The sequence below is a fragment of the Corynebacterium tuberculostearicum genome, assembly GCF_022347385.1.
Lineage (GTDB): Bacteria > Actinomycetota > Actinomycetes > Mycobacteriales > Mycobacteriaceae > Corynebacterium > Corynebacterium tuberculostearicum_M.
Map to the genome: position 1 here is coordinate 55,618 of NZ_JAKRDT010000006.1, position 56,566 is coordinate 112,183.

Annotated in this window: 57 protein-coding genes and 1 pseudogene (2 of these 58 running past the window's edge); 32 read left to right on the forward strand and 26 right to left on the reverse strand. The window is 60.3% G+C overall.

The window, feature by feature from the left end:
* On the reverse strand, positions 1-21 hold the start of the coding sequence (locus MHK00_RS04795; protein ID WP_250410717.1) for an AAA family ATPase. It extends 2,562 nt beyond the left edge of the window; 21 of the gene's 2,583 nt are visible here — the first part of the coding sequence; the start codon lies at positions 19-21; its stop codon lies off the left edge, out of view.
* A gap of 135 nt (positions 22-156) precedes the next feature.
* Here MHK00_RS04795 and MHK00_RS04800 point away from each other — a divergent pair, with 135 nt between their 5' ends.
* Positions 157-666: a gluconokinase gene (locus MHK00_RS04800; RefSeq protein WP_250410718.1), complete on the forward strand. Its 510-nt coding sequence runs from the start codon at positions 157-159 to the stop codon at positions 664-666.
* Here MHK00_RS04800 and MHK00_RS04805 read toward each other — a convergent pair.
* The 6 genes from MHK00_RS04805 to MHK00_RS04830 form a co-directional block, all read right to left on the reverse strand.
* On the reverse strand, positions 663-2,057 hold the full coding sequence (locus MHK00_RS04805) for a GntP family permease (protein WP_250410719.1): 1,395 nt from the start codon (positions 2,055-2,057) through the stop codon (positions 663-665). The genes MHK00_RS04800 and MHK00_RS04805 overlap by 4 nt on opposite strands.
* A 172-nt stretch (positions 2,058-2,229) precedes the next feature.
* On the reverse strand, positions 2,230-2,847 hold the full coding sequence (locus MHK00_RS04810) for a zinc metalloprotease (RefSeq protein ID WP_250410720.1): 618 nt from the start codon (positions 2,845-2,847) through the stop codon (positions 2,230-2,232).
* Positions 2,848-3,023: 176 nt separating this feature from the next.
* On the reverse strand, positions 3,024-4,145 hold the full coding sequence (locus MHK00_RS04815) for an ABC transporter ATP-binding protein (RefSeq protein WP_250410721.1): 1,122 nt from the start codon (positions 4,143-4,145) through the stop codon (positions 3,024-3,026).
* 46 nt (positions 4,146-4,191) lie between these two features.
* Entirely contained in the window at positions 4,192-5,514 is a 1,323-nt protein-coding gene (locus MHK00_RS04820; RefSeq protein WP_250410722.1) for an ABC transporter substrate-binding protein, read from the reverse strand.
* Positions 5,515-5,595: 81 nt separating this feature from the next.
* Positions 5,596-6,441, reverse strand: a complete 846-nt coding sequence (locus MHK00_RS04825; protein WP_049378801.1) for a carbohydrate ABC transporter permease — start codon at positions 6,439-6,441, stop codon at positions 5,596-5,598.
* 27 nt (positions 6,442-6,468) lie between these two features.
* Entirely contained in the window at positions 6,469-7,449 is a 981-nt protein-coding gene (locus tag MHK00_RS04830; protein WP_204609954.1) for a carbohydrate ABC transporter permease, read from the reverse strand.
* A 259-nt stretch (positions 7,450-7,708) separates the two neighbouring features.
* Between MHK00_RS04830 and MHK00_RS04835 the strand changes: the two are divergent.
* From MHK00_RS04835 to MHK00_RS04850, 4 genes and pseudogenes are all read left to right on the forward strand, one after another.
* A pseudogene (locus MHK00_RS04835) lies at positions 7,709-8,916 on the forward strand (amidohydrolase).
* Positions 8,917-9,134: 218 nt separating this feature from the next.
* Positions 9,135-10,313, forward strand: a complete 1,179-nt coding sequence (locus tag MHK00_RS04840; protein ID WP_250410723.1) for an IS256-like element IS1249 family transposase — start codon at positions 9,135-9,137, stop codon at positions 10,311-10,313.
* 506 nt (positions 10,314-10,819) lie between these two features.
* Complete coding sequence (locus MHK00_RS04845) at positions 10,820-12,130, forward strand: threonine/serine exporter family protein (RefSeq protein ID WP_005322450.1); 1,311 nt, start codon at positions 10,820-10,822, stop codon at positions 12,128-12,130.
* Between the two features lie 397 nt (positions 12,131-12,527).
* On the forward strand, positions 12,528-13,847 hold the full coding sequence (locus MHK00_RS04850) for an MFS transporter (protein WP_250410724.1): 1,320 nt from the start codon (positions 12,528-12,530) through the stop codon (positions 13,845-13,847).
* A 266-nt stretch (positions 13,848-14,113) separates the two neighbouring features.
* On the opposite strand, the gene MHK00_RS04855 is transcribed toward MHK00_RS04850, so the two are convergent.
* From MHK00_RS04855 to MHK00_RS04885, 7 genes are all read right to left on the reverse strand, one after another.
* Complete coding sequence (locus MHK00_RS04855) at positions 14,114-14,449, reverse strand: YrhK family protein (protein ID WP_250410725.1); 336 nt, start codon at positions 14,447-14,449, stop codon at positions 14,114-14,116.
* A 12-nt stretch (positions 14,450-14,461) separates the two neighbouring features.
* A complete protein-coding gene (locus tag MHK00_RS04860) occupies positions 14,462-15,781 on the reverse strand; it encodes an amino acid permease (protein WP_250410726.1) in 1,320 nt (439 codons plus the stop codon).
* A 161-nt stretch (positions 15,782-15,942) separates the two neighbouring features.
* Positions 15,943-16,104, reverse strand: coding sequence for a glycine betaine ABC transporter substrate-binding protein (locus MHK00_RS04865; protein WP_285439605.1), 162 nt, complete (start codon positions 16,102-16,104; stop codon positions 15,943-15,945).
* A gap of 147 nt (positions 16,105-16,251) precedes the next feature.
* Positions 16,252-17,643, reverse strand: a complete 1,392-nt coding sequence (locus MHK00_RS04870) for a hypothetical protein (protein WP_250410728.1) — start codon at positions 17,641-17,643, stop codon at positions 16,252-16,254.
* A gap of 639 nt (positions 17,644-18,282) precedes the next feature.
* The gene (locus MHK00_RS04875; RefSeq protein ID WP_366512261.1) at positions 18,283-18,882 is read right to left on the reverse strand and encodes a sulfite exporter TauE/SafE family protein; all 600 of its coding nucleotides are present in this window, start codon (positions 18,880-18,882) and stop codon (positions 18,283-18,285) included.
* Positions 18,883-18,927: 45 nt separating this feature from the next.
* Entirely contained in the window at positions 18,928-19,590 is a 663-nt protein-coding gene (locus MHK00_RS04880; protein WP_250410729.1) for a TIGR03089 family protein, read from the reverse strand.
* Positions 19,591-19,615: 25 nt separating this feature from the next.
* Complete coding sequence (locus MHK00_RS04885; protein ID WP_250410730.1) at positions 19,616-21,247, reverse strand: LCP family protein; 1,632 nt, start codon at positions 21,245-21,247, stop codon at positions 19,616-19,618.
* Positions 21,248-21,371: 124 nt separating this feature from the next.
* Here MHK00_RS04885 and MHK00_RS04890 point away from each other — a divergent pair, with 124 nt between their 5' ends.
* The 3 genes from MHK00_RS04890 (at position 21,372) to MHK00_RS04900 (ending at position 24,280) form a co-directional block, all read left to right on the forward strand.
* Positions 21,372-22,271, forward strand: a complete 900-nt coding sequence (locus tag MHK00_RS04890; RefSeq protein ID WP_250410731.1) for a glycosyltransferase family 2 protein — start codon at positions 21,372-21,374, stop codon at positions 22,269-22,271.
* 101 nt (positions 22,272-22,372) lie between these two features.
* On the forward strand, positions 22,373-23,467 hold the full coding sequence (gene manB, locus MHK00_RS04895) for a mannose-1-phosphate guanylyltransferase (RefSeq protein WP_005326610.1): 1,095 nt from the start codon (positions 22,373-22,375) through the stop codon (positions 23,465-23,467).
* 564 nt (positions 23,468-24,031) lie between these two features.
* Positions 24,032-24,280 carry a WhiB family transcriptional regulator gene (locus tag MHK00_RS04900; RefSeq protein WP_005528147.1) on the forward strand — a complete coding sequence of 83 codons (249 nt, stop codon included), beginning with the start codon at positions 24,032-24,034 and terminating at the stop codon, positions 24,278-24,280.
* A gap of 81 nt (positions 24,281-24,361) precedes the next feature.
* Here the strand turns inward: MHK00_RS04900 and MHK00_RS04905 are convergent, their stop codons facing one another.
* On the reverse strand, positions 24,362-24,832 hold the full coding sequence (locus tag MHK00_RS04905; protein WP_250410732.1) for a metallopeptidase family protein: 471 nt from the start codon (positions 24,830-24,832) through the stop codon (positions 24,362-24,364).
* A 96-nt stretch (positions 24,833-24,928) separates the two neighbouring features.
* On the opposite strand from MHK00_RS04905, the gene MHK00_RS04910 reads away from it, so the two are divergent.
* Both MHK00_RS04910 and MHK00_RS04915 read left to right on the forward strand, forming a co-directional pair.
* Positions 24,929-25,396, forward strand: a complete 468-nt coding sequence (locus MHK00_RS04910; RefSeq protein ID WP_150850639.1) for a DUF3499 domain-containing protein — start codon at positions 24,929-24,931, stop codon at positions 25,394-25,396.
* Positions 25,397-25,450: 54 nt separating this feature from the next.
* The gene (locus MHK00_RS04915; RefSeq protein WP_250410733.1) at positions 25,451-26,818 is read left to right on the forward strand and encodes a phosphomannomutase/phosphoglucomutase; all 1,368 of its coding nucleotides are present in this window, start codon (positions 25,451-25,453) and stop codon (positions 26,816-26,818) included.
* Here the strand turns inward: MHK00_RS04915 and MHK00_RS04920 are convergent.
* Positions 26,815-28,170, reverse strand: coding sequence for an FAD-dependent oxidoreductase (locus MHK00_RS04920; protein WP_005326602.1), 1,356 nt, complete (start codon positions 28,168-28,170; stop codon positions 26,815-26,817). The genes MHK00_RS04915 and MHK00_RS04920 overlap by 4 nt on opposite strands.
* 254 nt (positions 28,171-28,424) lie before the next feature.
* Here MHK00_RS04920 and MHK00_RS04925 point away from each other — a divergent pair, with 254 nt between their 5' ends.
* Genes MHK00_RS04925 through MHK00_RS04940 form a run of 4 tightly spaced genes read left to right on the forward strand, consistent with a single transcriptional unit; the run spans position 28,425 to position 32,090 of the window.
* Complete coding sequence (locus MHK00_RS04925) at positions 28,425-30,101, forward strand: nitrite/sulfite reductase (RefSeq protein ID WP_250410734.1); 1,677 nt, start codon at positions 28,425-28,427, stop codon at positions 30,099-30,101.
* The gene (locus MHK00_RS04930) at positions 30,098-30,349 is read left to right on the forward strand and encodes a hypothetical protein (protein ID WP_005322420.1); all 252 of its coding nucleotides are present in this window, start codon (positions 30,098-30,100) and stop codon (positions 30,347-30,349) included. Before MHK00_RS04925 ends, MHK00_RS04930 begins: the two co-directional genes overlap by 4 nt.
* Before the next feature lie 11 nt (positions 30,350-30,360).
* Positions 30,361-31,047, forward strand: coding sequence for a sirohydrochlorin chelatase (locus tag MHK00_RS04935; RefSeq protein ID WP_250410735.1), 687 nt, complete (start codon positions 30,361-30,363; stop codon positions 31,045-31,047).
* Positions 31,041-32,090 carry a sulfite exporter TauE/SafE family protein gene (locus MHK00_RS04940; protein WP_250410736.1) on the forward strand — a complete coding sequence of 350 codons (1,050 nt, stop codon included), beginning with the start codon at positions 31,041-31,043 and terminating at the stop codon, positions 32,088-32,090. Before MHK00_RS04935 ends, MHK00_RS04940 begins: the two co-directional genes overlap by 7 nt.
* A 118-nt stretch (positions 32,091-32,208) precedes the next feature.
* Here MHK00_RS04940 and cobA read toward each other — a convergent pair whose 3' ends face one another.
* On the reverse strand, positions 32,209-32,946 hold the full coding sequence (gene cobA, locus MHK00_RS04945; protein ID WP_250410737.1) for a uroporphyrinogen-III C-methyltransferase: 738 nt from the start codon (positions 32,944-32,946) through the stop codon (positions 32,209-32,211).
* Between the two features lie 41 nt (positions 32,947-32,987).
* Here cobA and MHK00_RS04950 point away from each other — a divergent pair, with 41 nt between their 5' ends.
* Positions 32,988-34,010 (forward strand): MurR/RpiR family transcriptional regulator, encoded by a 1,023-nt coding sequence (locus MHK00_RS04950; protein WP_250410738.1) that lies wholly within the window; start codon positions 32,988-32,990, stop codon positions 34,008-34,010.
* Positions 34,011-34,016: 6 nt separating this feature from the next.
* Positions 34,017-35,246, forward strand: coding sequence for a mannose-6-phosphate isomerase, class I (manA, locus tag MHK00_RS04955; RefSeq protein ID WP_250410739.1), 1,230 nt, complete (start codon positions 34,017-34,019; stop codon positions 35,244-35,246).
* A gap of 242 nt (positions 35,247-35,488) precedes the next feature.
* On the opposite strand, the gene MHK00_RS04960 is transcribed toward manA, so the two are convergent.
* Positions 35,489-36,277 carry a hypothetical protein gene (locus MHK00_RS04960; RefSeq protein ID WP_250410740.1) on the reverse strand — a complete coding sequence of 263 codons (789 nt, stop codon included), beginning with the start codon at positions 36,275-36,277 and terminating at the stop codon, positions 35,489-35,491.
* 248 nt (positions 36,278-36,525) lie between these two features.
* Here MHK00_RS04960 and MHK00_RS04965 point away from each other — a divergent pair, with 248 nt between their 5' ends.
* From MHK00_RS04965 to MHK00_RS05005, 9 genes are all read left to right on the forward strand, one after another.
* Positions 36,526-36,879 carry a DUF4259 domain-containing protein gene (locus tag MHK00_RS04965; protein ID WP_034667825.1) on the forward strand — a complete coding sequence of 118 codons (354 nt, stop codon included), beginning with the start codon at positions 36,526-36,528 and terminating at the stop codon, positions 36,877-36,879.
* An 81-nt stretch (positions 36,880-36,960) separates the two neighbouring features.
* Positions 36,961-37,575 (forward strand): dTMP kinase, encoded by a 615-nt coding sequence (locus tag MHK00_RS04970; RefSeq protein ID WP_250410741.1) that lies wholly within the window; start codon positions 36,961-36,963, stop codon positions 37,573-37,575.
* 3 nt (positions 37,576-37,578) lie between these two features.
* Entirely contained in the window at positions 37,579-38,271 is a 693-nt protein-coding gene (mtrA, locus tag MHK00_RS04975; protein ID WP_250410742.1) for an MtrAB system response regulator MtrA, read from the forward strand.
* Positions 38,272-38,360: 89 nt separating this feature from the next.
* Entirely contained in the window at positions 38,361-40,118 is a 1,758-nt protein-coding gene (mtrB, locus tag MHK00_RS04980) for an MtrAB system histidine kinase MtrB (RefSeq protein WP_250410743.1), read from the forward strand.
* Positions 40,119-40,120: 2 nt separating this feature from the next.
* Complete coding sequence (lpqB, locus tag MHK00_RS04985; protein WP_250410744.1) at positions 40,121-41,854, forward strand: MtrAB system accessory lipoprotein LpqB; 1,734 nt, start codon at positions 40,121-40,123, stop codon at positions 41,852-41,854.
* A 123-nt stretch (positions 41,855-41,977) separates the two neighbouring features.
* Entirely contained in the window at positions 41,978-42,517 is a 540-nt protein-coding gene (locus MHK00_RS04990) for a ComF family protein (RefSeq protein ID WP_244262067.1), read from the forward strand.
* 144 nt (positions 42,518-42,661) lie between these two features.
* A complete protein-coding gene (gene hpf / locus MHK00_RS04995; protein ID WP_005322401.1) occupies positions 42,662-43,306 on the forward strand; it encodes a ribosome hibernation-promoting factor, HPF/YfiA family in 645 nt (214 codons plus the stop codon).
* Between the two features lie 225 nt (positions 43,307-43,531).
* The gene (secA, locus tag MHK00_RS05000; RefSeq protein ID WP_005322400.1) at positions 43,532-46,117 is read left to right on the forward strand and encodes a preprotein translocase subunit SecA; all 2,586 of its coding nucleotides are present in this window, start codon (positions 43,532-43,534) and stop codon (positions 46,115-46,117) included.
* 140 nt (positions 46,118-46,257) lie between these two features.
* Entirely contained in the window at positions 46,258-47,076 is an 819-nt protein-coding gene (locus MHK00_RS05005; protein WP_250410745.1) for a hypothetical protein, read from the forward strand.
* A gap of 22 nt (positions 47,077-47,098) precedes the next feature.
* On the opposite strand, the gene MHK00_RS05010 is transcribed toward MHK00_RS05005, so the two are convergent.
* Positions 47,099-47,482: a hypothetical protein gene (locus tag MHK00_RS05010; RefSeq protein WP_005322397.1), complete on the reverse strand. Its 384-nt coding sequence runs from the start codon at positions 47,480-47,482 to the stop codon at positions 47,099-47,101.
* Between the two features lie 176 nt (positions 47,483-47,658).
* Here MHK00_RS05010 and MHK00_RS05015 point away from each other — a divergent pair, with 176 nt between their 5' ends.
* Genes MHK00_RS05015 through MHK00_RS05025 form a run of 3 tightly spaced genes read left to right on the forward strand, consistent with a single transcriptional unit; the run spans position 47,659 to position 48,849 of the window.
* On the forward strand, positions 47,659-48,069 hold the full coding sequence (locus MHK00_RS05015) for an HAD-IA family hydrolase (RefSeq protein ID WP_005326572.1): 411 nt from the start codon (positions 47,659-47,661) through the stop codon (positions 48,067-48,069).
* Positions 48,069-48,584 carry a DUF6912 family protein gene (locus MHK00_RS05020; RefSeq protein WP_005326570.1) on the forward strand — a complete coding sequence of 172 codons (516 nt, stop codon included), beginning with the start codon at positions 48,069-48,071 and terminating at the stop codon, positions 48,582-48,584. Before MHK00_RS05015 ends, MHK00_RS05020 begins: the two co-directional genes overlap by 1 nt.
* Before the next feature lie 16 nt (positions 48,585-48,600).
* The gene (locus MHK00_RS05025) at positions 48,601-48,849 is read left to right on the forward strand and encodes a hypothetical protein (RefSeq protein ID WP_005326568.1); all 249 of its coding nucleotides are present in this window, start codon (positions 48,601-48,603) and stop codon (positions 48,847-48,849) included.
* On the opposite strand, the gene rsgA is transcribed toward MHK00_RS05025, so the two are convergent.
* Positions 48,846-49,871, reverse strand: coding sequence for a ribosome small subunit-dependent GTPase A (rsgA, locus tag MHK00_RS05030; RefSeq protein WP_250410746.1), 1,026 nt, complete (start codon positions 49,869-49,871; stop codon positions 48,846-48,848). The two genes, MHK00_RS05025 and rsgA, sit on opposite strands and share 4 nt — an antisense overlap.
* On the reverse strand, positions 49,864-51,165 hold the full coding sequence (gene aroA, locus MHK00_RS05035; protein ID WP_250410747.1) for a 3-phosphoshikimate 1-carboxyvinyltransferase: 1,302 nt from the start codon (positions 51,163-51,165) through the stop codon (positions 49,864-49,866). The genes rsgA and aroA overlap by 8 nt, the downstream gene beginning before the upstream one ends.
* On the opposite strand from aroA, the gene MHK00_RS05040 reads away from it, so the two are divergent.
* Positions 51,164-51,811: an SOS response-associated peptidase gene (locus tag MHK00_RS05040; RefSeq protein ID WP_150850790.1), complete on the forward strand. Its 648-nt coding sequence runs from the start codon at positions 51,164-51,166 to the stop codon at positions 51,809-51,811. The genes aroA and MHK00_RS05040 overlap by 2 nt on opposite strands.
* On the opposite strand, the gene ybaK is transcribed toward MHK00_RS05040, so the two are convergent.
* Positions 51,797-52,300, reverse strand: coding sequence for a Cys-tRNA(Pro) deacylase (gene ybaK, locus MHK00_RS05045; protein WP_250410748.1), 504 nt, complete (start codon positions 52,298-52,300; stop codon positions 51,797-51,799). The two genes, MHK00_RS05040 and ybaK, sit on opposite strands and share 15 nt — an antisense overlap.
* A 37-nt stretch (positions 52,301-52,337) precedes the next feature.
* On the opposite strand from ybaK, the gene MHK00_RS05050 reads away from it, so the two are divergent.
* Both MHK00_RS05050 and MHK00_RS05055 read left to right on the forward strand, forming a co-directional pair.
* The gene (locus tag MHK00_RS05050; RefSeq protein ID WP_050780301.1) at positions 52,338-52,940 is read left to right on the forward strand and encodes a sigma-70 family RNA polymerase sigma factor; all 603 of its coding nucleotides are present in this window, start codon (positions 52,338-52,340) and stop codon (positions 52,938-52,940) included.
* Entirely contained in the window at positions 52,940-53,212 is a 273-nt protein-coding gene (locus tag MHK00_RS05055; RefSeq protein WP_005322378.1) for an anti-sigma factor, read from the forward strand. Before MHK00_RS05050 ends, MHK00_RS05055 begins: the two co-directional genes overlap by 1 nt.
* A 267-nt stretch (positions 53,213-53,479) precedes the next feature.
* On the opposite strand, the gene MHK00_RS12010 is transcribed toward MHK00_RS05055, so the two are convergent.
* On the reverse strand, positions 53,480-53,554 hold the full coding sequence (locus MHK00_RS12010) for a 50S ribosomal protein bL37 (protein WP_100067784.1): 75 nt from the start codon (positions 53,552-53,554) through the stop codon (positions 53,480-53,482).
* Positions 53,555-53,637: 83 nt separating this feature from the next.
* Positions 53,638-53,898 (reverse strand): WhiB family transcriptional regulator, encoded by a 261-nt coding sequence (locus tag MHK00_RS05060; RefSeq protein ID WP_005322377.1) that lies wholly within the window; start codon positions 53,896-53,898, stop codon positions 53,638-53,640.
* Between the two features lie 498 nt (positions 53,899-54,396).
* On the opposite strand from MHK00_RS05060, the gene MHK00_RS05065 reads away from it, so the two are divergent.
* Entirely contained in the window at positions 54,397-54,885 is a 489-nt protein-coding gene (locus tag MHK00_RS05065; protein ID WP_005322376.1) for a hypothetical protein, read from the forward strand.
* Positions 54,886-54,957: 72 nt separating this feature from the next.
* Here the strand turns inward: MHK00_RS05065 and MHK00_RS05070 are convergent, their stop codons facing one another.
* Together MHK00_RS05070 and MHK00_RS05075 are read right to left on the reverse strand one after the other, a co-directional pair.
* A complete protein-coding gene (locus MHK00_RS05070; RefSeq protein ID WP_250410749.1) occupies positions 54,958-56,196 on the reverse strand; it encodes an Rv3212 family protein in 1,239 nt (412 codons plus the stop codon).
* On the reverse strand, positions 56,193-56,566 hold the end of the coding sequence (locus MHK00_RS05075; RefSeq protein WP_250410750.1) for a DEAD/DEAH box helicase. Its footprint extends 952 nt past the window's final position; only the last 374 of its 1,326 coding nucleotides appear in the window; the start codon falls outside the window, past its right edge — the gene reads right to left on this strand; it ends in the stop codon at positions 56,193-56,195. Before MHK00_RS05075 ends, MHK00_RS05070 begins: the two co-directional genes overlap by 4 nt.

Below are 56,566 nucleotides of genomic sequence, written 5' to 3' on the forward strand. Positions count from 1 at the left end.
AGATTGCTGTCGGTTACTCATCAAAGCATCCTTAGAAGTCAAAGCAGGGGGCGTTCTCATAATAGTAGGAGAACGATTCATAGGGGATGGGCGCATCTCAATTGGGAAACTCAGGAGGATAAACTCGAGGGGAAGAACCCAACCCAAGGAGCCACCATGAACCAGCACTGTTTCCGCCACATCGTAGTGATGGGAGTATCCGGCTCGGGCAAGACAACGGTGGGGGAGGCGCTGTCGCCGTTGGTAGGTCTGGAGTACCGCGATGGCGATGATATGCATCCGCAGGCCAATATCGACAAGATGGCTGCAGGTACACCGCTCAATGATGCGGACCGGGAACCGTGGTTGAAGCAGATTGGTCAGTGGCTCGCGGATAGGCCAGAAGGTGCGATGGTGGGCTGCAGTGCGCTGAAGCGCAAGTACCGGGATTTGATTCGCGAGTACTGCCCAGCCGTGGTGTTCGTTCACGTACACGGCGACTTTGATGTGCTGCATGAGCGGATGCAGCACCGGCTGGGGCACTTTATGCCAGCGTCGCTCTTGCAGTCGCAGTTCGATACCTTGGAGCCGCTGGAAGAAGATGAAACTGGCCGCGTCTTTGATGTGACGCGGCCAGTCGAGGAGATCGCTCAAAAGGCTGCTGCTTGGATTAAGACTGGGGCCTAAAAGAGCGCTGCTACTGCGTAGAGCACCAAGACTAGGGCAAAGCCGATAACGGAGATGAGCACCTGGTTGACCGTCCAGGTCTTCAGTGTGGTCATGGTGTCCATGCCCATGAGGCGGCCGACGAGCCAGAAGCCGGAGTCATTGACGTGGGAGCCGAAGACAGAACCGGCGGCAGTGGCCACCACGATGAGGGCGAGCTGCAGCTCGTTGAAGCCGCCGGCTTCCACGGCGGGAACCATAAGGGCAGCGGCCGTGGTGAGTGCCACGGTGGCCGAACCTTGGGCTAGGCGCAGGGCCACGGCGATGAGGTAGCAGGCCAGGATGACGGGGATGCCGAGGCCGGAAAGCGAATCGGCCAAGGCGTCGCCAATGCCGGAGGTACGCAGAACGCCGCCGAACATGCCGCCGGCACCGGTGATGAGCACGACGGAACAAATGGGCCCGAGTGAGGAATCGACAAGCTTTTCTAGCGCAGTCTTTTCTACGCCGCGGCGCAGGCCCAAGACCACGAGTGCAATGAACACGGTGATGAGTAGCGCGATCGGGGTCTGGCCCAGCATGACAAAGAACCGCACCCACGCGGCGTCGGCATCGATGGTGCCGTTGGAAGCCAGCGCGTTGAGGCCGGTGTTGAAGAAGATGAGCACCATCGGGATGAGCAGGAGGGAAATCACCGTTTGGGCAGAGGCCGGCTTGAGGGGTTGCTCTTCTTCCGAAAGTACCGGGCCGGCGATGGCATCGGTTACTTTGATCGGGAATTTCTTGCCGGAAAGCAGGCCGAAGCGGTAGCCGGAGATATACCAGGTAGGCAGCGCAAGCAGCAGGCCAACGAGGAGGACGAGGCCGAGGTCAGCGCCATAGAATTCGCTGGCTGCAACGGGGCCCGGGTGCGGCGGCAGGTAGACGTGCATGACCGAGAACGCGCCGGCTGCCGGCAGTCCGAAGGCGAGGACAGGGCCATCCAAGCGGCGAGCGACAGCGAAGATGACCGGCAGCATCACGATGAGACCGGCATCAAAGAAAATAGGAAAACCCATAATCAGCGAGGCTAGGCCGAGGGCTAGGGGTGCTTTGGATTCGCCGAAGCGGTGAACCATGGCGTCGGCAAGCGATTTGGCGCCACCGGAGGCTTCCACCAACCGGCCAATCATGGCACCCAGTCCCACCAGCAATGCCACCGAACCAAGGGTGGAGCTAAAGCTTTCTGTCATGGTGGGAACGATGCCTTCGAGCGGAATGCCCGCAGCCAGCGCTGTGAGAGCCGAAACCACCAGCAGAGTGAGAAAAGCGTGGAGCTTGAAGTAGATGACCAGCACCAAAATTACGGCGATGGCGGCCACCGCAATGCCCAGCAGCGGGCCGGTGGATAGTGTAGGTTCCCACGTTTCCATAGAGAGTTCCTTTTCCTTTGCAAACCTTTGAATAATGGAAACGTTAGCAGTGGTCCTGTGCGCTGCCTAAAGCAATCGGCTAAAGGCGACCTACCCAACACGTAGCCGGGTGAAGACAGAAAAATCCCCTAGGCACCGTACTGGGCCTAGGGGAAAGGAGGCGTCAGGCGATTTAGTCGAACTGCCCCTGGATGATAGCCGCCGCATCCAGCGGGGTCACGTGGTAGGAGATGGGGTTCTGGTTGGCGCCGGCCATGAGCGCGCCGGCGCAAGAGTGGCCTGCGCCCATCATGTGGCCCAGCTCGTGGGCGATGGTGCCCTGGACTGCCTCTGGGTACTGGGCATTAGGAATCTTGATGAAGACCATCTTGTGGTCAGGGTAAGCGGCGCCCTGGACGTAGCCGTTTGGGTCGGGCTTGAAGATGATGGCGATGGTGTCATCATCAGCCTCGGAAGGCTTTACTTCCTTCAGGGAAGCCTTACCGTCAAGGGCCTTGTTCCACTCGGCAACCGCGGCTTCCAGCTGTTTGCGGTACGGGAAGCCTTCGACCACCTTGTACTCCAAAACGCCATCTTTGAAGTACGGCTTTACGGAGTCTTCATCGTGGAGGATGGAAGGATCCGGAACCGGCTTGCCATCGTTGGCCAGCTTGGTGATGGTCTTGCAGGTGCCTGGATCAATGAGGGAGCGGACTGGGTCGCTCTTGGCGCTGGCGGCCGGTGCGGCGACGGTGCCAAGGATGGCGGAAGCGGCCAGAGTGGCGGCAGATAGCTTCTTGAAAGAAGGCATAGGCAGTGAGTTACCTTTCGGTTGATTTTAAGGTTCGCTGAGTGCGATATTCCCAGCAATATCCGTGGTAAACGGGACTACATGGGCATCTTATGCGTGCAGGCATATATCAGTTTCTTATTGTCTGCAAAGGGAAAAATAAGAAACTGAGGAACTTACTGCCGCTTTATCGCCTCTTAGTTCAATCGCTCCCCAGTGGTGGTGCTAAACAAATGCACCCGGTCCGGGTCAGGGGAAACATAGAAAGTATCGCCCACCGCATAGCGGCCGCGGGCATCGACCAAAATGCCGGTCTGGCCACCCATCCGGGTCGAGGACTTGAGCACGCCGTCGGCGGAGCTGTTGCCGGCGGCGTCGTTAAGCTCGCCATAGACATAGGTCTGGTTGCCCAGCTCCTCGACGTGCGCGACGGTGAACTTCGCCCCGCCATTGCCGGTATCGCTTAGCTGCCAGTCTTCCGGGCGGATGCCCACCGTGACGGTCTCAACGCCCTCAAAGTTGTAGTTGGCCAGATTGATGCGGGTAGAGCCGATGGTGAGCTCAGAGGAGTTATGGGTGAGGTCGTAGATATTCATCGCCGGGGAGCCAATGAAACCAGCGACGAAAACATTCTGCGGGCGGTCATAAATGGTACGGGTGGTATCTACCTGCTGCAGTACGCCGGCGTTGAGGACGGCGACGCGGTCACCCATGGTCATCGCCTCGGTCTGGTCGTGGGTGACATATACGGTGGTGGTACCAAGGCGGCGCTGCAGGTTAGAGATTTGCGCGCGGGTGGAAACGCGCAGCTTGGCATCCAGGTTGGACAGCGGCTCGTCCATACAGAATACGGCTGGTTCGCGGACGATGGCGCGTCCCATGGCCACGCGCTGGCGCTGGCCACCGGAAAGATTAGCCGGCTTGCGGTCTAACAGGTCTTCCATCTGCAGGATCTTCGCGGCCTCGTGCACGCGGGATTTAATCTCGTTTTTCGGGACCTTGCGGTTTTCCAGCGCGAAGGACATATTCTGCGCCACGGACATATTGGGGTAGAGGGCATAGTTCTGAAAGACCATGGCCACGTCGCGGTCCGATGGGCTGACCCCGGTGACATCCTTGCCGCCGATGCGGATGGAGCCGCGGTCGGTGGGCTCGAGGCCTGCCAGCATGCGCAGGCTGGTGGACTTACCGCAGCCGGATGGGCCGACGAGAACTAAGAATTCGCCATCGGCAATATCCAGGTTGAGGCGGTCAACGGCGGGGCGTTCCGCGTCCTTAGAGTAGATGCGGCTTGCGCCATCGAAGGTGACAGTAGCCATGGTTACCTTTCAGAAACTAGTGGGGAAGGGGAGGGGCTGTGAGAGCCTACTTATTGATGACGGTCTTGACCTGGTTGTCATAGATGGACTGCAGGGTCTTTTGCAGATCGGTCAGGACCTTGGTGACGTCATCGCGGTTGGTGACGATCTTTTCAAAGGCGCCGCCGATTTCCTGGTCCGCGCCGGGGAGGAATACGCGGGCATTATCCTGCGGGCGGGTCTCCGGAAGCTGCTTGATAGCGGTTTCGAAGTTCGGGTTGTCCTTCATGAACTTCTTCTGGTCCTCGTTGTCCACCGCGGTGGAGCGCACCGGCATGTAGCCCACGTTCTGGGACCAGTAGCAGGTGTTTTCTTCATTGGTGATGAAGTCAATGAGCTTGATAGCAGCCAGCTGGCGGTTCTTGCTGATGCCAGCCGGGATGGCCAGGCCGGCACCACCGGTAGGGCAGGCACCGTCGCCAGTCGGGTTAGGCAGGAAGGCGGTGCCGAGCTCGAACTTGGCGGTATCGGTAAGACCTGCCAGGTCACCGGTGGACAAGACGGTGGCGGCGGCGCGGCCGGTGCCGAACTCCATGGCCATGTCGTTGCCCACGTAGGAGTAGCCCTTCTTCTCATCGGTGATGTCCTTGAGCCACTCGACGGCCTTGATGGTCTTGTCATCGGTGAACTTCAGGTCCCACTCATCGGAGTAAGCGCCGCCCTTGGACCACAGCGGGCCCTGGAAGATCCAGCCCAGGTAGTCCACGGCATCGCCCCAGCCAAAAGGCTTCATCTTGGAATCGGCCTCAGCCAGCTTCTTGGACCACTCATCCATCTCATCCCAGGACTTGGGGCCACGGTCCGGCAGGCCGGCCTTCTTCCAGGCGTCCTTGTTGTAGAAGAACAGTGGCGTGGAGCGGGCAAAGGGGAGGGCAAAGTGGCCGCCATCGTACTTGTAGTCCTCATAAAGGGGCTGCACGTAGGTAGACAGGTCGATGCCTGCTTCCTTGGCAAGGTCGTCCACGTTGGCAATCTGGCCATTGATGGCAAAGTTGTACCACCAGACGTCAGACAGCACCACGATGTCCGGCAGGTCCTGGCCGGTGAGTGCGGCGTTGAACTTCTGCGCTGCTTCTTCGTAGTTCTTGCCGGCATCAACGAGGTTGACCTTGATGTCCGGGTTTTCCTTTTCAAAGCGGGAGATGATCTCCTTCTCAATGTCCTTGGAGGTGCCCGGGTGGTTGGACCACCAGGTCAGCTCGGTGACTTCACCGTCGCCGCCCTTGTCGTTGCCACCCTGCGGATTGGTGGACGAGGTGCCGGCACAAGCGGCGAGTGCGGTAGCAGAAGCGGCCGTGGAGGCCAGGGCGAGGAATTTGCGGCGTAGCATGTAGTTCTCCTTAAAAAGCGTGGTTAAGGGGTGGAAAATAAAGCAAGTGGAAACGGCGAGCGTGGGTGGGGAAGAAGCCTTCTAACCCTTCACGGCGCCAGTGGTGAGGCCTTGAATCATGTACTTTTGCAAGGCCAGGAAGATGATCACCATCGGGATGATGGTGAGGATGGTGGCGGCCATAACCGGGCCCCAGTTGGTCACGCCATCGTTGTTTTGCAGCATGGTCAGGCCCACCTGCAGCGGGGCGACGTCCTCGGTATCCGCCATGAGGAAGGGCCACAGGTAGGTATTCCATTCATTGACCATGGTGATGACGGAAAATGCGGTCAGCGTGGGCCACGAAACCGGTAGCAGCACCTTGGTCAGCAGGCGGATGGGGCCAGCACCGTCCATGCGGGCGGCCTCCACCAGCTCATAGGGCAGGGACAGAAAGTGGTTACGCATCAAGAAGGTACCGAAGGCCACGCCGGCCAGCGGCACGATGATGCCCACGAAGGTATTGCGCCAGCCCAAGGAATTGACCAGGGCGTAGTTGGAAATGACGGTGATTTCACTCGGCACCATGAGCGAGGAAATAACCAGCAGGAATACCAGGTGGCGGCCCGGGAAACGCAGGATGGCCAGCGCATAGGCGGAGATGACACCCAGCACAATCTTGATGATGGACAGCACCGCGGTAATAAGCACCGAGTTGCGCAGGTAGGTCCAGAACGGCACACGGGTGGTGGCATCGGAGTAGTTCTCGGTCTCCCACACCGGTGGGAGCCAATTGACCGGGTCGGTATAAATATCGCCCTTGGCCTTAAACGAGGTCATCAGGATCCAAAACAACGGCAGGCCAATGAGCAGCAAGACCGCCAGGATGCCCAGGTAGCCGCCGATGAGCTTAGCGCGGCGGGTAGCGGGGGATTCATCCGTGACCATGTGAAGGGTAGAAGTAGCCATGTTGGGTTAACCTCGCTTATCCATGATGCGGACCTGGATCAGGGTGATGATGAGCAGGATGAGGAACAAGATGGTGGCGGCAGTCGCACCGTAGCCGGCGCGGAAGTTGACGAAGGTCTCGTTGTAGATCTGGAAGACCAGCGTCTGCGTGCCATTGCCCTGCGGGCCGCCGCGGGTCATGACGTTGATGATGTCGAAGACCTGCACGGAGTTGAGCAGCACCGTAATGGACAGGAAGAAGGTGGTATTGCGCAGCTGCGGCATGGTCACGCGCCAGAATTTGCGCCAGCGGCCGGTGCCGTCGATAGCGGCGGCTTCATCCAATTCCTTGTCCAGGCCCTGCAGCGCCGCCAAGTAGATGACGAAGGTATAGCCCAGGTTCTTCCACACAAAGGTGAAGGTCACCATGAACATGGCCCAGCCCGGTACGGCGTAGAAGTTGGGGGAGTCCACGCCGAACCAACCCAGGATTTCCTGGATGAGGCCAAAATTGGGGTCGAAGACGAATTGGAAGGCAATGCCGATGGCCGCGCCGGAGATGGCATAGGGGGCAAAGACCACCGAGCGCGCAAAGTTGCGGCCCTTAATGTTCTGGTTGAGCAGCAAGGCCAGCGCTAGGCCGATAACCATGGAGCCAATCACCGCGAAGAAGGTAAAAACCAGGGTGTTGAGCACGATGGTCTTCGTGTCATCGCGGCTAAACCACTCCACATAGTTATCCAAGCCCACGAAGGTGGAGGTGGGGCTGGAGATATTCCAATTGAAAAAGGAGAGGCGGATATTGTCCAGCAGGGGCCGGTAGGTAAATACGGCCAGCAAGATAAGGTTCGGCGCTAAGAGCGCCGCGGCCAGCAACCATTCTTTATGGCGGTTGCGCTTGGCCTTGCGGACAAGCGCCGCGGAATCACCGGGGCTTTCCGCGCGTGTGGGAGATGCGGTTGTAGTGCCGGCGCCACCGGCACCGAGAGAGTCTTCCTGAAAAGTCACTCGGTCAATCTAGGGCGGGCAGGTGACACCCAGCTACACAGAAAACAAACTTCTGATGAATAATAAGAAGCCGATGAGTTAAAGGTAGACACGTCATCGAATATTCTATAAAGCCGCAGCGCAACCTCCTATGGCGCTGTTCGCTCCACCGTCCAACTATGTCCGGCATTACAAAGACGCTTCGCTTGTCGACGCCCACCTTCCTCCCACCCCACTACACTGGCCCCCACAATCCACCGCGAGCCCACTAGGAGGAAGCATGTCTGTCCGTACCGTTTGCAGCAACTATGACTCCGTCAAGGATTGGCAGGAGCCGCTGTATAAGGATCTGCACCAGCACCCGGAGCTATCCATGCAGGAAGAGCGCACGCTGGGCATCATCAAGGACAAGCTTGCCGATCTCGGCTTGAAGTAGGCGGCGGGGTGGTCGGTGTTTTAGAAAACGGTGCCGGGCCAACCGTCATGCTGCGCGCGGATTTCGATGGCCTACCAGTTAAGGAGGCCACCGGCCTGGATTATGCCTCCACCGATACCGCCGTTGACCAGGAAGGAAACACGGTCCCCGTCATGCACGCCTGCGGCCACGATTCCCACGTGGCCAGCCTGCTGGGTATGGGCGCGCTCATGGCGCAGGCCACTGACCAGTGGTCCGGCACTCTGCAGCTCATTTTCCAGCCGGGCGAGGAGATTGCCGCCGGTGCCCAGTCCATGGTGGATGACGGACTTGTGGACAAGGTCGCCACGCCGGACGTAGTGCTCGGCCAGCACGTCTTTGCCAGCAACTTTCCCGCCGGCACCGTGGCGCTGGCCTCCGGCCCATTCATGTCCACCGCGGTAAGTATGGACGTCAAGGTTTATGGCCAAGGCTCGCACGGCTCCATGCCGCACCTCAGCGTTGACCCCGTGGTACTGGCCAGCGCCATCGTCATGCGTTTACAGACGGTCATCTCCCGCGAACTCAACCCATCCGAATTCGGTGTGCTGACCGTGGGAGCCATCAACGCCGGTTCGAAGGCCAATATCATCCCCTTCGAGGCCAACCTGAAAATCAATGTGCGCGCCTATAGCGAGCAGGTACGCGATAAAATCACCGGCGCCATCGAGCGCATTGTCAATGCCGAGTGTCAGGCTGCCGGCAGCCCGCAGCCGGCCGAGTTCAGCTACCACGATTCCTACCCGCTTACCAGCAACGATGAGGACTCCACGGAACGCCTTAAGGAAGCCTTTGTGTCCTACTTCGGCACCGACCGCGTCCTTGATGCCGAGCCCCTCACCGCCTCGGAGGATTTTTCCACCATTGCCCGCGCTTTCGGCGCTCCCTACTGCTTCTGGGTATTTTCCGGCCGCGAAGAAGAAAAGGATGTCCCCAACCACAGTCCGCACTTCGCTCCGCTGCTCCAGCCCACTCTGCGCACCGGCACCGAAGCCCTTATCTCCGCTGCGATGAGTTACCTAGGAAACAGCTAACCGAAGCGCAGCATTCGGCCGCACGGCTCCAATAGGGTGTGTGGCCATTCCTTTTGGGGGTTAAGGGTCAAAAAGTGTGTCCGGAATCGCGGATTTTCACGGATTGACCTGTAGGTTTCCGGAAAGTATATGCTCCGGAAGCATATATCTAGCCCCCGACGGGAAATCCTCGGTGTGGCAGCCGTGATGTGCTATGCGCGGCGTGGTGTGGTGTCGCAATGTCGAAGAACCAACCACGCTGCCACTGCGGCGGTGAAATGAAACGCAACGGCACCACCAGCAAAGGCACCACCAGATGGCGCTGCAAACAATGCGGCGCCTCCAGCGTCAAACGTCGAAACGACATCACCAACGCGGCAGTGTTCACCCAGTTCATCGAGCATTGCACCACCGCAATATCACTCGACGACCTAGCCAAACGAAACGGTGTTAGCCGCGCCACCATGAAGCGGCGCTTCAAGTGGTGCTGGCTCGTTGATGTGTCTGACCCCACCGCCGGCCACCACAAGCGGATCTACGACCAGGTATTTCTCGATGGCACCTACACCGCCGGTGGCTGCCTGATCGTCGCGGCGACCATCGACCACGTGATCGCCTGGCACTGGTGCAAACACGAAACCACCCGCGACTACCAACTGCTGCTTGAACGCATCGAAGCCCCACTCATCGCCGTCATCGACGGCGGCCAAGGCGCATACAGCGCAATCAAAAAGTGCTGGCCGACTACGAAAATTCAACGCTGCCTCGTCCACGCCCAACGCGTGGTCCGCCGCTACACCACCACCAACCCACGCACCGATGCCGGGCGCACCATCTACCGACTTGCGCTGAAACTGACCCGGATCACCACACTGGATGAAGCCGCCGCGTGGGGTGTGCAACTGCACGAGTTTTCAACGATCTACCGGGAATGGATGAACGAGAAAACCATGATCAAAGACCCCAAAACAGGTGCATGGACCCGCGTGTGGACCCACCACAACGTGCGCAAGGCCTACAACAGCCTCAACCATCTTTGGCGGTCCGAGATGCTGTTTGTCTACCTCAACCCGCCAGCAGGAGTCCTTGCGCCCGAGCGGATCAAATCCACCACCAACAGCTTAGAAGGCGGCATCAACGCCCAGCTCAAACTGCTCGCCAGAACCCACCGCGGCAGATCAGGCGAACGACAACGCCGCATGCTGGATTGGTGGCTCTACTTAAAAACGGAACTGCCTGACGATCCAGTACGAATCGCCAGGCAGTCCGACTGGGGCCAGGGCCAACTCGCCAAAGTATCCACCCTGACCCAAACCGAGAACCAAGCCGACCACGAAACAGGACGCCCAGCCCTCTACGACAACGCTATCGACACCGACTACACCCACTCAATCGGCATTCAAAAAGGCCAAATCTAACCCCCGCGACACGCCGAGCCAGACACACATTTTGACCCTTAACCCCCTTTTGGCATGCGCGCTGTATGAGGTGGCGGGGGTAGCCCGTAGGATCTATAACCGCGAATTTGAGCCATGCACCGCTTTCCGACGCCTTCTCCTTCCCCCACGCCCCAACCTGCAGACCCCTAAAACAGCTCCAACGCCCGGGCCTCGCTTGGGGCCACAGGGCGCTGGAACTGGTTCTCTCTATCTCTCTTGCGTTCTCTCGAACACGTAAATTAAAGATAACGCGCTAGGCTGCCATAGGTCTGGTATTTTCCTGTGAATATAGTGGCAATCATTTGGCGGAGGATAAAAACAGCTCAATCAGGTTACGGGTATCAAGGTGGAGGCTTTTGGATCGATGAGCCTGATTCACAAGAGGCTTCTTTTGCGTAAGATTCTAGGGAAACTACAAGCGCGCTATCGGGTTGGGGTCGACAAGTCTTTAATTGTGCGCCAAGAGCAGTGTCAGAGGAGGAGAGATGGCACAACAATTTGATCCGGAGATGCATCGGCAAATGGGTGTCGAGGCGGACGTTGTATTGCGGGTGGGAATGCTCCTAATGGGGGCCGGCACCTCTGGTTATCGCGTACTTAGAGGGATGAAACGGAGTGCGCGAGCATTGGGGTTTGACCATCTAGATGCCACAGTGGGTCTGACGCAGATTACCTGTACGTTTCACCGCGGCGAATACTTCCGGACGGTCATTGCTCGGCAGCATTCGCCCGCAGTTGATGCCTCTCGGATTGAAGCCTTGGAAGATTTAACCCACAATCGCCTCTACGCAGGGATCACCGCTCAGGAATTAGCGGCGATGCTGGATACTATCGAGCATAATGTCAAAAAGCGCTGGGGCGGTCTAACTCTTTCTTTCGCTGCCGCGATCGCATGTGCGGCGTTTGCGTATCTTAATTTTTTCCCGCTGGAAGCAGTGGGGTTGGTTGCTTTGGCGGCGTTTGCGGGCCAGTTTGTTCGTTATACAGTTCTCCACCGTCACGTTCATCAAATTGGAGGAGTGATTGCTGGTGGTGCGACGGCAAGCATAGTTTTCTTCTTGTTGACGGAATTTTTCGGGGCTATAGGTTCGGTGGAGCCCAGTGAATTGTCCTCGGGCTTTGTAGCAGCTGTTTTATTCTTGATTCCTGGGTTTCCACTTTTCTCTGCTTTGATCGACATAGCGCGATTTGATCTTGATGCGGGGATTGTCAGATTGGGGTACGCCTTTACCGTCATATTCACGGCGGCTTTCACGGTCTCTATGGTTAGCTGGCTGACAAAACTTAGTCCTGACCCACCTGCACCTGTGCAGGATATGCAATGGTTTCTGTTGGCGCCGCTGGCAAGTTTTCTGGGCATTGCTGGGTTTGCTTTTCTTTTTAACTCTTCTCGCCGCATGGTCTTAGTAGCGGCGTGCGTTGGAACCGTGGCAAATGAGCTTCGTTTGATTCTAATTCACGCGGGAACAACCATTTTCTTTGCAGCCTTTGTGGGTGGATTAATCATCGGGTTGCTGGGGGCAGTAGCTTCTAAAAGGGCGCGTCTTCCTCGTATTACAACCACCGTTCCGGCCGCGGTGATTATGATCCCAGGGGTGACAATGTTCCGGGCGGTGTTTTATTTGAACGATGGTCAGATGGATCAAGCGTTGGCCAATGTGGCAACTGGAATGATGGTAGTTGGATCTATTGGTGCCGGTTTGGTGTTTTCTCGCTTGCTTACTGATAAGGATTGGGCCTTGGGTCGCCTCATTGATTTTGATAAAAAGCTTCCGCAACGGCCTTCTTCCGCATGATGCCTAGACTTTAGCTAGGGAAACGCCCGTGGCCCCAGTTCCTTTCGGAGCTGGAGGCCACAGGCGTCTCTCATGTCGTTTCCATGTATCGGCATCTGCCGCCCTGTGGAAACTGCAGGGGTTCTCTCTATCTCTCTCATATGCGCTCTCTCAAACGCACAATCTCAGTATGGGGCACTGGGCTGTAGCGGCCATGGGGTCCGGCTGTTGGGTTGCTGTTAGTGGCTGGGAAAGGGGTGGGGAGGGCGTCGGAAAGCAGGTCTGGGGTGGAGATGTGCAACATTGGCGCGTGAAAGTGACGTAGAACATAGTTTGTTTCTGTAGGGTGGAAGATATGCGCGCAGTCAGGCTGCGCCGTTTCACCTGCTTGTAGAGCTACAGAATCGAGGTGAGGAGCATGTCTCCTCTCACAGCCCAACCCCCAACCAAGGACGTTGTGCCGGCGCAGGTAGAGGATGCGGAAGAAACCAGGCGCCAGCATCGTTCGGCCATTAAGGCGGCGTTTATTGGCACCTTCATCGAGTGGTTCGACTATGCGGCCTATATCTATATGTCCGCGATTATCTCCCGGGTGTTCTTTCCGGAGATGGAAGGTCGCCGCGCGCTGATTATGACGTTTGCGCTCTTCGCGCTGTCGTTCCTGGTGCGGCCCTTGGGCGGCATCGTGTGGGGTCACTTTGGTGATAAATACGGGCGCATCCATACGCTGACGGTGTCTATTGTGATGATGTCGGTGGCAACTGCGTGCATCGGTTTCCTGCCGGGCTATGCCACCATCGGCTTTGCCGCCTCCATCTTGCTATTGCTGTGCCGCATGGTGCAGGGCTTTTCCGCAGCCGGTGAGTATGCGGGCGCGGCCACGCATTTGTCTGAGATTGCCCCGGCCGGCAAGCGTGGCATCTATTCGGCGGTGGTGCCCTCCGCGACGGCCTCGGGCTTGCTCTTGGGCTCGCTCATTGCGGCGCTGCTGACTGGAGTCCTTGATGATGCCGCCCTGGATTCCTGGGGTTGGCGTGTGCCATTCCTGATTGCGCTGCCTTTGGGTCTATACGGCCTGTGGATTCGCCGCAACACGGAGGAGTCCTCTCACTTTGAGGACCAGGATGAGCCAGAGGAGTCTCCGCTGCGCGAGGTTCTGAAGTACCCCAAGGCCCTGGCCATTGCCTTTGCGGGCGCGGTGCTCAACGCCATTGGCTTCTACGTCATTTTGACCTACCTGCCCACCTACCTTTCGGAGGAGCTGGGCATGGCCGCGACGCCGGCGTTTATCGCGTCCTCGGTGGCGTCCGCATTCTATGTGGGCTTTGCCTTGCTCACCGGCATGCTTTCGGATCGTCTTGGTCGCCGCACGACGATGCTGTGCGCGGCCGCCTTCATGGGCGCGACCATCATTCCGGCCTTCATGCTTCTCGATGGCGCGGGGCTCCTCCTCGTCATTATCATTCAGGTCTGCTTGGGCGGCGTGCTGGCGCTTAACGACGGCGTCCTGCCCTCCTTCCTTTCCGAACAATTCCCCACCCACGTGCGCCTGTCCGGCTTCGCGTTGACGTTTAATACCGCCAACGCTGTATTTGGCGGTACCGCACCGATGATTGCCACGTGGCTTATTGACGTCACGGGCCTGCAGCTCGCCCCCGCCTTCTACTTGGTGGCCGCGGCGCTGGTGACCGGCATCGCAGTTCTCTTCGCGTCGAAGAAGAATAAGCTGCACGGGTAGTACCGTGGAGCCGTGTAAAACGCCTGCGGCCCTCGGAACCTAAAAGGAACCGAGGGCCGCAGGCGTCTCTCTCTACAAGGTGTTCCCATGTCTCGGCTTAAAGCCGCCCTCTGGAAACTGAGGGGTTCTCTCTATCTCTCTCGTATGCGCTCTCTCAAACGCATGATTTAAGTATGGGGTACGGGGCTGCTACTGCAATGGGTTGCGCCTGATAGGTCGCTGCGAGTTGCTGAAAGTTTACTGTTAGCCGCGTCTGCCCATTGCGCCTAGTAGTCGTAGCTTTCGGCGGTATTGGCATCCGCTCCAATGCGCTGCAGGTGCGTGCGCCGCTTCAAGCGGATGGCTGGGCGGGCTGCCATGCCCAGGCTGCCGAGAAGGTAGAAGACGGTGGCGACCATTGACATGCCGGCCAGTGTCAGCACTGAGCCAAGGATGAAGACCACAGAGATGGCGATGTCATTGGCGATGGAAAACGTCTCGTACTTGTTTTTAATTTTGATTTCGTTGTTCTGCCCGAGCTTTATCTTTAGGTCGGGGTCCTTTTCCTGTACTGACTTGATGTCTCCCACCCTGCCAGAGAGGAAAAGGCCTTGTCGAACCATGTTTTAGTGGGATTATTGGAACATTCCCCAGATGGTGGCAAAGAGCACGATAAGACCCATGATCGCCACGAAATAGTTGGTCTTATTGCTCCGGAACCGCGCCAATGCCTCCACGCGGTAGATGACCCAGATGGGCAGCAGGTAGGTCATGAAGGCGAAGAAGACGCCGCCCACGACGGAAATCATATCCAGGATGGAGGGGTTGAAAATGCCCACCAGGGAGGTTGAAACAAAGATGAAGAGGTAGGTCCACAGGTCGAGCGTGCGCGTAGACATCTTCTTCGTGGCCTTTGGCGCGGCCAGGTTGAAGAGGTATTGGGTGCCCTCGATGGTGCCAAGTGCGTGGCCGAAGTAGGAGGAGGCCACCGCACAGATCACGACGATGGGCGCCATGTAGGCCATAAACGGCGTGCCGGTTTCGTTGGCGAAGTAGGAGAGTACCGGCAGGTTCTTGTCATTAGCCTCCTGCATGCCGTCCGCGCCCATGGCCAGGGCGCAGGACCAGACGAAGAACATGGTGAAAATGGTCAGCAGGATGGCGGAGTTGCGGATGACTTTATCGGACTGCGCGTGGTGGTCCGCACCGTACTCCTTCTCCATGCCCAGGGAGAACTGGGAGATGGCGGCGACGAAGGAGAAGGAGAAGACCAAGACTGGAAGGATGAGGATGATGGCCTTGAGGACGCCGCCGGCGCTGTGGTCGCCGGCTTCCAGGAAGGAGCCCAAGTCCCATTGTGGGATGAGGTAGAGCGATACCGCTGCGAGCGCCACGATGAGCGGGTAGACCACGAACTGGGCAATCTTGAGCATGATGGCGTTGCCAAAGGCGAGCGCAAGTGTCATGAGGCCCACGCACAGTGGCGCCAGGATGTAGCGGGAAATTTCCGGGCCGCCCAGCTGGTTAACGATGAAGCTATCGACCGTATTCGTAATCGATACGCCGTAGATAAGTACCACCGGGAAGATGGTGAACCAGTAGATGATTGCCAGGATGATGCCATTGCCGCGGCCGAAGAAGTGAGTGAGTACCGCGAGGACGTCCTCGCCGTGTAGCGGGGAATAGCTAATGATCCAGGAGAACGCGCGGTGGGCTAAGTAGGTCATCGGGAAGATGAGCAGGGTGGCCACCAGCAGCGGGATGAAACCGAAGCTACCGGCCGAAATCGGCAGGAAGAGGATGCCTGCGCCCACGGCAGTGCCGAAGAGCGTGATGGTCCATTGGCTATTGACGGCCTTATTAGTGGTCACCTGGCCGCTGGGTGAAGTACCTGCACCGCCAGTGGTGGGTGGGCTGGCTGGTGAAGCGGGCGCATTCGCAGTCGTGTGAGACATAGAATTCATCCTCCAGTGTTTGTGAATGGGGTAACATACACAATCTATCTGAAGGTTTTGGCGAACGAAAGCAAATTTGTGATCTAAGTTAAATAAATGTTAAAGACCGCCGCACCGAGGGTGGTGCAACGGTCTTTGGGAATCTTGTTAAGTTTCCGCAGCTAGTCCGCGATCAGGTTTTCTTCCTTTAAGAAGTCCAGCGCTACGGTGGTGTAGTCCTCGCCATCGACGTCGACGCGGGCGTTGAGGTCCTGCATCTTTTCGTCGGTAAGCAACTGCGAAAGAGGAGCGAAGAGCTCTTCAATCTCTGGGTGCTCGTCCAGGGCCTCGGTGGGAGCATCTGGAGCGGAGTGATGACGTGTATGGGGAGGGGGAACATGAAGGAAGGCCGCTGCACCGTTTGATGGTGCAGCGGCCTTTTGAAGTGACTGGCTAGGAAACTGTGTCCCTAGGACAGAAGTGGGGAGTTCTTAGAACAGGCCCTCAGCCTTCTTGCCGGTGTCCTTCATGGTGTGCTCGCGGGAGTCAACGTTCTGGTCGTTGTGCTTGGAGTCATCACCCTTGATGCGGGAGGTCTGGGTTACCTCGATGTTGTTGATGATGCGGCCTTCCTTGGTGTTGCCATCGCCGAAGTCCAGGTTTGCGATGCGAGCCTCTTCGCCAGCGTTAATCGGGTTAGCCAGGGTTACCTCGAAGGAGCGGGTGGAGGTCTTCTCGTTGAAGCCCAGGTCACGGATGTGAGCGCCGTTGGAGGAACGCGGGGTGATGAGGCGGTCAACGCCCTTCGGGCCCTTAGCGGTCTTCACGTCAACGCGGAACTGGGTAGCTGGGAACTCGCCGTAGTAGCGCTCAGAGCCAACGTTCTTGGCACGGACTGCGACGGTGCCTGCGAAGCCAGCGTGCTTAGCGCCGGAAACGGTCATGTAAGGCTCCAGGTCGAGCTTGTGCTTGGAGTCCTTCTTGTCCTCCTTGGCGTCAACCTCTTCCTGCTTCTTCTTGTCAGCAGCCTCTTCGTTCTTGCCCTCTGCCTCAGAAACCTTCTCGGTTGCTTCCTTGGCGTTGCCCTCGGAGTCCTTGATTACCTCTGCGTCAGCCTCGAGGTTCTTGTCCTCTTCCACAACCTTCGGGTCGTTGACGTCGGTGGTGTTCTGAGCGTCCTTGTTAGGAGCGTAAGAGTCAGACAGCTTGTCGTACAGCTTGACGCGAACCTCGTTCTTTACCGGCTGCATTGCGTTCCATGCGGTCGGGGTGGACCAGGTGCCGTTCGGCTTGCAGTACTGCTGGGTACCGGTCATGTTCAGCACGCGGAAGCCGTAGGTAGCCTCGCCGGTGTGGTTTGGCGGAACGTCGTAAGGTCCAATGGACTGGCCAGCCTCCCAAGACAGGGAGTAGGAAGCGCTAGCGCCAATCTTGGTAGCGATCTCGTGGGAGATGCCTGCGGAGCCTTCTGCGCCCTTGTGGGAGCCCTTGCCGCCCAGGTTCATGGACGTGGTCTCGGTGCGGTCACCGTTAACGGAAACGGAGATGGACTGGGACTTGGACAGATCCTGCTGCAGCGGGATGTCCTTCTTGGTCTGGTTGGTGGTGGAGATGGTGCCGGCCGGTAGGAAGCGATCGGAAACCTTGTAGACCACGGTGCGGTGGTCCTCCCACGGGTTACATACCGGGCGAGGGTTCAGGACGTTCGCCTTCATGTGGTCGGAACCGTGGGTGGTGTGGATGATTGGCAGATCCGGGTTCAGGGCCGGGGTCTCCGGGTAGGACTCGGTCTGGGTAGCTGCGCCAGCCAGCGGTGCCGCGAATGCGGTGCCGGCGACGATGAGGCCGGCGGTCAGGCCGGTCATGCGACGACGAATCGACATATAGAACTTCTCCTAGGCAGGTAGAAAATGAATGAACTTATGAATGAAATCCAGCAACTCTCAATGTTGCGCTAAGAAAACGCTAAAACAGGCTAAGAATTAATTCATCTCTTAGATGTCTATATATTTGCCACCTCGGCGGGTGGGTATTTTTTATATAGACCAATCTGTTTATTGGTGTTTGTTCCCGCTAAGCGGTCGATAGTGCGTGAAAAAATATTGATGAATGATTGTCTATACAATCGAGAATCGACACGAAGGCAGTGGGCCCCTATATGGGGGTGTTTTGGCGGCCTTTGGAAGGGGTTTGGGGCCCTGCCAAAAGGTTGTGGACACGTCACAATATGCGTCGTACGCTGCATTTAAGCGGGTAGGGAAGGGTTATAAAATGCTTTGTCATGAATGTTACGTGACATAAGTTATAGGCGTTTACATGGCAGAGGTTGGTGCGTTTCGCAACAGAAACCTGTTGGGCCTTCTTCTGAGGGAAAGCGCGTGGGGCTAGAGTAGGGCTGATTCGACAATCAGCATGAGGGCCGCAGAGATGGCAACGATGATGACGATGCGGTTGAGGAGGTGCCTATCTATAAATCGATTGAGGTGGTTGGCGGCAATGAGCCCAACGACAACTAGGGGGAACTAGGCCGCCGCGGTGGTGACCTGGGCGCCGCTGATCTGCCCATTGAACGTCAGAATTATAAGAGAAATTAAGGTTCCGAGGACGAAGGTGCCCGCTAAGGTGCCGCGGGTCCGGTTCGGATCAAAACGCTTCATAATCAACGCCATGGGAGGGCCGCCGATGGAGGTCGAGGTGCCCAAGATGCCGGAGGCTACGCCAGCGATGAGCGTATTGGCGGTGGTTGGGCGAGGGCTCCATCCCAAGCTGGATAGCGTCATGGCAAGGAGGACGGCGCAACCGATGAAGATGGACAGTCCATCGGGGGACAGGCTCGCGATTGCCCAAGCACCTATTAAGGAACCGGGAATGCGGGCGAGGGAAGAGATGCCGACGACGCGCCAGGACGTCTCGCGGAAGGTGCGCGAGAGCGTATAGCTGGAAATGCACAGTGCGAGCAGCAGAATGAGGGTGGGCACGAGCTCAGGTCGAATGAGCGCGATAATGGGCGTGGCAATGGTGCCTAAGCCAAAACCAATGGTGCCCTGAGTAATGGTGCCAGCGAGGATGAGGAGGCCAATGAAGAGAGAGGACCATACGTCCGCGGAGATTCCCAGAAACATAACGAGGGTTAAGTGTATCTGGGCCAAGCCTGCATACAGAAACTATTAGAGGCGGGCGGTGGCCTTCTCATTGGCGGCGATTTCCTCCAAGCGCTCGGCCGGGCACATGCCGGCAACGATGACCGCGGAACCACCAGCGGCTAGGGGCTCGAGCACGGCGCGGGAGAAAGACTCATTATCGGACCAGCCGGTAGAAAGCAGGCGCTCGGCAGATGCGGGGGCATCGACAAGCTGGGGCAGTGGTTGAGTTTCGCCAAAGTACTGATCACCGTAGAAGCGCACGGTGGGACCAAAATCGATGGCGCCGGTGGGCAGCTCCCCGCCGGACTCTACGACGCCGCGGCCAAAGGGGTCCTCGCTAATGAGCACAATGTCGGCCTGCGGCTGGCGCTCGTGGGCGGCCGAGTAGCGGGAGGGGGAGGTAAAGACGACGTCGGCAAGCGCGGCAGACTCGCCAAAGCTATAGGAAGGGCCGGCGGCGAGCGCGCCCAAGGCCACAACAGCCGCCTGCCACGAGGAAGGGAGATCGATAGCGATGGTGGAATCTTCCTCTAAGTCGAGTTCTTCTTCCAGCATATTGGCGATCTTGGCTACCCAATTGTCGAGCGTTTGCGCGGAAAAATCCATGCGCGCACCGGTGGACTCGTTATATACGGTTAGCCGCGGGGAGGCGGCGTCGGCACGCAAAAGATGGGCGAGTAGTTCCATACCCGCCCATCGTAGGGGAGAAGTGCTAGTTCACGCAGCGCGGGCCGTCGCCGCCGGCGTCAATCTCCGGGGAAACCTTGGCGGTACCGAAGTCATTGCCCGGGGTGCCAACCGGCTGGCTGGACTTATCTTCCTCCGGCTGCTGGGCGCTGGCCTCTTCATCGGAAGGTCCCTGGTAGTCATCGGTAGCAACCACGATGAGGGTGTCATCATCGAGCTGCGGATTCTCTGCCACCGGCAGCCCGCCCAGCTTCTTGGCCAGGGCCTTAGCTTCCTTGCTCGATGGATCGGCGGCGACGACCTGCGACTCGCTGTAGATGCCCGGCTGCGCATTGGCGGAGCGCTCTACCGTGTATCCCTTGCCCTCCAGCCAGGAGCCGATGCCGGAGGCCAAGCCATCAATATTGCCAGCGTTGAGGACGTGAATATTGATATTCGGATCGACGTCCTTGTCCTTCTCCGCCTTGTCCTGCTTGTCCTTATCCTCGGCCTTGGACTCATCGGTGGCTTCATCGTGGGTCTTGGCCAGGTCATCCATGAAGCGGTGGACCTCGGCGGCATCGATGGTGACGATGGATTCGCCATAATCGCCCTGGCCGTCGATGGAGGTCACCGGGATAGTGGTGAAGGTGACATTGCCGCCGGCCAGGCCTGCGAGCTGGGTGACAAAGCCCATGATGTCCCAGCCATCATCGATGACTACGGAGCGCTCCACGGCCTTGGCAATCTTAGACAGCTTGGAAGGATTAGCCAGGGTGTCATTGTCCAGGATCTTATTGACCAGGGACGCCATGTAGGCCTGCTGGCGCACGATGCGGTCGAGGTCGCCGCGCGGGAGGTTATAGCGCTGGCGCACGAAGGCTAGCGCCTTGGCGCCGTCGAGGGTCTGCTTGCCCTTGCTGAACTTAGCGCCCGACATGTCATCATCAACGTCATCGTTGAGGCAGACATCTACGCCATCGACGGCGTCGGTTAGCAGGGTAAAGCCCAACAGGCCTACCTCGGCGTAGTGATCAATAGACACACCGGTCAGGGTGCGCACCATGGCCAGCAATCCTTCGCGGCCGGCTTCGACGCCCTGCTTTTCGATGTCCTTATCCGAGTGCGGCTTCTTTTTACCCTTAGCCTCCGCCTCGGCATTTTCCTGCTCGAGCTCTTCCTCCTTGGCGTTCTTGTGGGAGGCGAAGACAGCATTCATCTTCATATTGCCGTAGTCCGGATCCTTGACATAGGTATCGCGCGGAATGGATACGGCGGTGGCGCGGGAACCGTCCTCCGGAACGCGTATGAGCATCATGGTGTCGGTATTTTCCTCACCATCGGCCACGCCGGCGTGCAGATCCGCCAATTCCTTCTCAGAGAGGGGATCGCCTTTGGCGTCGGTACGCGAATCCTTGCCCACCAGCAAGATATCCACTGCGCCATCGAGCGAGTTGCCGGACAAGCCTTGGCCGTCCAGGGACAAGTCCGTGGCCGAAGACATGCCATTATCCAGCCGGCCCACGGTGGCATAACCCACGCCGGATACCACCAGGATTAAGGCGGACACGAGGGCCACGATCGTCTTGATGGCCGTGGAACCTTTTTGCTTTACCGCACTAGCGGCAGAGGGCGCCGGCTGGATGGTGCGCGCCCGGCGAGTGTTCTCAGAAGTCACAAGTGGAGGCTTTCTAGATTGGTGGGGATCTGGAGACAGTTTAGGGCAGAAAAGCCAAAAATTAGTGATCCGCGTCCGATTTCGCGTGTTCGGGCAGTGTCCCTGCCCAGTGCGAGGAGCGCCTGTGACTAAGCTCGGGGCCATTGTGACTACACCAAATCAATCCCCGCTGGCCGTGATCACCGTGACCTATAGTCCCGGTGAATACCTCGGTAGTTTTTTGGACTCCCTGCCGGGCGCCTGCGCCCGCGGCACCAAGGTCGTGCTTGCGGATAATGGCTCCACCGACGGCGTGCCCGAGGCCGCGGCCCGCGAACGCGCCGGGGTGGACTTTCTCGATACCGGCGGGAATATCGGCTACGGCGCTGGCATGAATGCGGGTGCCCGCTTCGCCCGCGAGCACGGTGACGTGGATGAGGAATTTTTCCTTATCTCTAATCCCGATGTCACCTTTACCCCGGGATCTATTGACCAGCTCATCGAGTGCGCCCGCCAGTGGCCGGATGCTGCGGCCGTGGGCCCGCGCATCGTGGAACCGGATGGCAGCAATTATCCCTCGGCCCGCGCCGTGCCCACCGTGGCTACCGGCATTGGGCACGCACTCTTTTCTTCTATCTGGCCGTCCAATCCATGGTCGCGCGCCTACCGCGATGAAGCCGATATGACCGCCCAGCGCCCGGCCGGATGGTTATCCGGTTCCTGCCTTCTTGTGCGCTGGGAGGCCTTCGACGCCATCGGCGGGTTTGATGAGCGCTATTTCATGTACCTCGAAGACGTGGACCTAGGAGATCGCTTCACGCGCGCCGGCTACCAAAACATCTTCTGCCCGGAGGCCGTCATCAGCCACGCCAAGGGGCATTCCACCCAAGCGCACGCCGGAGCGATGCTGCGCGCCCACCACAACTCCGCCTATCGCTTTCAGGCAGACCGCCACCCCGCATGGTGGCAGGCCCCGCTGCGCGGCGCGTTGTGGCTGGGGCTGCGAGTCCGCGGGCTGATTGCCTCAGCCTCGGCACGTTCTTAAGGCCCGGTGCGCGTGCCGTTGACCTGGATTGCGCGCCATACGCTCTACACTGTCCCTCAGAAAATCACAGAATAAAACTGTCCGCATACATAAGGAAGACTATGACTGAAGCAGCCACCACCCACGGTGCCAGCACGGATGCAGTGATTCTCGTCGGCGGCCGCGGCACCCGCCTGCGCCCACTAACCATTGGCACGCCGAAGCCGATGCTGCCGACGGCAAACTACCCGTTCCTGCAGCACCTGCTCGCCCGCATCAAGGCCGCCGGCATCGAGCACGTCGTCATGTCTACCTCCTATAAGGCCGAGGTCTTTGAGGAGTACTTCGGTGATGGCTCCGAGCTGGGCCTGGAGATCGAGTACGTGGTGGAAGAGACCGCGCTGGGCACCGGCGGCGGCATCCGCAACGTCTACGACAAGCTGCGCAATGACACGGTCATGGTCTTCAATGGAGACGTGCTCTCCGGCATGGATCTGGAAGGCATCCTCACCACGCACCATGACAAGGACGCCGATGTCACCATGCACCTGCTCAACGTGGCTGACCCGCGTGCGTTTGGCTGCGTGCCGACCGACTCCAACGGCCGTGTTACTGCGTTCCTAGAAAAGACCGAGGATCCGCCCACCAACCAGATCAACGCCGGTTGCTATGTATTCAAGCGTTCCGTCATCGAGTCCATTCCGGCCAACCGCGTTGTTTCCGTGGAACGCGAAACCTTCCCAGGGCTCCTGGAAGAAGGCCGCTTGGTTGTAGGCCACGTAGACAATTCCTACTGGCGCGATATGGGCCGCCCGGATGACTTCACCCGTGGTTCCTCTGACCTGGTACGCGGCATCGCGCCTTCCCCGCTGATTGAGGGCAAGACTGGTGAATCCCTGGTGGATCCCTCTGCTGGCATCGCTGGTGGCGTGCTGCTGCTGTCCGGTACTGCCGTGGGCCGTGGCTCCGAGGTGGGCGCGGGCTCCCGCCTGGAGGGCACCGTTGTCTTCGACGGCGTGCGCATTGAGCCAGGCGCCATCATCCACAACTCGATCATTGCCTCCGGTGCCCACATTGGCGCCAACGCGGTCATTGAGAACTGCGTCATTGGTGAAGGCGCCCACATCGGTGCACGCTGCGAGCTTCTCGACGGCATGCGTGTCTTCCCCGGTGTTTCCATCCCCGATGCCGGCGTGCGTTTTAGCTCCGATGCTTAACGCTTGTGCAGTGGTCTGGGCGCTGCACTAGGTCCAGCTGACATAGGCCGAACTGAGGAAAATAGAGCCTCGGTTCGGTCTTTCTTTTTAGGGGGCACCTAGCCCGCCTGTCCGCACCGGCCGACATGGTGCGGAATCAGTGCGAACGCGGAGGGATGGATCCCTTCTTTGCGGGGTTGTGCGCGCGACACGCCGGGATTTCCTGAAAATTGTTGACAGAAAAACGGGGTACCACTACATGTAGTACCCCCTACCTATACCCCCACAGGGGATCAGTTGTTACGGATGTGACGGATGGGGATCGTGTGCTGCGTTTTTGCCGGAAAGCGCGAAGAAGCCGCCAATTCGGGTTGACGATATTTAGTGATCCGGTGTGAAATTACATCAGTGAAAGAAACAGCGGCCGGCGCCGTTACTTCCACACCATCCCGGCGGGGCTACCCAAAGAGAATGTGGTGTACAGTCGGTCGCACTGATGAGAATTACCCAACCTCGGAGAAAGGAAAAGGCGTGGACAAAATGGCTAATAACAACGCCATTCTCCGTGGCGGTGCTGCTGCAGAGATGTCGCTCGATGAACTCTTCGGTGCCGTCGAGCAGGAGTGGCAGGACCAGGCGCTGTGCGCGCAGACCGACCCTGAAGCATTCTTCCCTGAAAAGGGAGGCTCTACCCGCGAGGCCAAGCGAATCTGCCAGGCCTGCGCGGTGCGCGATGAATGCTTGGAGTACGCGCTGGAGCACGATGAGCGCTTCGGTATTTGGGGCGGGCTATCTGACCGTGAGCGCCGCCGCCTCAAACGCGAGATTGGATAATTAAGGTGTCCAGTAAGGCCCCTGGCTAGCACGCAATGTGCGGCCAGGGGCTTTTCTGCTGCGCCGCGAAATTTACCGGGGCTACCAGCTATAGCGCGGGTCCACTTCTTCGGGGTCCAAGTTGAGGTAGTTGGCCACCAGCGCGGTGATAACGGTACCCAGGAGCTCGGAGCGCTCGGACGGGGTGGAGGCGCGTTGTTCGATGGGCATGCGGAAGATGACCAAGCGTGCGCGGGTGGGCTGGCCCTCGGAATCTACGCCGGCGGGAACCACGCGGCCGAGGGGAACTGGACCATCGGCGATAATCTCATCCGGTAGCACGGTCATATCGGGCGAAAGCCGCATGCGCGGGATAGTGTCTACAGCCAAGTCGAGGCCCCGCAATTGTGGCGCGAAGGCGTTTTGGATGGGGGCATAGGCCTCCAATACGGCCATGTCGAAGTGCTCGCGCGCGCTGCGGTAGCGCGGGGTCTGCTGGGGGAGGAGAGGTCCGCGCATGCCGTGGCCGTGGCGGTTGCGGGCGGGTCGGATATGCGGGCGAGCGGCGGTCATGACCTTGATTCTAAGGTGCTGGCGGGCTGGATTTAGCGGAGCCACGCCGGGGCGAAGACTATCTAAATCTCAACTAAGGGTTTAGACTTATGCGCTGTGACTATTTCTCGCCATTGCTCCCGCCCAGGCTGCGGCCGCCCCGCCGTGGCGACATTGACCTACGCTTACGCGGACCAGACGGCCGTCGTTGGGCCGCTGGCGGAAGAGGAAAACCCACACAGCTGGGATCTGTGCGCCACCCACCGCGACCGCATCTCCGCCCCTGTGGGTTGGGAGCTGGTGCGTGTGGACCGCATCGAGCTGGATGAGGAAGATGACCTGATGGCCCTGGCAGAGGCGGTCAAGGAAGACGGCCGCGTGACCACCGGCTTGGTCGATGACCGCAGCGCCGGCTCCGGTGCAGACCCTATCGACTATTCCGCGACCTTTGATGGAGCGGATCCTGCCAATTCGAATCACCCGGTCTTTCGCACCCGCCGCGTGGCTTATGCCAAAAAGGCGCGCCGCGCGCACCTTTCGGTCGTGCCCGATGAAACGACGCCCGCGGAACCGGAACAGGACTGACACGAACCCCGTGGTGCGGTAGTTTCCCAGCGGGCGGGGGTACTATTGCAGGTTATGCGAACTCGTGAGCATCTTGATGCAGTAATTAAGGCCTATGACGTCCGTGGCGTGGTGGGCGAAGATATCGATGAGAACTTCGTGCGCGATACGGGCGCCGCGTTTGCCGCCATCCTGCGGGAAGAAGGCGAGAATACCGTAGCAGTCGGCCACGATATGCGCCCGTCCTCGCCGTCTCTGGCGCGCGCTTTTGCTGAAGGCGTGACCTCGCAGGGCCTCAACGTGACCCTGCTGGGGCTAACCTCTACCGACGAGCTCTACTACGCCGCCGGTTCCCTGGAGTGTGCAGGCGCTATGTTTACCGCCTCCCATAACCCAGCCAAGTACAACGGCATTAAGCTCTGCCGCGCCGGCGCCGTACCGGTGGGCCAGGAGACCGGCTTGGAGCAGATTAAGCAGATGCTTATCGACGGCACCCCGGAGTTCACCGGCACCGAGGGCGCGATTGCCGAGCAGGAGATCCTGGCCGGCTACGCGGACTTCCTGCGCAAGCTGGTACCGCTGGAGGATTCCAAGCCGCTCGTCGTAGCCGTTGACGCCGCCAACGGCATGGGTGGCCACACCGTGCCGGCCGTCTTCGATGGCTTGCCTTTCGACGTCCGCGATTTGTACTTCGAGCTCGATGGCACCTTCCCGAACCACGAGGCGAACCCCTTGGATCCAAAGAACCTGGTGGATCTGCAGAAGTTCACCGTGGATCAGAAGGCTGATATTGGTTTGGCCTTCGATGGCGATGCGGACCGCTGCTTCGTGGTGGATGAAAAGGGCCAGCCGGTTTCTCCGTCTGCCATTTGTGCGCTGGTGGCTGAGCGCTACCTGGAGAAGTTCCCCGGCGCTACCATCATCCACAACCTGATTACCTCCAAGACCGTGCCGGAGCTCATTAAGGAAAAGGGCGGCACCCCGGTGCGCACCCGCGTAGGCCACTCCTTCATCAAGGCGCAGATGGCCGAGCACAAGGCTGCCTTCGGTGGCGAGCACTCCGCGCACTACTACTTCCAGGAATTCTGGAACGCTGATTCCGGCATGCTTGCTGCGATGCACGTGCTGGCCGCACTGGGCCAGTCCGACAAGCCGCTGAGCGAGCTCATGGCGGAATACTCCCGCTACGAGGCCTCCGGCGAGATTAACTCCACCGTGGAGGACCAGAAGGCCGCTACCCAGGCAGTACTGGATGAGCTGGCGGATAAGATTGAGTCCGTCGATGAACTCGATGGCGTGACCGTCGAGCTCAAGGGAACCGAGGCATGGTTCAACGTGCGCGCGTCCAATACGGAGCCGCTGCTGCGCCTTAACGTAGAGGCAAAGACCACCGACGAGGTGCAGTCCATCGTCGACGAGGTCCTTGCCATCATCCGCCGCTAATTTTCGGCGCGCGAGTGGGAGACCATGTCCTCCCACTCCACAAACTTCTTACGCTCGCGGCCCTCGCGCTCGCCTAGGGCGCGCTCGGCCGCGTCCAAGCGCTGCCAATCCTGCCACGTCAGATAATCGATACCGCGCTCGGCAAAGACTTCGGTGATATCCGCGGCGCTGGAGGGGGAGGGGAGGGTGCCAGAAGCGGCGTCGGCAAGCAGCATGCCAATCGTCTCCGTGGCATCGGACTTGGTATTGCCAATCAGGCCCACCGGGCCGCGCTTAATCCACCCGGTGGTGTAGAGGCCCGGTACCACTGCGCCGGCCGCATCGATAACATGGCCGCCATCGTTATTGATGACGTTCTTGTCCTGATTAAAGGGCACGCCATCGACCGCATCGGAGCGGTAGCCGGTGGCGAAGTAAACCGCCTGCACCGGCCATTCCGTGAACTTTCCGGTGCCGTGCACGCTGCCATCGCCGTTGAGCGCGGTGCGCTCGGTCTTGATGCCGCTGACCTTGCCGTCCTCGCCCAAGATCTCTACCGGCTGCTCAAAGAGGTGGATCTGCAGCGTGTGTGGCGCTTCTTTTGGATCGCGAATCGCGTACTGCTCTAGCACCTGGCACACCAAGTCGGTGGACTTGCTCTCCTGGCGCGCGGCCAGCGAGGCCTCGTCATAGTCGATGTCCTCGGGGGAGACCACAACATTAATGGACTCGGAATGGTCCAGTTCCTTGAGCTCCTGCGGGGTGAACTTGGCCTGCGCCGGGCCGCGGCGGCCGAAGACGCGCACGGTCTCAGCCTGGTTCTTGGCTAGGGACTCGTAGACATTATCGGGGATCTCGGTGACCTTGAGCTCATCGCCGGTCTTGGCCAAGATGCGGGAGACGTCAAGGCCCACATTGCCTACGCCAATGACTGCCACCTCCTTGGCGGAGAGATCCCAGTCGCGCTCAAAGTGCGGGTTGCCATCGTAGAAGCCGACGAACTCGCCGGCGCCATGCACGCCGTCCAAGTCCGCGCCAGGGATATCGCGGTGGCGGTCGCCCACGGCGCCGGTGGCAAAGACCACGGCATCGTAGTGCTGCTGCAGTTCGTCGACGGTGATGTCACGCCCGATGTGCACGCTGGTCAACAGGCGAATCTGCTCGGTATCGAGCACGCGGTGCAGGGACTTGATAATGCCCTTAATGCGCGGGTGGTCCGGCGCTACGCCGTAGCGGATGAGGCCGAAGGGCGCGGGCATCTGTTCGATGAGGTCAATCTGTACCTCGCCGCCGGTCTTTTTTACCAAGATATCGGAGGCATAGATGCCGGCCGGACCTGCGCCGATGACGGCTACCTTCAAGGACTGATTCATACTGCGTGAATGCCTTTCTCTTAATCGCGGGGGTCTAGACCGTTAGGTTCATTTTTTGTGGCTTATCTTTCTGGCAATTGAACCGTTTAGTCTAGTTTGCGGCAAGGAGTTGAATTAGATTCTAAAAATATTCTCCCTTCTGGCCAGTTCAGGGCGATTTTTGACTTGAAAATAAAAAAGACCGCTTTGTCTGCTCATTTTAGACGGGTAGGTTGTCTTCCAATACTTAGGAAAGGCAGGTTGAGATCTACACCATGACCACCGCGACTAATACCAAGCGCACACCCCGCGCCAAAAAGCCCGAAGGCCAATGGAAGATTGACGGCACCGATCCCCTCAATAACGATGAGGTAATTAAGCAGGAAGACGGCGGGCTTTCTGCCAAGCAGCGCGTCATCGATATCTATTCCAAGCAGGGATTTTCCTCCATTCCGGCCGATGACCTAGCCCCTCGCTTCAAGTGGCTGGGCCTTTATACTCAGCGCAACCAGAACTTGGGCGGCGAGATGACCTCCAAGCTGTCCAACGCCGAGCTGCAGGACGAGTACTTTATGATGCGCGTGCGCTTCGACGGCGGCCGTGCCGATCCTGCCAAGCTGCGCGCCGTGGGTGAGATTTCGCGCGATTATGCCCGCTCCACGGCGGACTTTACGGACCGCCAGAATATCCAGCTGCACTGGATTCAAATCGAGGATGTGCCCACCATCTGGGACAAGCTCGAGTCAGTGGGGCTGAGCACGCTCATGGCCTGCGGCGATGTGCCGCGCGTCATTTTGGGCTCTCCAGTTGCCGGCGTGGCCGAGGACGAGATTATCGATGCCACCCCAGCCATCGAAGAAATCAAGAATAACTACCTGCCGCGCGAGGAATTCCATAACCTGCCGCGCAAATTCAAGACCGCTATCTCCGGCAACTCCCGCCAGGACGTCACGCACGAGATTCAAGACGTTGCCTTCGTGGGTGTGAACCACCCCGAATACGGCCCGGGATTCGATTGCTTCGTTGGCGGCGGCCTGTCCACCAACCCGATGCTCTCGCAGTCCCTCGGCGCCTGGGTTCCCCTCGAGCGCGTGCCGGAGGTCTGGGCCGGTGTGGTCGGCATCTTCCGAGACTACGGCTTCCGCCGCAATCGCAACCGTGCCCGCCTGAAGTTCTTGGTAGCCAAGTGGGGCATCGAAAAGTTCCGCCAAGTGCTGGAGGAGGAATACCTGGACAAGCCGCTGTTGGATGGTATCCCTCTGGAGGTCGAGCCTGGCTCCCGCGATCATCTTGGCGTGCACCGCCAGAAGGATGGCAAGTTCTACGTCGGCGTAAAACCCACCGTGGGCCACGCCACCGGCGAGCAGCTCATCGCCATCGCGGACGTGGCCGAGAAGTTCGGTATCAGCCGCATCCGCACCACCCCGATGAAGGAATTGCTCTTCCTCGATGTGGAGGAAGAAGACATTCCGGCGCTCTCCCGCGCGCTCGATGAGACCGGCCTGTACTCCCAGCCGTCCGAATTCCGCCGCGGCGTCATCTCCTGCACCGGCCTGGAATTTTGCAAGCTCGCGCACGTGACCACGAAGGCCCGCGCCATCGAGTTGGTCGACATCCTGGAAGACACCTTGGGTGATCTAGACGTGCCGATTTCCATCGCGCTCAACGGCTGCCCTAATGCCTGCGCGCGTTCGCAGGTATCGGACATTGGCCTGAAGGGGCAGGTCGTCACCGATTCCGAGGGCAACCGTGTCGAGGGCTTCCAGGTCCACCTGGGCGGCGCCCTTGGCCTGTCCCCGGACTGGGGCCGCAAGCTGCGCGGCCATAAGGTCGTGGCCGATGAGGTGCCCGAGTACGTCATTCGCCTAGTCAATAAATACAAAGAGCAGCGCGAGGAAGGCGAACAATTCCGCCACTGGGTTCTGCGCGCCAAGGAGGAGGACTTGCAGTGAATTTTCGCCGCCAGCCGAACCCGAACCGCAACCATCCCAGCTTCTGCCCGTATTGCGCAGGCACCGACCTCTTCCCGGATGAGGAAGATGACTTTGCCTGGAAGTGCCAGGAATGCCTGCGGATTTTCTCCGTGCGCTTTCACGGCCAAGACGATGCCCCGGTAGCCCCCGCACCGGCCGTGTCTTCCAACGAGGCCCTTAAGCGCTCGCTTGCCCGCCGCGGACACTCCACGGCACCGCAAGCTTAAGGATGCCCCCCATGCCCGCACTTATTACCCTGTCCCACGGTTCGCGGCACCCGGGCGCCGCAGCCGGCATTGAGCGTTTGACCCAGGCCGCGGGTCTGTGGCCAGCCCGCGCGGCGCACCTGGAATTCAACGAGCCCGACCTCACCACGGCCGCGCTCGAGCTCGCCCAGCTAGGGGAGACCGAGGCCGTTGTGGTTCCGCTGCTTTTTACCCAGGGCTACCACCAACGCGTGGACGTCCCACGCGCGCTTGCCGACGCCGCCCAAGCCTCCCACCTTTCCCTCCACCTCGCCGCTGGGCTCGGCACCGGCGAGGACCTCGCCCGCGTGCTCGCCTCCCGTACTCGGCCTGACGATGCCCATGTGGTCATCTACTCCGTCGGTTCCTCCGATCCGGCGGCCAATGATTCCATCCGTGAGCTCGCCCACCGCACCTTCGCGCTCACCGGCGTGCCCACGACGGTGGAATTCGCCACCCGCGGTGGTCGCGAAGGGATCGTGTCCCTGTGTCGCGAGCATCAAGACCCCGCTCGCGTACGCGTTATTCCGCTCTTCGTGACCGAGGGCCTGCTCCTTGACCGGCTGGCGGGCGTTCCCGCGACCGTCGACCGCCCTCTTGGCACTGATCTCGCGGGCCTCGTTGCAGATCGCTTTCACCACGCCCGTCGCGCCGCACAGGAGGTGTTCGCGCCATGCTAACCCTCATCCTCATCGCGCTCGCCGGTGCGGCCGCCAACCTCGTGGACGGTGGCATCGGCATGGGCTTCGGCGTCACGTCTACCACGATGTTGTTGCTGGCAGGCCTCGGTCCCGCGCAGGCGTCGGCCGTCGTCCATACCGCTGAGCTTGGTACCACGGCCATCTCCGGATTGAGCCACGCGCGCTTCGGCAACGTGGATTGGAAAACCGTGGTCCGTCTCGGCGTGCCGGGCGGGATCGCCGCCTTCTTAGGTGCCACGTTACTGTCGAATATCTCCACCGCTGCGGCCGCGCCGGTGACCGCTCTCATCTTGGTCGGCATCGGCGCCAACCTCATTTGGCGTTTCTCCCAACCACGCCGCCGTGGCTCCGCCTATAAGCGCACCCACTCCACGCCGTTTCTGGCCGGCCTTGGCCTCGTCGGCGGATTCGTCGATTCCACCGGTGGCGGCGGCTGGGGCCCGGTGTCGACCTCCACACTCATGGCCATCGGCCGCGAGCAGCCGCGCCGCATCGTGGGTACGGTCAACGCCGCCGAGTTCCTGGTGACCTTCGGCGCCACCGCAGGCTTTATCGTCGGTCTCTGGCACGATATCGTCGCCAACCTGGCCGCAGTCATTGCCCTACTCATCGGTGGCGCTATCACCGCGCCCATCGCCGCGTGGCTTATCTCCCGCATCAACCCGGTCCTGCTCGGCGGACTCGTCGGCACGGCCATCGTGGGCCTGAATATCAGCAAAGTCATCGGCGGTGCCGAGACGTACTTTGGCTGGGTAGTGCCTGCAGCAGATACCTCCGTTGTCATCGCAGTCGTGGTCGCGGCTGGTGTGGCCGCCACCATCCGTGGCGCGCTGCGCACTAGGCGTGCGCGTGCGGCGGAATTGGAAGCCGAAAACGCTGAGGAGGCTGCCCATGCTGATTTCCATGCCCCGGATTATCCGGAGCGCGTCGCCGCCGCCCACCGCGTCCACGGTTCGCGCAAGTCTGGCGTAACCATCGTGCAAGACAAAGCCCCCGAAAGCCCCGCCGCTGACCGCGCGTAGCCCTTCCGTCGCGCCCTTTGGCCACGTTATCGGGCAGAACTCGCCTCCGATGGGCTAGAACGCGGCCATAAGTTGGCCCCGGCCACCCAAGTCTCGAGAACCCGCTACCTGCTGCCTGCTACAGCCCGGCCACCTCGCCGATGACGTAGACCGCCGGCGCGGAAATCTCGTGCTCGGCCATCGTCTGCGCCAAGGTACCCAAGGTGCAGCGATAGGCGCGCTCGGTAGAAAGCGTGCCCTCTTGGATGATGGCGCAAGGAGTGGAGGGGGAGAGGGAGGCGTCGATAAGAGCATTGGCAATCGCCGGGGCATTCTTCACACCCATGATGACCGCGAGCGTAGCGCCGGAGCGGGAGAGCGCTGCCCAGTCGACCAAGGACTTCTCATGGCCGGGCGGCAGGTGGCCGGAAACCACCGTGAACCCGTGGACAATGCCGCGCTGGGTTACTGGGATTCCTACGGCCGCGGGAACGGAAATGGCTGAGGTCACGCCCGGAATGACCGTGGTGGGAATAGACGCTTCCGCCAGCGCTTGCACCTCTTCAAAGCCGCGCCCAAAGACGAAGGGATCGCCCCCCTTAAGGCGGGCCACCTTGCGGCCGGCACGGGCGTGCTCGATGAGCAGCTCGTTGATCTTTTCCTGCGAGATTGACTTCTTATAGGGGAGCTTAGAGACGTCAATAAGCTCTTTGGAAGAAATATCACACAGCTTATCGAGCTGCGCCGTAGGTCCCAGGTGATCGGCAAGAATAACCTCTGCATCCTGCAGGGCGCGCATGCCGCGCACGGTAATGAGGTCCCATGCGCCGGGGCCGCCGCCAATCAGGGTTACGGGATGAATCTGTGCGGAAGTCATAGGACTTCATCTTAGTGGGCGCCCGACTATGCTTGGGCCACATGGATACCGGTAATTACGATGCCGAAACCGTGCGCTTTTTCGATGTGGCGCACGAAGGCGCCCAAATCCGCCTAGTGGCCGGAGAAGTGGAGCGCTGGGGCGAGGCGCTCAGCGGGCTCAATCCCCGCTCGCTTGTCATTATTCCCACCGACGCGATTGCCCGCCAGGCCGCCCACCTGGGCGTTGGCCTAGCCGAGCCGCTGCGGATACCGATTGTGGTCACCGAATCACTCCCGCGCTACGTGGGGGCGCTGGACCTGGTCGTGGTCGTCGGCGAGCCCGGCGAGTGCGACTGGGCGTCGCGCGCCCTCATTACTGCCAGCCAGCGCGGTGCCACCACGGTTCTCATCGGTCCGGCCAAGGGCCCGCTGGTGGAGGACTGCCCGGAGGATACGCTCGTCGCACCTTGCTTGCCGACGGCCGAGGGTAGCTCGCCCGCGCGCAGCATTGCCGCCCTGCATGCGCTGTGCTGCCTGCTCTACCAGGGGCCGACCGCGGTGAAGGAGACCCTCGAGGACCTTGCGGTGGCCGTGGACCGCGAGCTCGCGCAGCTTTCTCCCGAGCGCGATGCCACCACTAATCCGGGCCGCCAATTGCGCGAGTTTATTGATGGCGCCCGCGTCATCCATTCCTGCGTGCTCGACCCGTACTCCTATTCGGAACGTCGCGAGCACGTGCAGCTCGACGCCCTCGTGGCCCGCATGGCCGCGACCATCTGGGCCGTGCACGGCCTACCGAGCGCTTATGTGGACCCAGCCGAATTGCGCCGCGCGCTCGACCGGGACTCCGATAGTTCCCCGGCCACTGATCTCTTTTATGACCCCTTCATTGATGGCGATGGTGCTGAGGGCGCTTTGGTACCCTTGAAGGTAGTTTTCTGGGGGCAGGAAGAGGCGAACCTGCCCAACTCGCTTGCAGTCCGCAGCATCGACCCGGAACCGGGCATGGGGCATCTTGCCCGCTCACTGCAGCTTATTACGCGGAGTTTTGCCGCGACCGCCTACGAGATTTCTAAAGGATAGAAACACATGCAGCTGTTGCACAGCGCCACTCGCAATTATTCCTGGGGCTCGCGTACCCTTATCCCGCACCTGCAGGGCCAGCCCGATTCCGACAAGCCCGTCGCAGAGCTGTGGTTCGGTGCCCACCCCGGCGACCCTTCCACGGTGGATGGCCGCCTGCTCAATGAGGTCATTGCCGAGGATCCGGCAGGGCAGCTAGGTGGCCGCGTTTCTGCCGAGTACGGCGAGCGCCTGCCCTTCCTGCTCAAGGTGCTTGCGGCCGAGGAGCCGCTGTCCTTGCAGGCTCACCCGTCAAAGACGCAGGCGGAAGAGGGCTTTGCCCGCGAAAACGCCGCCGGTATCGAGCTCACCGCGTCCAATCGCAATTACAAGGACGATAACCACAAGCCCGAGCTCATCGTCGCGCTCACGGATTTCTATGCCATGGCCGGCTTCCGCCCCTTGGCGCGCACCCGCGAGCTTTTTGCCGCCCTCGAGTGCCCTGAGCTGGATCACTACGTTGCCATGCTTGACGACGACCCCTCGGCAACCACCGAGTCCGCCAACCTGCGCGTCCTTTTCACCACGTGGATTACCATTCCGTCTGCCAAGCGCAAGGAGCTCATTTCCGCCATTGTGGCCGCCGGCGAGCGCCTGATCGCCGCCGACCCGGCCGATTGGAAGTCCCGCGTCATGTCCACGGTGCTGGATCTTAACCAGCGCTACCCAGGCGATATTGGTGTGCTGGGCGCCTTGCTACTCAACCACATCGAGCTCTCGCCCGGCGAGGCCGTCTACTTGGATGCCGGCCAGCTCCACGCCTATGTCTCCGGCCTCGGCGTGGAGATCATGGCTAATTCCGATAACGTGTTGCGCGGTGGCCTGACTCCTAAGTTCGTGGACGTTCCAGAGCTGGTCAAGGTCTTGACTTACGCCGCTGCCGACGAGCCGCGAGTGCAACAACAAGATAAGTCCGCCCAGGGCAACGTGCACGATGCCGCCGCATGGTCCTACCCGGTACCCATCGAGGAATTCCTGCTTGACCGCGTGGAGCTCACCGATTCGTCTTCTGTGGATCTCGATTACGATGGCCCGACCATCGCCCTGTGCACCGCAGGTTCCGTAACCTTTACCGATGCTGCGGGCAAGACCCTCACCGCGACCCCAGGCCAGGCCGTCTGGCTGCCAGCCTCCGAGAGGCTCGTTACCGCTACTGCGGCATCCGACGCCGCCGACCTCTTCGTCGCCCGCGCCTAGTCCGCGTTAAGCCACACAAGCACGCTTCGCCGCCGTCCTCCGGTTTCAGGCGAAGCGTGCTTTTTGGGCTTCATTACGGCCGCGTTTCGGCCGTTTCCTTCCAGTTTCAGGCGAATATTGTGGCTGCTTCGTAACTACCGCATTCCTGCGCATGCAAAACAAGCACGTTTCCCCGATTTCTGCCTTCAGGATCGAGGTAACGTGCTTGTTTTTGTTCGTCTACGCTGAGAGCCGACTCCGAATTAGCGCGAAGGTGCCGCTTCGCTCGGAGCCTGCTGGGCCGTGACCGGTGCCTGCTTGGTTGGTACCAGGTCGGTAGGCTCCTGGTTCTGATCGGCGGAGGGTCGCTCTGCAGCGGCATGGCCGGTGAGCTGTTCCTGCTCCGCCTTCTCGGCCTCGGGTCGCTCCGTACCAGCTGGTTCCTGGGCCGGTGCGTCGGAAGCCTTGCCCGAGTTATCTTGCGCGGCAGGTGCCTCAGGTGAGGACTGTGGAGTGGACGGACCAGAGGTGGCCGGCGGGGTGGTGCCGCCCTGGTTGTTCTGTGGAGCGCCAGTAGACTGCGAGCCGTTCTGGTTGCTCGGGTAATCGGGTGTCAGACGCTGATTGCCCTGGCCGGTACCTTGACCACCTTGGGTGGTGGTATTGCCCTGCGAGGCGGTGCCCTGCGGGGAGATGTTTTCTGGACGGTAGACCTTGGTGGGCTGGGTTGCTGCCTGTGGGCGCACGACCGCATTAGGGGCGAGAAACGGATCGTTGTTGTGAGGCTGCTGGTGCTTGGCATCACCGGACGAGGAGGTGGAACTCGTAGCACGCGTGGAGTGCTGCTTTGAAGGGGAACGGTCCGTGGAAGAAGTGGTGGTCTCCTCGGCTGCGGTGTGGGTCGGGGAGACGGAGGTGGTCGCGGATTGATCCGCGGCATTGGAATAGTTGGCGCTCGGCGAGCTCATACGCCAGACGGCGACTCCGACGACGACCGCGGCGATCAGTCCGGCCACAATGAACACGTAGACGCGGCGCGAATCTGGCTTCATCGTGGCTGTCCTTTCTATGAGGCGGGCCGTTACAGTCCAAGGGGGGAGGGCGATACAGCGCCCCGGTAACAAGTTGGTAACGAGACTATCATGTTTGGGAAACGTTGCGACGGCGTCGCAATTCTGTGATAGGTAAACAAAAAGGCAGTTCGCGGGCGTAGAAGGCCATGCAAACCTTTTCATCGTCTGCTTTCTTTCGCCAAGAAAGCGTGTATAAATGGCGCTGAAAGCACCGAAGGAGTCAAAAAGTGAGTACTTGGGACGAAAATATTTTCAGCACGGACCTCAACATCGATTTCTTGGATGAGATGGCAAACCTCGATGAAGAAGGGGTAATTCGCGCCGTCGAGGATGCCTGCGAGGTCGCACACAGCAAGCCAAAACTCAGCGAAGAAGAAGAGCAGAATGCTCAAGCGGCGGCCACCATTGCTGCCATTTGGGCTGGTGCGCCGTTTAGCGCGGGCGAAGTTGTCGAAGACTACCCCTATATTAGGGAACTGGTGGGCTCTGGCAGCGAGACCTTGACGGAAAATGCGCTCGAGGTGCTCGAAAACGTCGAGGAAGAATATGACCTCGAACCGTTCATTGAGGCCCTGTCCTAAGTCGATCCTGCTGCCCGCGGCAGCGGCGGCGCGAAAGCGGCCCCGCGGGTGAAATAACAGAAGGGAAGGTAGCCCACACCTATGCTGATCAGCATCGAAGGCATCGACGGTGCCGGTAAAAATACGTTGGTCTCCGCACTTAAGGAGTCGTTGGACCGGCCCGTAGAGGTTATTGCCTTTCCGCGCTATGCAGATTCGATTCACGCGCAGCTAGCGCAAAAGGCGCTCTACGGAAAGATGGGCGATCTCACGGATTCGGCTTATGCCATGGCGACGCTATTCGCGTTGGATCGCTATGGCGTCAAGGACCAGCTGCAGCGCGCCAAGGAATCCGACACCGTGGTGCTACTGGATCGTTACGTGGCCTCCAATGCGGCGTATTCGGCGGCGCGGCTCGAAGACGATGCGGTGATGGAGTGGGTGCACGATCTGGAATTTGGCACCCTCTGCCTGCCGCAGGCGGACCTGCAGGTGTATTTGGATACTGCGGTAGAGGTGGCGTCGGAAAGAGCGCAGGCACGAGCCCAGGCAGACGCCAGCCGGGAACGCGACCGCTACGAACGCGATGGCGGGTTGCAAGAACGCACCGCCGCGGCCTACCGGCGCCTAGCAGATGCGGGCTGGGGTGGACGCTGGATCGCTACCGCCGATGCGGATACTATTATTTCAGCGATAAAAGACCTTGTAGGAGAATAAAACGTGGCGCCCAAGATTTTGGTTGTCGATGACGATCCGGCTATCTCAGAGATGCTGACCATTGTGCTCGAGTCCGAGGGACTCAAGCCCATTCCGGTCATGGATGGCAATGACGCCGTGCCTGCCTTTGAGCAGCACGAGCCGGACCTCATCCTGCTGGACCTCATGCTCCCGGGCATGAATGGCGTAGATATTTGCCGTGCCATCCGCCGTGAATCCTCCGTGCCCATCGTTATGCTGACCGCCAAGACCGATACGGTTGATGTGGTCCTTGGCCTGGAATCCGGCGCGGATGATTACATCACTAAGCCATTCAAGCCCAAGGAGCTCATCGCACGCATTCGTGCGCGCCTGCGTCGCACCGATTCTGCGGAATCTGAAATCCTGGAGGTTGCGGACCTTGTCATTGATGTGCCGGAGCATACCGTGCGCCGCACCGATGGCACCGAGCTGAACCTGACCCCGCTGGAGTTCGACCTGCTGCTGGAAATGGCGCGCCGCCCCGGCCAGGTGCATACGCGTGAATCGCTGCTGGACTCCGTGTGGGGATATCGCGATGCTTCTGATACCCGCCTGGTTAACGTTCACGTCCAGCGCCTGCGCGCCAAGATCGAGCACGATCCGGAAGACCCGCAGATCGTGCTGACCGTGCGCGGCGTGGGCTATAAGACCGGCAAGGCCGGCGCCGGGGAGTAAGGACCATCGGCATCATTGAGCGTCTAAGGCGCATTCGAGACGCCTTCATTACAACGTGGCGCACCTCTTTGCAGGCGCGCGTCATTGGCATGATTTTGGTCGCCTCCTCGGTGGTCATGATCATCTTGGCCTACGCGCTGGTGTCCGTGCTCACCCAGCGCCTGGTCAGCCAGAAAGAAGACGTGGCCCAACAGGAGCTGGAGCGCGCCCGCACAGCCGTGGAACAGCAGATTGATGCCACCAGTTCTGCTAACTCCGTCCAGGTACGTATTAACTCCGCGCGTGCTGCGTTGGGCCAGCTCTCCGCCCAACAGGGCGATGCCCAAGCGGTCTATGAGCCAGTCATCGTGGTGGAAAACCAGGATGGCTCTGTTACCACTTCGCCCGAGGATTTCCCCGTGCCGGATCAGCTGCGAGAGATGGTGGATCAAGGCCAGATTGCGCAGCAGTATTTCCCAGCGCCGCGCGAGAATGGTGATCACTACAACGCCTTGCTGGTAGGCACGCCTACCGATACCGATATTCCCCATACCCAGGTCTACCTGGCGCTGTCCATGGAATCGGAAGAATCCACCATGGCGCTGATGCGCGGCCTGCTCTCGGCAGCCGGCGTGGTGGTCGTGGTGTTGCTGGTAGGCATTGCCTGGCTGGCCACCCAGCAGGTTATTACGCCGATTCGCTCGGCCTCGCGCATTGCACAGCGCCTGGCGGCGGGTCATTTGAAGGAGCGCATGGCCGTCGATAGCGATGATGAGATGGGCCGCTTGGCCGCGTCCTTCAATAACATGGCCGATAAGCTGTCCTCCCAAATTGCGCAGCTGGAGGAGTACGGCGATTTGCAGCGGCAGTTTACTTCTGACGTCTCCCATGAGCTGCGCACCCCATTGACCACTGTGCGCATGGCCGCGGACATGATTGAGGCGGAAAGCGATAGCCTACCGCAAGGCGCGCAGCGCGCTTCCCGCTTAATGTCGAGCGAGCTCGACCGTTTCGAGGAATTGCTCACGGACTTGCTGGAGATTTCGCGCCACGATGCTGGTGTGGCGGATTTGTCTACGGCAGCCATTGATCTGCGCTCGTGTGTGGAGGCGGCCTACGGGCAGGTGGAGCATTTGGCCCGCGAGCTCGACGTGGAGGTCCAGCTCAACCTGCCGGAGGAGCGCATCGGAGTCGAGGCCGATTCCCGCCGCCTCGAGCGCATCTTGCGCAACCTGCTGGCCAATGCCATTGACCACTCGGAAGGCAATCCGGTGGCAGTCGACGTTGCTGCCACGGACACTGCGGTGGGCGTTACCGTTACGGACCATGGCGTGGGCCTAAAACCTGGCCAAGAAGAGCTGGTATTCAACCGCTTCTGGCGTGCGGATTCTTCCCGTAAGCGCCATTCCGGCGGCACCGGTTTGGGCCTGGCTATCGCCCGCGAGGACGCCGTCCTGCATGGCGGCACGCTAGATGCCACCGGCTATGAGGGATTTGGTTCTCGCTTCCGCCTTATCATTCCGCGGACCCCGAATACCGAGGTGGGCGAGGCCCCCATCGCTGTGGAGATTCCCGGCGCACCCGTCACCAGCACTGCGGACGGTAGCGAGCTGGCAGAACCCGAAGCTGAAGCTCCAGAAGCACAGGACACTGGCGTCGCCGCGCCGGATGCTGGGCCTGCCTCGGCAACGCCGGCCATTTCCTCGGGCATGAGCTCGCCGCACGTCGACAAGAGCGAAAAAGGCACCGATGGCGAGGCGGAGGGCGATGGCATCCTCTGGCCTTCGGAACGCGAACTTAACCGCGGCGCGGCCGCCCCAGACAGGCGCGCCTATAAGGCCCCGGACTTTGAGGGTAGGAGGAAGTAAGCGTGTTGAGAGCGAACTATCGCAAGACCGCGGTTGTCGGCACCGCAGCGGCCGTGCTTTTCGTCAGCGGTTGTTCCACGCTGCCGAATAACACCGGTCCGCAAGTAGTCGGTACCTACCAGCAGCAACCGGATGGCCCGGAAGAAGTCATTGCACCGCAACCCGGCGATGACCCGGACTTGACGTTGCGCGATTTCTACCAGGCTTCCGCCGTGCCGGGAAACGACCATGAGGTCGCGCGCGGCTTTCTGACCGATAACGCCCGCGAAGCCTGGGACGCCAGCGGCGATGTGATGGTGGTCGATAGCTTGGACATCGTTACCGCGCCCGCTAGTAAGCAAAGCTCGAGGGATAATGAGCGTGCGTTCACGGTGCGCGGCACCATCATCGGCCGCCTGAAATCCGGCGGTGCGTATGTGCCGGAAAATGAGGGCTACGAGGCCGTCATCTACATGAAGATGCAAGACGATAGGTGGCGCGTCGATGGCTTGCCGGCCGGAGTAGTAATGGAGCGCAATGAAATGCGCAATCACTACACCCCGCAATCGTTGTACTTCTTTAAGCAGAGCAACGATGTGCTGGTTCCAGACCGCCGCTGGCTGTATAAGGGCGGCGAACAATCGGAGTCGACGCTCCTTACGCTGTTGATGGAGGGACCTTCATCTAGCATTGCGCCCGCTACCCGGCGGGCAGCGGGGGAGAATGTCACTTTCGCCGGCTATGACCGCGAACAGGGCTACCAATTCGAGGGCCTTGCTGACCTAGACGCTCAAGATCGCACGCTCTTTGCGGCCCAGTTGGTGTGGACGCTCACGGAAGCCGGCCATACCGGCCCCTTCAAGGTCAAGGCCGATGGTGGTGACCTAGTAGAGGGCATGGATAGCCTGAGCGTGGATGACTTCGCGGACTATAACCCGGAGGAAAGCAGCACCTCACTGTCTAAGCTCTATGCCCTTAATGAGGGCAACCTGCTGGAGGTAGACGATGGCGTGGCCGAGCCGGTCAAGTCCACGCTGGGCAGCAGCGGCGATGTGCAATCCGTGGATGTTGCCGATAGCGGCCTCGTTGCGGCCGTGCGCCGCAAGTCTAATAGTGACTTCTCGCTGCAGATAGGCGAGCTTGACGGCCAGCTGCAGGATTCAGTGGATGGCCCCACACTGGCACGGCCCACCTTCGAGTACAACGGGCAAGCCGCCTGGACCGTGGTCGATGGCGATCGCATCGTGCGCGTGGTGCGCTCCAAGACCACGGGCCGCATCTCCGAATCCGAGGTGGATGCCCGCAGCATCGACGATATTGAGGGCGAAATCTCCGTTATCCGCTTGTCCCATAGCGGTGCGCGCGTGGCCATGATTATTGATGGCCACGTGTACATTGCGGCCGTTGCCCAATCCAGCAGCGGCGATAAGCGCATCGTCAATGCCCGCGAGGTAGGCCCCGAAGTATCTGGCTCGGCACTATCGCTGGACTGGAATGCGGATGGCTCGCTTATCGTGGGTACTTCCTCGAGCCAGTCGCCCGTATGGCGCATCGAGCAGGATGGTTCCTCAGCCTCGACCATGCCCACCAGCAATATCACCGCCCCCGTGGTGGCCGTGGCAACCTCGCCTACCAAGCTCTTTATTACTGATTCGCACGCCATGCTGGAGCTTCCTTCCACCGTCATGGATGAAACCAACTGGCGCGAGGTCTCCGGCCTGCAGGGTCGGCGTTCTTCCCCTATCGTTTCTAATTAGCCGCCAGAGGGCCTGCGCGGCTGGGGAGAGGCGATTATGGGCTTGGGGGAGCTTATTTTTCCGCGTGCGTGCGCTGGGTGCGGCGCGCCGGGCGAGGTTTTGTGCCCACAGTGCCGCGATCACTTGCGGCAGCCGCCCTACATGGTGGCGCGGCCCCGGCCGCTCGGCGCGCCCGTCTATGCTCTCGGCCCCTATTCCGATATTCGCCGCCGCATCATCATTGGCATGAAGGAGCGAGGCAATCAGCCGGTTCGCGAGTATGTGGGGGCCGTCTTCGCGGCCGGGCTGGCCCATCTGAGCGCCCGCGGCGATATCCCGCGCGAGTTCACCCTTGTGCCCGCGCCTACTCGGCCGCGTTCGGCGCGGGCACGCGGCGGAGATCCGGTGTCCGCTGTGTGTCACGCCGCGGCGCAGCACCAGCGCGTGGGCGTGTGCGCGGCGCTTACTATGGGCCAGTCCACCGCGGACCAGTCCGAGCTCAATGCCCAGGATAGGTGGGCAAATCTGCAGGGCCGAGTCCGCGTGCGCGTGCCCAGTGCTCAGGCGCCTGCGCTGCTTGCCGACGACGTCATTACCACCGGTGCCACCCTCGCCGCGAGCATCGCCGCCCTGCAGGCCGCGGGTGTGGAAGTCTGCGGGGCATTGGTCTTTGCGGATGCCTAGATAGGGGTGGCGCCCACCCTCGAGGTAGGGGAGTTGCTTAAAAATTTCCCGCAAAGGTCATAACCAGTGCTACCATGAGGAGTGTCACAGAGAGATAGTTACTGTGATTGATTCTAGTCCCCACTACTCAAGGGAGGCATCTCAATGTCCCAGCCGAACAAAGCTCAGGTAACGATTACGGGCCGCAATGTCGAGGTCCCCGAGCACTTCCAAGAGCGAGTTAATGACAAGCTGGCCAAGATTGAACGCCTTGACCCCACCCTGACCTTCTTCCACGTGGAGCTGCAGCACGAACCAAACCCGCGCCGTGACTCCGAAGCGGAGCGTCTTCAGATCACCGCTACGGGCAAGGGGCATATCGCCCGCGCTGAAGCTAAGGAAGATTCCTTCTACGCAGCGCTCGAAACCGCCTTGGGCAAGATGGAGCGTTCCCTGCGCAAGGTGAAGGTGCGCCGCGAAAACGTCAAGGGCGGTCACCGTGCACAAAAGGGTACCGGCGAGATTGCCGCTGAGATGGTGGCCCAAGCTGAAGCGGAGCGCGCCAAGGAAGAGCGCTACGTTGACCCCTATGCTGAGACCGTGGAGGATGTTCGCCCCGGCCAGATCGTGCGTACCAAGGAGCACCCGGCTACCCCGATGAGCGTGGATGATGCCTTGAGCGAGATGGAGCTGGTGGGCCACGACTTCTTCCTCTTTGTCAACGAGGAGAACAATAAGCCGTCCGTGGTCTACCGCCGCCACGCCTACGACTACGGCATTATCTCCCTGTCGGAAGACGCTGAAGCTTAAAGGAGCTCATACATCTCTTAGCTAACGACCCTGCTGCGAGTATGCAGCGGGGTCGAATGTGTGGTTAGAGGAGGGGGCGTCGGCAAGCAGGTGCCGGGGCCTATACAAGCTGAACGGAGGCTGTCCGCCTGCCCTTTGTGCTAGGCGGGAGATGCTTTGTGAAAGCGAGTGAGTACAATAGCGACGAGTTAACTTTATTGTCGCGACTAGAAGGACTAACTAACCGTGTTTGGACTTTCCAAGCTGCTGCGCGCGGGCGAGGGCCGTACGGTCAAGCGCCTGGGCAAAATGGCAGACGATGTAATTGCCCTTGAGGATAAGTACGCGGAGCTTTCGGACGACGAGCTTAAGGCGAAGACCGACGAGTTCAAGACTCGCCTGCGAGACGGCGAAGAGATGAATGACATCTTGCTCGAGGCCTTTGCCACCGTCCGTGAGGCTGCCTGGCGCGTCCTCGATCAGAAGCACTACCGCGTGCAGATCATGGGCGGTGCGGCCCTGCACTTCGGCAACGTCGCCGAGATGCGCACCGGTGAGGGCAAGACCCTGACCTCGCTGCTGCCGGCCTACCTCAATGCCCTTGACGGCAAGGGCGTCCACATCGTGACCGTTAACGATTACCTGGCAAAGCGCGACGCCGAGATGATGGGCCGTGTCCACCGCTGGCTCGGCCTGTCCGTGGGCGTCATCCTGTCCGAGATGCGCCCGCCAGAGCGCAAGGCCGCCTACGATTGCGACATTACCTACGGCACCAATAACGAGCTGGGCTTTGACTACCTGCGCGATAACATGGTCCGCTCCCTCAATGATGTGGTGCAGCGCGGCCACAACTTCTGCATCGTGGACGAGGTCGACTCGATTCTTATCGATGAAGCCCGTACCCCGCTCATCATCTCCGGCCCGGTAGATGGTTCCTCCCAGTTCTACAGCGTCTTCGCGCAGCTGGCCCCGCGCATGCGCGAGGGTATCCACTACGAGGTGGACCACAAGAAGCGCACCATCGGCGTGCTGGAAGAGGGCGTGGAATACGTCGAGGATCAGCTCGGCATCGATAACCTCTACGCCCCCGAGCACTCCCAGCTGGTGTCCTACCTGAACAATGCCTTGAAGGCTAAGGAGCTTTTCACCCGCGATAAGGACTACATCGTCCGCAATGGTGAAGTCATGATCGTGGACGGCTTCACAGGCCGCGTGCTGGCCGGCCGCCGCTACAACGAGGGCATGCACCAGGCCATTGAGGCCAAGGAGCAGGTGGAGATCAAGAACGAGAACCAGACCCTGGCTACCGTTACCCTGCAGAACTACTTCCGCCTGTACGAGAAGATCTCCGGCATGACCGGTACGGCAGAAACCGAGGCCGCCGAGCTGCACTCCATCTATGACTTGGATGTGGTGCCGATTCCTACCAATAAGCCGAATCAGCGTGCCGACCACTCTGACCGCATCTACAAGACGCAGGAAGCTAAGTTCGCTGCCGTAGTGGACGATATTGCCGAGCACGTCGAGTCCGGCCAGCCGGTTCTGGTCGGTACCACCTCCGTGGAGCGCTCCGAGTACCTGTCCCAGCTGCTGTCTAAGCGCGGCATCAAGCACAACGTGCTTAACGCTAAGCACCACGAGGAAGAGGGCCAGATCATCGCCCGTGCGGGACGCCCCGGCACCGTCACCGTGGCTACCAACATGGCCGGCCGTGGTACCGATATCGTGCTCGGTGGCAACCCCGAGGTCATCCTCGATGAGAAGCTGCGCGAGCGCGGCCTAGACCCATTCGAGGATGAAGAGAAGTACCAGGAGGCCTGGGAAGCAGAAATCGATTCCGAGAGGGAGCGCTCCAAGAAGCTGGGTGACCAGGTGCGCGAGGCCGGTGGCCTCTACGTGCTGGGCACTGAGCGTCACGAGTCCCGCCGCATTGATAACCAGCTGCGTGGTCGTACCGGCCGCCAGGGTGACCCGGGTGAGACCCGCTTCTACCTGTCCATGCGCGATGAGTTGATGGTGCGCTTTGTGGGCCAGTCCATGGAAAACATGATGAACCGCCTCAACGTGCCGGACGATGTCCCCATCGAGGCCAAGATGGTTTCCAACTCCATCAAGGGTGCCCAGGCGCAGGTGGAGAACCAGAACTTTGAGATGCGCAAAAACGTCCTCAAGTACGACGAGGTGCTCAACGAGCAGCGCAAGGTGGTCTACGCTACCCGTCACGACATCCTTGATGCCGGAGATATTCAGGACAATATCCGCGGCATGATCGATGACACCGTGTCCGCGTATGTCGCTGGCGCTACCGCCACCGGTTACGTGGAGGACTGGGATTTGGACGCGCTGTGGAATGCGCTGGATTCCCTCTACGGCCCCACCATTTCCCATGAGGAGCTGGTGGAAGGCTCCGAGTATGGTTCCCCGGGTGAGCTTTCTGCTGAGCAGCTTCGCGACGCCCTGGTGCAGGACGCCAATAATGAGTACGACAAGCTCGAAGAGTCTGTGACCGCCATTGGCGGCGAGCAGCAGATGCGCAATACCGAGCGCATGGTCATCCTGCCTATCATCGACCAGAAGTGGCGCGAGCACCTCTATGAGATGGACTACCTCAAGGAGGGCATCGGCCTGCGCGCGATGGCGCAGCGCGACCCGCTGGTGGAGTACCAGAAGGAGGGCGGCGAGATGTTCAACGCCATGAACGATGGCGTGAAGGAAGAGACCGTCCGCCAGCTATTTATGCTGCGTAAGCAGTTCAAGCAGCAGGAAGAGGAGCAGGCCGGCGAATCAGCTGCTACCGCTTCCGGCAACGGTGAGGGCACCGTAGAGGCCTAGGCCTCGGCGCCCTTCGTCCAATCCCGCCCCGTCCCCGCTCGTGATAGTGGGAGCGGGGCGGGTTTCTTTTCAGGAAAAAATGAGTAGAATATAAGAAACCCGTCCATTCTGCTTATTTCCTGTGAGGATCTTCACTGACGATGCGCCGCCGCTCTTTGCGTCTCGGTATTACGACGCTCCTGTCTGCCACCTTGCTCGGTGGCGCCACCCCGGCCGTGGCCTATGAGATGCAGCGTGATTCTGCCACCTCGTTGCGCATCATTTTGGATTCGGGCGAAAAGATTGAGCAGGATAACGCGGCTGCCGCCATCCTGGCTATTGCTACCCAGCGCAAGGAAGCATTGGTGGCCGATGGAATTTTGCACCAGGACAAAGCGGACGCCGCCTTCGAGTACTACTTTGGCAAAGCCCGGCTCAATACCGCGCGCACCGATGGCAATATCTATTCCACCCCGCTGGACTTCCCGTGGGAGCCAGAGGAGCGGACGCAATCCCTAGACGGCAAGCAGTACACCGAAGCGGCCGTATTGGATTACCTCGACATGCTGGGCGCCAACTATGCCCAGGCGGTAATTCGTGCCGAACTGGGTGAGTTTACCAAGGACTTGCCACAGGCCCCCGCCGGCAACGCGGCTACCTCTCCGCGTGCCCAGCTGCCGACCATCGGGGAAACCGGCTCCGCGTTCCCAGATGAGTTTCCTGCCTATGCGGCGGCGTTGCGCGATATTGTCACCATCACCACGCAGGTCAATGCACCCTTGGAGCAGGCCGCCGCGTCGCACCATGCTGCGGGAACCGTGCCTGAGGATGCGGCGGCGGACGAGCATTCCGGTCTATCCGCCTTTGAAGGCGGCCTCCTAGCCACCGGTTTGGCGGCGCTGACCAGCGCCGTCGGATTCGGATGGTCCGCACTCGACTGGTCCGAGATCCTTTCTCACCTGGGCCAGTTCTTTTCCTAGGCGTTAAGCCCTGCCCGCTGAGTTAGAGCAAGCGGAATGACGTTAAACCGGTGGGGCTCGCCGAGCCCGTAAATGCATGCTGCTGTTGGCCTATGTAGGCGGAGCCAAAGTACTCGCCATTGGGCCGCGCGTGCAGGCTGGTCAATTGCAGTCTGTCCGTGGCATAGGGGCTTGTGCGTCGGCGTACCCACGATCCAATGTGCAGGCGGATGGCATCCGAATAGCGCGGGGAATTGAGATGGGCTAGCGGGCGATAGCCGGCGGCTACCTCCAGCGCGAAGACTACCCAGCCTTGGATGCGGTGCTGGGCGGCGACTTCCGCGGACGTCGGCAAGCGGCCATAGTGCACGCGGTGGGGTGCAATGAAGAGTTTGAGGTGCGAGTAGCCAGGAATGGGCTCGTACATGGTGGGGAAGTAGTGCTCCTGAATAAGGGCAGGAGGCGGACGCGTGATAATTGTCTCATGCCCGCCCCAACCCCGCCATTTCTGAGGGTTTCCTGAAAGGGATGGGCGCGAATGAGCGCGCGGTTCGCTATACTCTCGGGGAGTTAAAGAGAATCGTAACCAAAGGATTTAAGTACATGCGTGGTCTAATCGTTGACTATGTCGGCGTCCTTGACGGCACCGAAGAAGACAACCGCCGCTGGAAAGCGCTGCTGGCCGCCGCCAAGGCAAATGGCGCAGCAACCGCCATCCTGTCCAATGACCCAGGCGGACCAGGCGCGGAGCACATCCGCGAGTGGGGGTACCGCGGAAACGTCGACGCAGTCGTTCTCTCCGGAGAGGTGGGGGCGGAAAAGCCTGAGTCCGCTGCTTTCCAGGCGGCCGCAGATGCCCTAGAACTGCCACTCAATGACTGTGTCATGGTTGATGATTCCATCCTCAACGTGCGTGCCGCCGTGGAATCCGGCATGGTGGGCTTTTTGTACACCAGCTTTGACCGCGTCTCCGTTGAAATCCAGGCAGTCTTCGATATTGAAGGTGAGTTTTAGTGGCTAAAGCCCGCGTCTACATCCCTGCGACCTACGCCATGCTGGCGGAGCTGGAAGAAACCGGCTCGCTTTCCGCGCGCTCCGGCTGGGGCTTTATGGTGACCCCTGCACTGCAGGAGTTCTATACCGAGGGCGATGAAGAAGAAATTGCCTACTCGGCCTTCCTCGAGGCCTCTATGGCCTCCATGCGCCTATTGGCCATCGGCGATGAAGAGAAGTTCCCGCACCGCCGCGTGGTTATCTCGGTAGACTTGGATGATTCTGTCCTCACCCCGCGCCCGGATATGGGCGAGCCGGTGGTAGAGCTCAAGCCGGCGCAGTTCAGCAAGGATGACCTAGCAGCCATCCACGTGGATATTGCGGAGTCCGAGGAAACCACCGCAAAGGCCATCGAGGCTATCGATACCGCAGACCTGGGCGATGAAGACGCGGAGCTGGCCGTGGGCGATGCACTGGATAAGTTCATGGCCTTTTATCACCCCACCGAACTCCCTTTCCTCGTAGAATTGCTCTAAAACTCAAGGAGAAAACATGACTCAGCGTTTCAAGAACCTCGCTGCGGCCACCGTTACCGCAGGCGCAGCCCTCATCGCCGCGCCGGCCGCCCTGGCAGATACCACCCCAGCTGCAGATGCGGCTGCCGACGCCGTGCCCACCACCCCGTGGCTGGCGCTGCTAGAGACCTCGTCCCAGGGCACCTGGGGCCAGATCCTCGATGTATTCTTCGGCATCGTGGATGGCATTTTGGGTGTTATGGCCGATACCGGCTTCCACCTCTAATTTTCCCACTCCACGTTGGTGCGCAGGGCCTCGAGTAGGCCGCGCACCGCGTCGCGCCGCCGCGCACTGGCGGTATCAGGGGAGATAAGCGCAGGATCATCGAGGCCGCATTCTGGGTCCGCAGGCGGGCCCATGTGCGTACAACCGCGGGGGCAGTCCTCGATGGCTGCGGCAAGGTCTTCAAAGACGCCCAGCACGTCATCGGCATCCACGTGTGCGAGGCCAAAGGAACGGATGCCTGGGGTATCGATAATCCAGCCGCCGGTGAAGGCATCCTCGGCGGGGAGGGGGAGCGCCACCGATTGGGTGGAGGTATGCCTGCCTTTGCCGACGCCCGATACTTCCCCTGTCTCCCTATCCGCATCCGGTACCAGCCGGTTGACCAGGGTGGATTTGCCCACGCCGGAATGCCCGATGAGCGCGGTGACGTGGCCGTCGATGTGGTGGCGTACCGCCTCGAGCCCGTCGTCGACGCCGGCTTCCACCACCGTGACATCGAGATCGGCGAACTCCGCCGCGAAGGGAGCAGGGTCCGTGAGATCGGTCTTGGTCAAGCACAGGATGGGGTGGATATTGCCCACAAACGCAGCGATGAGGGCGCGCTCGACAAATCCGGAGCGCGGCGGCGGATCGGCCACGGCGGTGACGATGAGCATCTGGTCCGCATTCGCCACCACGATGCGCTCATAAGGGTCGGTGTCATCCGCCGTGCGCCGGAGGACGGAGGTGCGTTCCTCCAGCTTCACAATGCGCGCCAGGGTGTCCTTCTGGCCGGAGGTATCGCCCACGACGCCCACGCGGTCGCCCACCTCGATGGCGGTGCGGCCCAGCTCGCGGGCGCGCATGGCGGTGACCCGCGGGCCGTCGTCTAGCGCTACGCCCCAGCGCCCGCGGTCCTTGGTGATGACCATGCCGAACTTGGCATCTTTGTGCTTGGGGCGGTCCTTGGTACGCGGCCGCGAGCCCTTGCCGGGGCGCACGCGCACATCGGATTCGTCGAAGGAACCGAAACGCCTAGCCATTGCTCTCCTGTTGCTCGGGGTCCACCATCGTCTCCCACATGCGGTCGAAGCCGGGCAGGGTCTTCGCGGTGGTGGAAATGTCTTCTACCTCTACGCCCGGTACCCGCAGGCCGATAATCGCGCCCGCGGTGGCCATGCGGTGATCCGCGTAGCACGGCCACTCGCCGCCGTGGAGAGGGGCGGGGTCGATGTGTAGGCCGTCGGCAAGCTCGGTGACCTTGCCGCCCAGGGCGTTGATATTAGTTGCCAGCGCCTTGAGGCGGTCAGTCTCGTGGCCGCGCAGGTGGGCAATGCCGGTGAGCATGGAGGGGGTTTCTGCCAGGGCACACAGCGCCGCGACGGTGGGGGTGAGCTCACCAATATCACCCATGTTGCGCTCGATGCCCTGCAGCACGCCGCCCTTGGCGCCCTTTGCGGTGACAAAGCCCGGCTCTTGGGTGACCATAACGCCCATATCCACCAAGATATGGCGAATAGCGTCACCCGGCTGTGTGGTATTGGCAGGCCAGCGCTTAATGGTCACTCGGCCCCCGGTGACGGCAGCGGTGGCAAGGAAGGGCGTGGCATTGGATAGATCCGGCTCGATGGTCCACTCTCGGCCTGCGATCGGGCCAGGATGCACGGTCCAGGTATTCTCGCCGGAATCCACGCGTACGCCGGCTTGCCGCAGCATTCCCACGGTCATCTCTACGTGCGGCATGGACGGTAGGGGACCGCCCTCGTGGGTGACGGTGATGCCCTTGGCAAAGCGCGCACCGGCCAGCAGGAGTCCGGAGACGAACTGCGAGGAGCCAGAGGCGTCGATAGTGACCTCGCCGCCTTCCGGAACTCCGCGCGAGCGGACGGTAAAGGGAAGGCTATCGCCGTCCACCTCGACGCCGAGCTGGCGCAGTGCGTCCAGGGTGGTGGACATGGGACGGGCGTAGGCCTGCTCGTCGCCGTCGACAAGCACGGCGCCATCAGCCAAGGCCGCAACCGGCGGGATAAAGCGCATGACCGTGCCGGCCAGGCCGCAGTCCACCGTGGCACCCTTAAGCGGGCTTGGGGTGACGTGGATATCCTCGCCCTCGTGCTCGAAGCGCACGCCCATAGATTCCAGGGCCTTTTCCATCAGCTGCGAATCGCGCGAGACGAGCGGCGCGCGCAGGGTAGAAGGGCCATCGGCCAACGCCGCCAGAATGAAAGCGCGGTTGGTAATAGACTTCGAGCCCGGCACGTGCTGGGCCCACGTAATGGGGCCTGCCGCTTGCGGGGCGGACCAAGGTTGAGACATATCGTCCATAATAGAGGGCATGTGCGGAAGATTCGTTCTTTTTACCGAGTCCCTTCTCGATGAAGTGGGCGCACTGCCCGGAGTTACTGAGGTCCACGCCCCACAAGGCACCCCAGGCCCGCGCTACAATATTGCGCCCACCCAGCCGGTGGCGATAGTGCGCGTGCGCGAAAGCCTCGCCCAGGTCGACCCTGCGCGGTGGGCACTGCTGCCGCACTGGAAGAAGGACCTGGACGGCCCGCCGCTGTTTAACGCCCGGGCGGAGACGGTGGCCAGCAAGCCCTCCTTCCGGCATGCCTTTAAGGGGCAGCGCTGCCTTATCCCCATGAACGGCTACTACGAATGGCATCAAGAAGAAGGCGGCAAGCAGCCCTATTACGTCCGCGCGGAAGAGGGCCTGTTGTGGGCGGCGGGCCTATGGGACACCGGCCTGGACCGCCTGTCTGCCACGATTGTCACCACCGCCGCCACGGAAGAAATGGAGTGGCTGCACCACCGCCTGCCGCGCTTCTTGGCGGCCGAAGAAATGCGTACCTGGCTGGAGGGCAGCCCCGAGGAAGCCGCTGAGCTGCTCTTGCCGACGCCCCTCCGTGGCTTCCACACCCACCCCGCCGACAAGGCCGTGGGCAGTGTATCCAACGATTATCCGGAGCTACTCGGCGAGTAGATCGGCAAAGCTAGCAGAGCACAGCTCTGCGAGATCTTCCGCATTGAGCTCGATATCCAGCCCGCGGCGCCCGCCGGAAATAAAGACGGTATCGAAAAGCACGGCGGTTTCCTCAATGACCGTGGGCAGCGCGTTCTTCTGGCCCAGCGGGGAAATGCCGCCGGGAATATATCCGGAGGACTTGGACGCGTCATGCGGATCCGCCATGGCGGCCTTAGAAACGCCGTGGGCGGCCGCGGCCTTCTTGAGGCTCAGGTGGTGGGTGGTAGGGATGACGCACACCGCCAACTGCCGCTTGGGCCCTTTTCCCGCCGTTAAATCGATGACCAGGGTTTTGAGCACGCGTTCCGGCTCTACCTCGAGGGCCGCCGCGGCGTGATCGCCGAAGTGATCCTTGCCCGCCTCAAAGGTGTACACATGGTGGTCTACGCCGGCGTCTTCCATGACTTTGAGCGCTGGGGTGGCTGCATGCGGGGACTTTTTAGACATGACTGGGATTCTAACGCTACGCGTTAGGATAGAAATTGTGGCTAAAGAAACAATCAGCGAAAAGGAGCTGCAGCGCCGCTTCGAAGCGGAAGCGCTGCCCCTGCTAGACCAGCTCTACGGCGGTGCCCTGCGCATGACGCGCAACCCGCAAGATGCTGAGGATCTCGTGCAGGAGACTTACCTCAAGGCCTATAAGTCCTTTCATTCCTTTAAGCAAGGTACAAACCTTAAGGCTTGGCTGTATCGCATCATGACCAATAACTACATCAACTCCTACCGCAAGGCGAAGCGCCGGCCCACGGAGTCCTCGGCCGATGACCTGAGCGATTTTCAGCTCTATACCACTGCTGGGCACGATTCCACTGGCCTGGAATCCGCCGAGGTATCAGCGCTTAAAGACATGCCGGACGCCACCATTTCAGAGGCCATGAATGACCTGCCCGATGACTACCGGATGGTGGTGTACTACGCGGATGTAGAGGGCTTGGCGTATAAAGAAATTGCAGAAATCATGGATACTCCGCTGGGCACGGTGATGTCCCGGTTGCACCGGGGAAGAAAAATGCTCCGGAAAGCGTTGAAAGACGTGGCACGAGAACAAGGCATTGGATTAGAACACCCAGACATGGAGGAGAAGTAATGGACCGCGCAACGGAACACAACTGTGGTGCGTGTAGCTCCCCAGAGGTACAGGCCCTCCTGTGCGAGCTTCTCGATGAATCCACCACCTATGCCCGCGCACTCGCCATCCGCGAGCACATCGCCCAGTGCGATTTCTGTCAACAGCGCCTCGAGAGCGAGGAGATTATCCGCTCCCTGGTGCGCAACTGCTGTAACGGCCAGGCCAAAGCGCCAAAGGCACTGCGCCGCCGCATTTCGGTAGAGATCACGCGCATCGACACGGCGTGGTAGGCACTGTTGCTCACTCGCTGTGGTGGGGTCATGGTCTCCTGATCTTCCAATTTTTTGCTTGAGTCCATACTGATCGGGCCGAATTGAGGGTGGAAGGACCGAATTGAGACCCCAATGTGTTCAATTCGGCCCGATCACATTGGACTTAAGGCACGGAGAGGTCAAGCGGGGAGCTAGGAGACGACATCGATGTGCGTCTGACATAGCAAAAGCCCGGTTCTACGGTCGAAGTGACCGAGGGAACCGGGCTTTGAGTAATGCTGTGCGTTATGCGCCAGGACGCTTGCCGTGATTAGCGGACTTCTTGCGGCGATCCTTGCGCTTGCGACCACGCTTGCTCATTGCGCACTCCTTCGTTGAGGGTATCTGAACTTTATTCAACTGTAGCGGCTAAGGGCGCCGAAACGAAAATTGGGGGCCGCTATTTAAGCGGAAACGCGGGCGCGGCCACGGCCGCGGTTGCGGCGACGCTTGAGGGCGCGGCGCTCCTCTTCAGACAGGCCGCCCCAGACGCCGGCGTCCAGGCCGGATTCCAGTGCCCACTTCAGGCAGGAAGAGGCAACGGGGCAACGGTTGCAGACCAGCTTGGCCTTAGCGATTTGGGTAAGTGCAGGACCAGAATTGCCTACTGGGAAGAACAGCTCGGGGTCTTCGTCGCGGCAAACAGCTTCGTGGCGCCAATCCATGATTGATATCTCCTAACAAAAATTCGACAGCAGTAAGCACAAGCGCTTTTCATGAGAAATGAAAAGCAACCAATGCCAGGGTGGGTGGTTGTGTGAACTGGTCTGCGTGCAGTGGGGCCCGGTCTCGAGGTCGGGCCAGCGTCGCCGCCGCCAATGGTTCACATTGTGGTTACTTGAAGTTTCCTTCAAGTTAAGAAGAGGTTTACGTCCTCTTTCTTTTTGCTACCCCAGAATCATGACATGTTTACTCAGACTCCGCTAGGGGTAAAGGCAAAATTGTGGCCAACCTCACGTGAATGAAACTAGTGTGGGGGTCATTTAGGTCGAAGTATGAGTTGAAAGAAGCCTGTGAGAAACGCGCTGAACTGGCGCATTGTCCAAAAAACATTGAGTGTGGTGACTGAAGAAGCGTCAAATCTACCCGGCTAACCCCTGCCCCCGCGAAACCTGAGTGGCGCACAAGGAAATGGCCTTGACCGGTGAGTAGACTGTGGGTTTGTGTCTAAGCAGAAGAAAAAGCAGGTAAACAAAAAGCAAAGTGTTTCCTCCGCGCAGCCGGCGCGTGAGGAGAAGGCCCAGCAGGGCGCGCCACAGCCGGTCCTCGTGGCCGCAGCGCTCGCCGTGGTTCAGTCCATTGCCGTCATCTGCTTCGGTATCTTCCTGATCGTGCGCGAGGCGACCGGCGCAGAAAATGGTTCCATGGTGTCGGACTCGGGCTCCGGAAGCTTTGTAGGGCTAGGCACCGCACTATTTATCTTTATTGTCTTTGGCTTTGTCATCGTCGGCGCTTGGGCCATGGTCAAGGGAAAGCGCTGGGGTAGGGGAGCCATTATCCTGGTCGAGCTCATCTTGACGGCGAGCTCCTTCCAGATGTTCAGCGGCGGATCGCCGCTACTTGGTGCGGTGACCTTGGCGAGCGCCGCAGTAGTCATTTTCCTACTGATGTTCGTCCGCGCTTCCACCGAGTGGGCGGCAGCAAACTTCTAAATTCGTTGCCACGCACAAGGGCCGCGCCCCGGGTAAATCCGGAAGGCGCGGCCCTTTCTGTAGTGGAGGGTGTTAATCGGCGCTTAGGCCCACGACCTGATCGCCGCGGGTTTCCACGATGGTGTCGCCCGCCAAGGTGAGGTAGACGGGGCCGTGGTAGCTGCCGCGATCAACCGGGATGGTTCGCAGGGTTTTGCCGGTGGACCAATCCATGACAGCAATGCCTTCTTGGGTAGGCACCAACATGTGCTCGTCGACGGCGATGGGGGTGCCGATGGCATCTTCTACTACGTGATCCACTGCGAGGTCGCTCGGCTTGAAGAGATAGAGCCGGGAGCCATCAAACCACGTCATATGGTGCGGAAGATCCGCGGTTGCCGGGGCGAACGGGGAGGCGCCGGCGTCAATGTCTGGAGAGGGCTCTGCCGAAGTAGAGTCCAGCTTTTCGCCCTTATTGTCATAGGACTCAATCGTGGGATTCGGGCCTGGGCGGTAGACGGCGGCGGCCTTTTGTCCCACAGCGACAAGCCGGGCGCCGTCGGTGGCTATGTCCACATCGGCGGCGATATCGGGCTCACGGGAATCATCAGGGGTGGTGTTTTGGAAACGCAACCAGGTGGTGCCCGGTTTATCGGGGCAGGACTCGGTCAGCACTAAATTCTCGGTACGGGTGAGGGCGGAGCTAATGGTGCAGTCCTCATGTGGCTGCTTGTCCGGCTCCTGCTTTGCCTCCACATCACCGTATTCCACGGTGCGCACCAAATCGGAGCGCCACAGATCAATGCGGTCGGTGGAGACCGTTCCTACCCGGTCATTAGAGGAAACGGGTACTACCTCTTCCGAGTTGACGGCGCTGCGGGTGCTGTCATACTCACCAGTTGCGGCATCAATCGCCACGGTATCCCCGCAGCCCACACCGGTCTTATACGACGCCACGATCTTGCCCCATGCAGTAGACAGCGAGCACAGATCCGCGTCCGTGCGCTCATAAGTCCACGCCTCGGAGCCGTCCGGGTTAGTGGCGGTGAGCGTGTGATCGGCGTGCGTGATGGTCAGGCCGTGCGCCGAAACCGCCCGGTATTGGCCAGGAACCGGTGCGTTGGGGAGGCTGAAGGACTCGTGGAGGGCCTCGGGGACGTCGGCAAGCGCGGGTGCATCCTTATCCCCAGGAACGGCCGCTTGGCTAAGATGTGCCTGATTAATATTGGCGGTAATAGCCGCCCCGCCGACCGCGATGGCGCAGACCACGGCAATAATGCCGGTAGCCTTCCAATCGGCGGGGGTCGAGCGCAAAATGGGAGCTTTAGTCATCGGCGGCCTCCTCGCCGGCGCCGGGAGCTGCCACGGCGCGCGGTGGTACGGGTGGGGGATTTCTCGCGGACAGGCACCTGGCCCACGACCTTGGTCTCAGAGCCGACAGTTTCCTCTACCTCCGCGGGGATGTCTAGGGCCTGGGCCAGCTCCGGGGACGTGGAGAACCACTGCGGCGGATTCGGCTCACCCAAATCCAGCTCATCATTAATAACTTGCCATTTGCCCAGCTCATCATAGCCCACCATGGTGATAGCGGTGCCCGTATGGCCGGCGCGACCCGTGCGGCCAATGCGATGGACAAAGGTCATCGGATCATCCGGAACCTGATAGTTGATGACGTGGGTGACATCATCAACGTCGATGCCGC

Bases quoted from the DNA above. Each gene is read 5' to 3' on its own strand.
- MHK00_RS04800 (WP_250410718.1), top strand. From the start codon at position 157: ATGAACCAGCACTGTTTCCGCCACATCGTAGTGATGGGAGTATCCGGC.
- MHK00_RS04805 (WP_250410719.1), bottom strand. From the start codon at position 2,057: ATGGAAACGTGGGAACCTACACTATCCACCGGCCCGCTGCTGGGCATT.
- MHK00_RS04810 (WP_250410720.1), bottom strand. From the start codon at position 2,847: ATGCCTTCTTTCAAGAAGCTATCTGCCGCCACTCTGGCCGCTTCCGCC.
- MHK00_RS04815 (WP_250410721.1), bottom strand. From the start codon at position 4,145: ATGGCTACTGTCACCTTCGATGGCGCAAGCCGCATCTACTCTAAGGAC.
- MHK00_RS04820 (WP_250410722.1), bottom strand. From the start codon at position 5,514: ATGCTACGCCGCAAATTCCTCGCCCTGGCCTCCACGGCCGCTTCTGCT.
- MHK00_RS04825 (WP_049378801.1), bottom strand. From the start codon at position 6,441: ATGGTCACGGATGAATCCCCCGCTACCCGCCGCGCTAAGCTCATCGGC.
- MHK00_RS04840 (WP_250410723.1), top strand. From the start codon at position 9,135: ATGTCGAAGAACCAACCACGCTGCCACTGCGGCGGTGAAATGAAACGC.
- MHK00_RS04845 (WP_005322450.1), top strand. From the start codon at position 10,820: ATGGCACAACAATTTGATCCGGAGATGCATCGGCAAATGGGTGTCGAG.
- MHK00_RS04850 (WP_250410724.1), top strand. From the start codon at position 12,528: ATGTCTCCTCTCACAGCCCAACCCCCAACCAAGGACGTTGTGCCGGCG.
- MHK00_RS04855 (WP_250410725.1), bottom strand. From the start codon at position 14,449: ATGGTTCGACAAGGCCTTTTCCTCTCTGGCAGGGTGGGAGACATCAAG.
- MHK00_RS04860 (WP_250410726.1), bottom strand. From the start codon at position 15,781: ATGTCTCACACGACTGCGAATGCGCCCGCTTCACCAGCCAGCCCACCC.
- MHK00_RS04870 (WP_250410728.1), bottom strand. From the start codon at position 17,643: ATGTCGATTCGTCGTCGCATGACCGGCCTGACCGCCGGCCTCATCGTC.
- MHK00_RS04875 (WP_366512261.1), bottom strand. From the start codon at position 18,882: ATGTTTCTGGGAATCTCCGCGGACGTATGGTCCTCTCTCTTCATTGGC.
- MHK00_RS04880 (WP_250410729.1), bottom strand. From the start codon at position 19,590: ATGGAACTACTCGCCCATCTTTTGCGTGCCGACGCCGCCTCCCCGCGG.
- manB (WP_005326610.1), top strand. From the start codon at position 22,373: ATGACTGAAGCAGCCACCACCCACGGTGCCAGCACGGATGCAGTGATT.
- MHK00_RS04900 (WP_005528147.1), top strand. From the start codon at position 24,032: ATGTCGCTCGATGAACTCTTCGGTGCCGTCGAGCAGGAGTGGCAGGAC.
- MHK00_RS04905 (WP_250410732.1), bottom strand. From the start codon at position 24,832: ATGACCGCCGCTCGCCCGCATATCCGACCCGCCCGCAACCGCCACGGC.
- MHK00_RS04915 (WP_250410733.1), top strand. From the start codon at position 25,451: ATGCGAACTCGTGAGCATCTTGATGCAGTAATTAAGGCCTATGACGTC.
- MHK00_RS04920 (WP_005326602.1), bottom strand. From the start codon at position 28,170: ATGAATCAGTCCTTGAAGGTAGCCGTCATCGGCGCAGGTCCGGCCGGC.
- MHK00_RS04925 (WP_250410734.1), top strand. From the start codon at position 28,425: ATGACCACCGCGACTAATACCAAGCGCACACCCCGCGCCAAAAAGCCC.
- MHK00_RS04935 (WP_250410735.1), top strand. From the start codon at position 30,361: ATGCCCGCACTTATTACCCTGTCCCACGGTTCGCGGCACCCGGGCGCC.
- MHK00_RS04940 (WP_250410736.1), top strand. From the start codon at position 31,041: ATGCTAACCCTCATCCTCATCGCGCTCGCCGGTGCGGCCGCCAACCTC.
- cobA (WP_250410737.1), bottom strand. From the start codon at position 32,946: ATGACTTCCGCACAGATTCATCCCGTAACCCTGATTGGCGGCGGCCCC.
- MHK00_RS04950 (WP_250410738.1), top strand. From the start codon at position 32,988: ATGGATACCGGTAATTACGATGCCGAAACCGTGCGCTTTTTCGATGTG.
- manA (WP_250410739.1), top strand. From the start codon at position 34,017: ATGCAGCTGTTGCACAGCGCCACTCGCAATTATTCCTGGGGCTCGCGT.
- MHK00_RS04960 (WP_250410740.1), bottom strand. From the start codon at position 36,277: ATGAAGCCAGATTCGCGCCGCGTCTACGTGTTCATTGTGGCCGGACTG.
- MHK00_RS04970 (WP_250410741.1), top strand. From the start codon at position 36,961: ATGCTGATCAGCATCGAAGGCATCGACGGTGCCGGTAAAAATACGTTG.
- mtrB (WP_250410743.1), top strand. From the start codon at position 38,361: ATGATTTTGGTCGCCTCCTCGGTGGTCATGATCATCTTGGCCTACGCG.
- hpf (WP_005322401.1), top strand. From the start codon at position 42,662: ATGTCCCAGCCGAACAAAGCTCAGGTAACGATTACGGGCCGCAATGTC.
- MHK00_RS05005 (WP_250410745.1), top strand. From the start codon at position 46,258: ATGCGCCGCCGCTCTTTGCGTCTCGGTATTACGACGCTCCTGTCTGCC.
- MHK00_RS05010 (WP_005322397.1), bottom strand. From the start codon at position 47,482: ATGTACGAGCCCATTCCTGGCTACTCGCACCTCAAACTCTTCATTGCA.
- MHK00_RS05015 (WP_005326572.1), top strand. From the start codon at position 47,659: ATGCGTGGTCTAATCGTTGACTATGTCGGCGTCCTTGACGGCACCGAA.
- MHK00_RS05025 (WP_005326568.1), top strand. From the start codon at position 48,601: ATGACTCAGCGTTTCAAGAACCTCGCTGCGGCCACCGTTACCGCAGGC.
- rsgA (WP_250410746.1), bottom strand. From the start codon at position 49,871: ATGGCTAGGCGTTTCGGTTCCTTCGACGAATCCGATGTGCGCGTGCGC.
- MHK00_RS05040 (WP_150850790.1), top strand. From the start codon at position 51,164: ATGTGCGGAAGATTCGTTCTTTTTACCGAGTCCCTTCTCGATGAAGTG.
- aroA (WP_250410747.1), bottom strand. From the start codon at position 51,165: ATGCCCTCTATTATGGACGATATGTCTCAACCTTGGTCCGCCCCGCAA.
- ybaK (WP_250410748.1), bottom strand. From the start codon at position 52,300: ATGTCTAAAAAGTCCCCGCATGCAGCCACCCCAGCGCTCAAAGTCATG.
- MHK00_RS05055 (WP_005322378.1), top strand. From the start codon at position 52,940: ATGGACCGCGCAACGGAACACAACTGTGGTGCGTGTAGCTCCCCAGAG.
- MHK00_RS05060 (WP_005322377.1), bottom strand. From the start codon at position 53,898: ATGGATTGGCGCCACGAAGCTGTTTGCCGCGACGAAGACCCCGAGCTG.
- MHK00_RS05070 (WP_250410749.1), bottom strand. From the start codon at position 56,196: ATGACTAAAGCTCCCATTTTGCGCTCGACCCCCGCCGATTGGAAGGCT.